Raw genomic sequence first — 57,671 nt, 5'->3', positions numbered from 1 at the left:
GGCCAGTGGAACCTCGCCGACGAGGGGGTCGGCCACGAAGCCCACGACGAGAGCGGCGAGTACTCGGCGACCGCCGGCAGCGCCGTCACGTTCGGCGTGGAGGGTCCCGGCGGGAAGGCCGACAAGGCGGCCCGCTTCGACGGCACCGCCGAGTCCTACCTGGACACCAACGAGAGCGTGCTGGACTCCGCCAAGAGCTTCAGCGTCAGCGCTTGGGTCCGGCCCACCGCGCTCGACAAGAACATGACGGTGATCAGCCAGGACGGCACCGGCGAGCCCGGCTTCACCCTCGGCTACGACGCGACCGCGCAGACCTGGAAGTTCTCCGTCCCGGTCAACGACGTCACCTCGCTCGGCGAGTGGAAGGCCGTCTCCACCGGAGTCTCCGTGGTCATGGACCAGTGGGTGCTGCTGACCGGCGTGTACGACGCGCAGAAGACCGGGGGCCCGCAGCTCCAGCTGTACATCAACAAGGACCTGAAGGCCTCCGCCACGCGCCTCTCCGCCTGGAAGCCGTACGGTCCGTTGCAGATCGGCCGGTCCACGGCCAAGGGCGGCTACCGCGACAACTTCACCGGTGACCTCGCCGAGGTCCGCGTCTTCGACCGGTTCCTGCCGGCGACGGAGGTCTCCGAGCTGATGACCGTCAAGCCGGCGCGCAAGGGCTACTGGCAGCTCGACGACGCCAGCAGCGGCGCCTCCGTCGAGACCGGCGGCGGCCAGGCGCTGACGCTGGCGGGTGACGCCACGATCTACAGACCTGCCGACGCGTTCGAGACGGCCGCCCTGGTCGGCGACGGCAACCTGGTCCTGGACGGTGACGGGGACTACGCGTCCACCGCGACCGCCCCGGTCGTCGGCAACAGCAGCTTCACCGTGACCGCCCGTGCCCAGCTCACCTCGCTGGACCCGGAGAAGTCGCAGACGGTGCTGTCCCTGCCGGGCGCCAACGCCAACCGCGTCCAGGTCCGCTACCAAGCCGCCACCGGGCAGTGGGAGCTCGCGGTCGCCAAGTCGGACGTGGCCGCCCCTGAGGTCGTCACGTTCACCAACGATCGGGAGATGCCCGAACTCGATGGCTCCGGTCAGCACCTGGCGGTGGTCTACGACGCCTTCGCCAACTCGATCCGCCTGTATGTGGAGGGTCAGCTGGTCGCCGCCGCCTACGGCACGGACGACACCCTGTGGTCTGCCACAGGCGGGCTTCAGGTGGGCCGTTCGCTGCGCGGGGCGAGCGAGTACTTCGCCGGCGCGATCGACGAGGTCCGCGTCTACAGCGGCGCCGCCGACCAGATCGCGGTGCAGCTCATGACCAGCCTGATAGCGGCGCCTGACATGTGACGGACCGCCAGTCTCCCGGTGTGCCGGGGCTGCTGAGCCCCGGCACGCCCTCCTTTCCACGACGTTCTCCTTCGACCAGGGAGTTGTCCGAATGTTCTTCCGTGGCCGCTCACTGAGCCGCCGCATGCCCAGACCGGTGTTCGCCGCGACAGTGCTCGGGCTCACGCTCGCGTTGTCCGCGTCGTCGGTTCAGGCGTTGGCGCTCGACGACGGTGACCGGGGCCGCACCAGCAGTCCCGGCGTCCAGGACGACGGGGATCCCGCCAAGGGATCCGACGCGAAAGCGAAGGCCCGTCCCTCCGACCCGGCGCGCAGGGCCGCGGTCAAGGGCCTCGACAAGGCGGTGTGGCCCGAGCAGGGCGGCGCCGAGGTGAAGCTGGGGGCCACCGCGGAGGCGGGCGGCCTGCCGATCACGGTCGGCAAGCCGAAGGCCAAGACCACGGCCAAGGCCGACGCGAAGGTCGAGGCGACGACTGCGGCGGACAAGGTCCGTGTCGATGTCCTCGATCCGAAGCGCGCCCAGCAGCTCGGCGCCGGTGTCCTTCTCGACGTAGCGCGTGCCGACGGCGTCGACGAGGCGGCCAAGGTCCGGCTGACGGTCGACTACTCGGAGTTCGCCGAGGGCTTCGGCGGCTCCTACGCTTCGCGTCTCCAGCTGGTCCAGCTGCCGGCGTGTGCCACGGTCGCCACGCCGGGCAGCAAGGCCTGCCCCGCGCAGCCCGTCGTGCTGCCGACGGTGAACGACGTGAAGACGGGCACCGTCTCCGCCGACGTGACGGCCGCCCCGGCCCCCGCCGACGGTGTGTCCACGATGGCGACCGACGCGGCGTCCCTGGTAGCGGTGGCGGCGGGTCCGTCCAGTGCGCAGGGCACGTACAAGGCCACGGCGCTGTCGCCGTCGTCCAGTTGGAGCGTGGCTCCTTCCTCAGGCGGCTTCAGCTGGAGCTATCCGCTGAATTCAGTCCCGACCCCTGGCGGCCTGACCCCGACCGTGGGCCTCGGCTATTCCTCTCAGTCGGCGGACGGCCGCACCTCGGCGACGAACAACCAGGGCTCTTGGATCGGTGAGGGCTTCTCCTACGACCCCGGATACATCGAGCGCCGCTACAAGCCCTGTTCGGACGACGGTCACGACGGTTCCGGTGAGCAGTGCTGGGCGTTCGAGAACGCCACGATCATGCTCAACGGTTCGTCCGGTGAGCTGGTCAAGGACGACGCCACCGGCAAGTGGCACATGTCGTCCGACGACGGTACGAAGGTCGAGCGGCTGACGGGCGCTGTCAACGGTGACGACGGCAGTACCGACGACAAGGGCGAGCACTGGAAGATCACCACTCCGGAGGGCACGGAGTATGTCTTCGGCCTGAACCGGCTGCCGGGCTGGGCGACGGGCAACGAGGAGACCAACTCGGTCTGGACCGCCCCGGTCTTCGGCGACGACTCCGGTGAGCCCTGCTACAACGCGACGTTCACCAGTGCGTACTGCCAGCAGGCGTGGCGCTGGAGCCTGGACTACGTCAAGGACACGCACGGCAACGTGATGTCCTACTTCTACGACCGGGAGACCAACTACTACGCGCTCAACGGCAAGACGGACGTCAACGGCACCGCGTACCACCGCGGCGGCTGGCTCAAGCGCATCGACTACGGCCAGCGGGACGGCAGCGTCTACGCGGCGAAGGCTCCCGCCCGGGTCGTCTTCAACACCGCCGAACGCTGCCTGCCCACCGCCGACTTCGACTGCGCGGAGAGCAAGCGCACGAAGGCGAACGCCGCTTACTGGCCGGACGTTCCGGTCGACCAGGAGTGCAACTCCGCCACCAAGTGCACGTCACCCGTGCAGACCTTCTGGACCACCAAGCGGCTGACGTCGGTCGTCACGCAGATGCGCAAGGACGCCACGACCTACCAGGACGTGGACGCCTGGAGCTTCACCCACCTGTTCACGGACAACGGCGACGACTCCAAGACGCTGTGGCTGTCGAAGATCGAGCACGAGGGCCGCGTCGGCACGGCGGTGAAGCTGCCGTCCGTGGACCTCTTCGGCGAGCAGCTCGCCAACCGTGTCGACGCGATCGGCGACAATATCGCCCCGTTCTACCGTTTCCGTCTTTCGATGGTCCTCAGCGACACCGGAGCCCAGCTCGACGTCACCTACGCGGCGACCGACTGCGCGAAGGCCTCGCTGCCCACGCCTGGCGAGTCGGTCAAGCGCTGCTATCCGGTGAAGTGGGCCCCGCCGGGCTACGTCGACCCGATCACGGACTGGTTCCACAAGTACGTCGTGTCGGCGGTCATCGAGACGGACCGCACCGGCGGCAGCGACTCGATGGTCACCCGCTACGACTACCAGGGTGACGCGGCCTGGCGTAAGGCGAAGCCGGACGGCATCACCGACGCCAAGTACCTGACCTGGGGCGGCTGGCAGGGCTACGGCAAGGTCAAGGTCACCAGCGGCAGCTCCGACTTGCAGACCACCCGGGTCGACTACACGTACCTCCAGGGCATGGACGGCGACAAGGACTCGGCCGGTAACACGCGCTCGGTGTCGGTCAAGGACTCCACGGGAGCCTCCTACACGGACTCCGAGGAGTTCACGGGCCACCAGTTGGAGGCGGCCACTTACGACGGCGCCAAGTTGGTCTCCAAGACGATCGACGTCCCGTGGAAGCACTACACGGCGACCCAGACCAGAAGCTGGGACACCACCCACGCGGCGATCGTGCGTACCCAGACCGGCCGCGGCTTCAGCCTGAAGTCCGACGGGACCTGGCGCGAGACGAAGTCCACCACGACGTACGACACGTCCAACGGCACAGGACGCGTTGTGCAGGTCGATGACCTCGGTGACGTCTCCACCGCCAAGGACGACAGCTGCACCCGCACCACCTACGCCGACAACGAGGCGAAGAACATCCTCGGGCTTCCGGCGCGCAGCGAGAGCGTGTCGGTCAAGTGCGCGACGACGCCCGACCGTAAGACGCAGGTCCTGGCGGACGAGCGCACCTCGTACGACAACCTCGCGTTCGGCGCGGCGCCCACCAAGGGCGACGCGACCAAGACCGAGCGGCTGACGTCGCACGACGGCACCACGGCCACGTACCAGATCACAGGTGCCACGACCTACGACGACTTCGGGCGTCCGAAGTCACAGCAGGACGCCAAGCAGTACGGGACGTCCGACGCGACGAAGACCGTCTACACCGAGACCAACGGCCTGCTGTCGAGGACAGTCGTCATCAACGCCCTCGGCCACAACACCACGACCGACTACGCCCAGGCCTGGGGCATGTCGTCGGGCCAGACCGACCCCAATGGCAAGCGCACCGACCTTGCCTATGACGGCCTGGGCCGACTGACGTCGGTGTGGCTCGCGGACCGCGCGTCGACGAAGACGCCGAGCATCAAGTACTCGTACAACGTCCGCAAGGACAAAGTCACCGCGATCAAAACCGAGAAGCTCGAGAACGACGGCTCCTACGGAGCGGAATACCAGCTCTACGACAGCATGCTCAGGGCTCGCCAGATCCAGACCGAGGGTCCGGACGGCACCCGCATGGTCGCCGACACCTGGTACAACGCCACTGGGAACGTCAGGAAGACCAACTCGACGTACAACGCGGAAGGCGCGGCCTCCGACGAGTTGCTGCTGGTGAGCAACGGTCAGGTCCGCGCGCAGAATCTGCTGGAGTACGACGGCCTGGGGCGGATGACCGCCGAGATCTTCGCCGTCTCCGGCGCAGAGCAGTGGCGGACGAAAACGACCTACGACGGTGAACTGACGCACGTCGATCCGCCGGTGGGCGGAGTACCCACGACGACTGTCACGGACGGCCAGGGCAATGTCTCCGAGATCCGCCACTACCAGGGCGCCTCGCCGGGCGTGGGTGTGCCGTACGACTCGACGAAGTACACGTACAACGTGGCCGGTCTGCTGGAGACGGTCACTGATGCCAAGAGCAACGTGTGGCGTTACGAGTACGACCAGCTGGGCCGCAAGACCAAGTCGATCGATCCGGACGCGGGCACCTCGCGCACTGAGTACGACGAGCTGGACCGCCCGGTCGTGGCGTACGACGGCCGCAACAAGAAGACCTCCACGGTCTACGACAAGCTCGGTCGTGTCCTCACGACCTGGCAGGGCGACGCCGGTACCGGCACGCAGCTGAGCGAGACGAAGTACGACAAGGCGGGATGGCTGGGCCTTGCCTATGGCCACCTGGCCTACATCTCGCCGACGGAGTACTTCACCACTGCCATCCAGTCGATGGACACGTTCTACCGTCCGCTGAAGACGGCGTATCAGGTCCCCGCGTCACAGGGCTCCCTCGCCGGCACGTACACCTTCACCACGACGTACAACTCGGACGGAACGGTCCAGACCACAGGCATGTCCGCCATCGGCGACCTGCCGGCGGAGAGCCTGACCTACAAGTACGACGCCTTGCAGCGGCCGACGTCGATGACTGGCACGGCCAACTCGTACGTCACCAACACCGTCTACTCCGATAAGAGCCAGCTCCAGCAGTTGGAACTGTCGTCGGGCAGCGGCAAGAAGGTCCAGCAGACGTTCTTCTACGAGAAGGGCACCGACCGGCTGACCCGCTCGGTGGTCGACGTCAACGGCGCGACCGCCCTGGCGAAGGACTCCTCCTACTCCTACGACCAGGCGGGCAACGTCCTGTCGATCGCGGACACCGCGAACTCCGGCTCGCCGGACATGCAGTGCTTCGCCTACGACAGTCGCCAGCGACTGCAGGACGCGTGGACGCCGGCGGCCACCGCGACGACCGCGGCCGGTTCCGGAACCCGTGGCTCTACCACGCCGGTGGACGGCACCGGACCCACGGCCTGTGACTCCGCCGCGGGTTCGAGCGCGCTGGGCGGCCCGGCTTCGTACTGGAAGTCGTACGAGACCGACGCCATCGGCAACCGGGTCTCCGAGACCAACCACGACACCGCGCTCAACGCGGCGAACAACATCACGCGCAGCTACGAGTACGGCGGCGCGGGCACCCTCGGCGACGGCCCCCACCAGGTCACCAAGGTCACCGAGCAGACCCCGACCGGCGCCCGGCAGTCGACGTACGAGTACGACGACGCCGGCAACACCACCAAGCGCACCATCGGCGGCAACGCCCAGTCCCTGACCTGGACCGACACGGGCAAGGTCAACGAGGTCACCGAGGCGAACGGCTCGAAGACCAGTTACCTGTACGACGCGTCCGGTAACCGCCTCGTGCGCAAGGACCCTTCTGGCACGACCGTCTACCTGCCGGGCACCGAGCTGAAGCTGTCGGCCGACGGCACCAAGAAGGAGGCCACGCGCTACTACGAGTACGCGGGCCAAACCGTTGCGGTCCGTACAGCCGCGAAGCTCTCCTTCGTCGCTGCGGACCACCACGGCACGGGCGAGCTGGCGATCGACGCCGCGACCGGCGTGATCTCCCAGCGCCGCTTCGACCCCTACGGCGTCGAGCGCGGCGAGAAACTCGGCCCCTGGCCGGGCGAGCGGGGCTACGTCGGCGGCACGATCGACGCCTCGACCGGCCTGACCCACCTGGGGGCACGGGAGTACGACTCGGCGATCGGCAAGTTCATCTCGGTCGACCCGATCATCGACTACACCCAGCCGCAACAGATCAACGGCTACGCCTACGCCAACAACTCACCGGTGACGGAGGCGGACCCGAGCGGACTGATGGTCGTCGGCTGCCGGGAAAGTCAGATGCACTGCCCCGGTGCGCCCTCCAACTCGTCCGTCTCGGAGGTCGATCAGGCACAGTCCGACGTCAGCAGGGCGTCTGGGGACGTGGCGGCAGCGCAATCTCAACAGTCCTCCGCCAAGAGGCGCATCCAGTCCGCCGGCAAGGCGCTGATCAAGATTGCCATGGACGAACTCGGCGTGGACGCGGGTCTGGACTGCATATCCAGCGGTGACGTCGGGGCCTGCGGCGAGACCCTGCTCAATATCGCCGGCAGCTTCGCGGGCGGCCTGGCTGGCAAGCTCCTGGCCAAGTATGGGGCCCCGTGGGACTGGGCCAAGGGCTTCAAACTCGCCAAAAAGGTCACCGGCCTGGTCAAGGACCTGATCGGCGGCGCGAAGGGCCTCTACAAGGCGAACAAGGCCCTGGGCAAGGCGAGGGCCGGGCTGACCAAGGCTACGGAGAAACTGGCGCAGGCCAGGGCGAAGGCTGCGGCGGCCCTCAAGAGAGGTAAGGGCTCCTGTAAGGACCCTCACAGTTTCCTGCCCGGTACCAAAGTCCTGCTTGCCAATGGCAAGACAAAGCCGATCGAAAAGGTCAAGCTCGGCGACAAGGTCAAGGTGACCGACCCCAAGCTGGGCGGAACGGAGATCCGCGAGGTCGTCGGCACGATCGTCACGGAGGACGACAAGCACTTCGTCGACCTGACGATCGAGACTGAGTCGGGCAAGCCCGAGACCTTGGTCTCCACCACGACCCATCCCTTCTGGGTGGACTCTGAGAAGGCGTGGATCGAGGCTGGTGATCTCAGTCCGGGGATGCGCCTGCACACCGCCAACGGGGAGTCGGTCGAGCTCACCGCGGTCAGCGTTTTCGACAAGAGGCAGAGGACACACGACCTCACTGTCAGCGACGTGCACACGTACTATGTGCTGGCGGGGGCCGCCCCGGTCCTCGTCCATAACTGCGATATCAGCGATGGATATCTATACCGCGGTCTCGCCAAGGGGCACCAAAAATATGATGCTGCTACTGAAGGCCGTGCTGTTCCCTTCGGAGGCCGCTCAAACATAGAACACCATGTCGGTGCAGATAATACGGATTCCGTCTTCACATCTTGGTCGGATGACCCTGAGCAGGCCATTTATTTCGCCCAGAATCTGGGGAATGACTGGGTTGGGGAAGGTGTCATGTTGCGCATCAAGGTGGCGGACATAGATCCTCTCGTGGGGCCATCGAGGAATATTCAAATCCACGACGGCCCATGGGACCAGCTTGAAGATGAACATCTTATTGTCGGAGAAATCCATGCCCCTGAAATTAGTTTTGACTTCGGGGAGACATGGAGAAATGTGACGAGGGGATGAGATGAACGAAGTGTCCGCGAGTGAACTGCTGGCCGCATTCGAGATCGACTCCGAGGTTACCATTCTGGTCAAGAATGCACTAACTTCTGGAGCATATTTCCAGGTCTGGCTCGAACCGATTCCGGCGTCAAGGCTTCGGGGTATCTGTCAGGGGAGAGTGAGGGCTGCGCAAAGGCGTGGCAAGCCGACCGTCGGGGCCGCGGAATGCCTTGCAAGTCTTGCCGAAATGGGCGAGCGGGGCCTTCTTGTGGGCTATGTGAACGATCGCGAACGAGCGGGATACTACTTTAAGCTTTACCTCGACCCGCACCCGCTTAAAGTAATCGGATGCTTCGGAGTCAACATCTCCCCCGAGGATGACCCCATCACTGGTCCGGCATAACACCTACATCTGCGTGTCCTGCATAACTGAAGGGGCAGCCAGGTGAAATTTACGGTGCGCTCTGTATTTCTGCTCGGCGCGGAATGAACCGCTGTCGACCGTCGCATCCTCGCAGTGCCCCAGTGGCCCCACCGGATCTGTTTCCGATGGGGCCGTAGGGGTGTTTGACGGCAACGTCAGCGGACGATGGCTGAGGCGCTTAGGTCGTAGGGGTTGTCGTTCTGACCGAGGACGTGGCCCAGAGTGTCGATGGCTTAGCGTTCGAGCTGGAGTCGGACGTGGGCATAGACGCCGACCGTCACGCCAATATGGGCGTGGCCCAGAAGCTTCTTGATCACGACAAGATCGACGCCTTTATGCTCGGATCTTTGGCGTTCGGCATAATTGGCTGCATGCATGATGCGTTTGATATGCCATTGGGGGAGACGAAGTGAATCTCGCGGTGGCATGCAATCGGAGGGGATCTCTCGGACGTGGAGATCGAACATCGGATTGGCGCCCTCATGCCTAGCGAACTAGACTTATGACACCTGATTCTCCTTCCCGGCGGAAGATTGAGGGACCTGCGAAATTTCCGCAAGAGCCCTCAATTTTTGTCGATGGCCTCAGGCCTGGCGGTATTGCAGGGAAAGGGGCTGCCCGCAGGCTCGGCTAGCAGAGCGGTGCCCTTTGCATGGTAGGCGGTTCGGTGCGAAGTGGAGCGTTCTGCTCGTGATGCCAAGAGGATGCCCCTTGGTCAAACAATGCATGCACCAGCAACGCTTCCTTATGTACGTGCTTGGAATGCGTTATCAGGGCGGCGAATGTGCCTGTTCCGATGCTGACGATCGCTTCCGGTTCGTCGCTTTCGCGGAGGAGGATCGTTCCGGTGGGGGTGGTGGCGAGGTAGACGCAGGCGGAAGCCTCCTGGCTGTACGTGGACTTCTGCCAGTGCAGTTCGGGCATGGGGGGCTCCTTCAGAGGTCTTGGGCGAGTTGGGAGATGAAGTCTCGGGACTCTGCTGGTGGCAGAGCTGCTTGGCTGGTGCGGTCCAGGATCAGGCGGTAGCGCTCCAACTGGGCGGGGGAGTCGATGAGTTCCGCGCCGTGGTCGGTGTCGAGCTGGACGGTGTCCAGTTGTAGTACCGAGCCGTGGAAGTAGTCGATGCCCTGGCCCGAGGTGTGGAAGGGGCCGCCGTCGAACGGGATGACGACGATGGTGATGTGGTCCAGTTCGCTGATCTCGTTGAGGTGGTGCAGCTGGGCCCGGATCGTGTCGCGGTCGCCGAACCGCATGCGCAGTGCGGCCTCGTGGATGATCGCCGCGTAAGGCGGGGGCTGTTCGCGGTGCAGGATCTCCTGGCGCTTCATCCGGTGCGAGATGCGGTGCTCGATCTCGTGCGGCTTGAGCGTCGGCACGGTGTGACCGAACAGGGCGCGGGCGTGCTCGACGGTCTGGAGCAGGCCGGGGATGTTGATGACGTGAGCCACGCGTAGTGCGGTGGCATGGTGCTCGACCTCGGTGAGGTCCAGTACGCGGGGGGAGAGGATGTCCCGGTACTCCTCCCACCAGCCGCGCCTGCGTTCGCCGGTCAGCGCAGTGAGGGCGTCGATGAGGGGTTCGTCGGTGCAGTCGTAGTGCCGGGCGATGGCGCGGACGCGGTCGGCGCTCACTCCGTAGCGTCCGGCCTCGATGTTGCTCACGCGCGACTGGGTAGCGCCGACCAGCGCAGCGGCCTGGGTGGCGGACAGGTCGGCCCGTTCGCGCAGCCTGCGCAGCTCGACCCCGAGGCGGCGACGCCGGGCGGTAGGGAGAGGGCTCGATTGCGGCATCGGTTGCGACTTCCCATTCGTACATGCGTCGTGCGAGTCACCCACACGAAGGCAATAGTGACTACATTCCTTCCAGTTCATGGAATGTAGTCCATGAACTGTCCTACGGTGAGTCCCGAGACGCTCAACCGGCCCCGCCGATAACCCGGAAGCGCACCGCGCCGCAGTTGCAAGCGCGCGGCACTGCCACCGCCCGGTCGGGCCGTCGAGCGAGCCAACTTCCCCCACCGCAGGAGGCGTTCATGGTCACCGTATCCCCGTCGGAGTGCGAAGCGGCCCCAACTTGGGCGTACACCCTCCAACTGCCCCACGATCCGCGAGCCGCGCGCATCGCCCGCGTCACCCTCCGGGCCGTCCTCGCCGGACACGGCATGTCACAACTCCGGGACTCCGCCGAACTGTTGGCCACCGAGCTCGTCACCAACGCATACCGGCACTCCACCGGCCCGGCTACCCTCCGCCTCCGCGGGCTCGGTCGTGGTCGGCTCCGGGTGAGCGTCTGGGACGCCAACCCCCACATTCCGCCTCCCTTCGGGAAGCGGTCGGGGCCCCGCCGTCTCCCCGTCCCGGCGGACGTGGATGCGGAGGCTGGGCGCGGGCTCTTCCTCGTATGTCATTACGCCGAGACGTGGGGCGGCTATCCGCTCGGCGGCGGCCTCTCCGGGGGTGGCGGGAAGCTTCTGTGGTGCGAGATCGGCGAGTGAGCGTTGGCCCCGGCACTATCGTGATGCAGACGACACGCTCTGTGATCAGTGGAGGATCGTGGTGACTGTCATGACCGAGCGCCTCACGGCCATAGACACCCCTCCGAGCGCACCCTTCAAGGAAATGCTCCGCATCGTCGAGGAGCTGGACACGCCCGCCGGCTACAAGGCCGAGCTCGTCCGGGGGAAGATCTTCGTGTCGCCGGGGCCGAAACTGCGCTACATGAAGGTCATGAAGTCGCTGCGGCTTCAGCTGGCGCCGCATGCCCCGGAGGGGCACGAGGCGGACGTGGCTCCGATTCTCTTCGCCTTCCCCGGCTCCGAGCGCGCGTATGGGCCTGCCCTACACGTCGCCGACGAATCCGCCTTCGACGCCGACGGCCGTCACGCCGACGCCTCCGCCCTCTCCCTCGCCGCAGAGCTGACGTCCGACTCCACCAAGGACGTCGACTGGCTCGACAAGATGGCGACGTACGGGCGGGTCGTGCCCGTGTACCTGCTGCTTGATATGCGGGGCGGGGAGATCAACGTGATGTGGGATCCGTCTCCCAAGGGGTACCGGTCCCGGACCAACGTTCCCTTCGGGCGGCCCGTGCACATCCCCGCCCCGTTCGACTTCGAGCTCGACACGTCCGGGTTCGCCGTCGAGGAGACCGTGGCCCCGGAAGACGAGCAGAGGTGAGCGGCGGGCACGGCTCGGTTTGACCCCCTGCGTGCCCGCCCCGTAGCCTTGACCCTCGGCGTGTCGGTTGGCATGCCACATCCTCGTAAACCCTCTTCCTCCCGGGTACCGGTACCTCGGTGGTCGGGAGAGGCCGCCCGTGTTCGTTCCCGGGTGGCTGGACTGCGGGGATGCCGTCCCAGAGCGAGAGAGTGAGATCCGCGTGTACGCCATCGTGCGCAGCGGTGGTCGCCAGCACAAGGTTGCTGTCGGCGACATCGTTGAGGTTGACAAGATTTCCACTGCCAAGGTTGGCGACACGGTCGAGCTCTCGACCCTGCTCGTTGTCGACGGCGACGCTGTGACCAGCGACCCGTGGGTGCTGGCCGGCATCAAGGTCCAGGCCGAGGTCGTGGACCACCACAAGGGCGTCAAGATCGACATCCTTCGCTACAAGAACAAGACCGGCTACCGCCGTCGTCAGGGCCACCGCCAGCAGTACACGGCGATCAAGGTCACTGAGATCCCCGCGGCTGCGAAGTAAGGGACTGAGGAGACATGGCACACAAGAAGGGCGCATCGTCCACCCGGAACGGTCGCGACTCCAATGCCCAGCGGCTCGGCGTGAAGCGCTTCGGCGGTCAGGTCGTCAACGCGGGTGAGATCCTGGTCCGCCAGCGTGGCACCCACTTCCACCCGGGTGCCGGTGTCGGCCGCGGTGGCGACGACACGCTGTTCGCCCTCGAGGCCGGTTCGGTGCAGTTCGGCACCCACCGTGGCCGCAAGGTCGTGAACATCGTTCCGGTCGCCTGAGCCAAGGCTTAGACGCAGACCGAACTTTTCGCGAGGCGGACCTCACTTCCCTTTCGGGAAGGCGGGTCCGCCTTTCGCGTGTTAGAGCAGTAGACAGAGCAAGCAGTAGACAGAGCAATAGCTGGACCCTGACGTTTTTCGTCTGGACCCTGACGTTTTCGTAGTGCTGGAGGCACCCACCATGACCACCTTCGTGGACCGCGTCGAACTGCATGTCGCCGCGGGTAACGGAGGCCACGGCTGTGCCTCCGTCCACCGTGAGAAGTTCAAGCCGCTCGGTGGCCCCGACGGGGGCAACGGCGGCCGTGGCGGCGATGTGATCCTGGTCGTCGACCAGTCGATCACCACGCTCCTCGACTACCACCACAAGCCCCACCGCAGCGCCACCAACGGCAAGCCCGGCGAGGGCGGCAACCGCTCCGGCAAGGACGGCCAGGACCTGATCCTGCCGGTCCCGGACGGCACGGTGATCCAGGACAAGGCCGGCAACGTGCTGGCCGACCTGGTCGGGCACGGCACGTCGTACGTCGCCGCCCAGGGCGGTCGCGGCGGCCTCGGCAACGCGGCGCTGGCCTCGGCCCGCCGCAAGGCGCCCGGCTTCGCGCTGCTCGGTGTGCCCGGCGACCTCCAGGACATCGTCCTGGAGCTGAAGACGGTCGCGGACGTGGCCCTCGTCGGCTACCCGAGCGCGGGCAAGTCGTCGCTGATCTCCGTCCTGTCCGCCGCCAAGCCGAAGATCGCGGACTACCCGTTCACGACCCTCGTCCCGAACCTGGGCGTCGTCACGGCGGGCTCCACGGTCTACACGATCGCGGACGTGCCGGGCCTGATCCCCGGCGCCAGTCAGGGCAAGGGCCTCGGCCTGGAGTTCCTGCGCCATGTCGAGCGGTGCAGTGTGCTCGTGCATGTGCTGGACACCGCGACCCTGGAGTCCGAGCGCGACCCGCTCTCCGACCTCGACATCATCGAGGAGGAGCTCAAGCAGTACGGCGGTCTCGGCAACCGCCCGCGGCTCGTGGTGCTGAACAAGATCGACGTACCGGACGGCAAGGACCTCGCCGAGATGGTCCGTCCGGAGCTGGAGGAGCGCGGTTACCGCGTCTTCGAGGTGTCCGCGGTCGCCCATATGGGCCTGAAGGAGCTGTCCTTCGCTCTCGCCGAGATGGTGGGCGCGGCGCGTGCGGCCAAGCCGAAGGAGGAGGCGACCCGGGTCGTCATCCGTCCGAAGGCGGTCGACGACACCGGCTTCACCGTCAACCTGGAGGAGGACGGCCTGTTCCGCGTCCGGGGCGAGAAGCCCGAACGCTGGGTGCGCCAGACCGACTTCAACAACGACGAGGCCGTCGGCTACCTCGCCGACCGGCTGAACCGCCTCGGTGTGGAGGACGCGCTGATGAAGGCGGGCGCCCGCGGCGGCGACGGCGTGGCCATCGGCCCCGAGGACAACGCGGTCGTCTTCGACTGGGAGCCGTCCCTGACGGCCGGCGCCGAGATGCTCGGCCGCCGCGGCGAGGACCACCGTTTCGAGGAGCCGCGTCCCGCGACCCAGCGCCGCCGGGACCGGCAGGCCGAGCGCGACGAGGCGACTCAGGAGTTCGAGGGCTTCGAGCCCTTCTGAGACCGGTGTGGGCGAGGCCGTCTCCTGTTCGGGAGACGGCCTCGTCGGCTGTTCGGCGGGCGAAGGCGGGCCGGTGTGAAAACCCCGGCGTTGAGAAAAACCGCTGACCGGAGCGTGGGACTCATCTGTGGCCCAGGCTTCTCTCAGCGTCCGCTAAGGAAGCCCTCTTACCGTCCATTAACCATGGAGACGGACTGTACGAGCAATGACGCCGTGGCCCCCGCGAAGCTCTCCGCGCTGCCGCCCGGCACTCGCCTGCTGCACATCGGCCCGCACAAAACCGGGACGACCTCGATCCAGGGCGCCCTCTTCGGGGCGAAGGAGAAGCTGCCGGCATACGGCGTCGAGTTCCCGGCGCAGAGCAGACACCCCATGCAGGCCGTGCTGGCCGCCTGTGCCCGGACCGGGATGATCGGTGACGCCCGGCCCACCGAGCGGCACTGGACGCGGCTCGTGGAGCAGGTGCACGCCTCCGGCCGCCGTACCTCCGTGATCAGCAGTGAGTTCTTCGCCGACGCCCCGGACGACGCGACGATCGAACGGATCGTCGAGCAGCTCGGCGGGGAGCGTGTGCATGTCCTGGTCACCGTGCGCCCGCTGGCGAAGATCATGCCCTCGCAGTGGCAGCAGTACGTGCAGAACGGTCTGCGCATGGGCTACGAGGAGTGGCTGGAGCACATGCTCCGCAAGGCCCCCTACGACAAGCCCAACCCCAGTTTCTGGCGTCGGCACCGGCACGACCGGCTGGTCGAGCGGTGGGTGCGGGCGGTCGGCGCCGAGCGGGTCACCGTCGTGGTGGTCGACGACCGGGACCGGGGCGGGCTGATGCGCACTTTCGAGGCGCTGTTAGGACTGCCCCGCAATCTCCTGCAGCCTGTTCCCGACACCGCGAATCGTTCTCTCACGCTTGCCGAGACCGAAATGCTGAGGAGCCTCAACAAGGAATTCCGCAGTAATGGACTTCCCGACGAGCTCTATTCCAAGCTGGTGCGCAACGGTGCGGTCGTCCATATGAAGAACATATGTAGTCCCACGCCCCGGGATGTGAAGATCTCCACACCCGGTTGGGCGGTCGAAGCGGCCGCCGAGATCGGTGCCGAGATGGCCGATCGGATTGCGCTGACGGGCGTTCAGGTGATCGGCGATCCGGGTCTGTTGTCCGCCGTTCCCGAGCCCGCGGCGAAGCCGGCCGGGGAGTGGGAAGGGGGGCGGGAAGGAGAGCGGGAAGGGGAGCGGGCGGGGGAGGCCCGGATCGCTCCCGAGGTGGCCGCACATGCCCTGTACGGAGCGCTCGCGGCGGTGGCCGCGGGGCCGGGCGGGACCTCGGCCCGCCCGGTGCACCAGACCCCGTCGAAGGAGCTCGTGCGGGTGCTCGGGCACCGTTGCCTGAAACGGCTGCGGCGGCGCTGACACCTCTGCGCAGCCGTTAGAGTCAGCCACGTCACACATGTTGCCGCACATGCCGCTACACATGTCACGGCGCATGTCACTCTCGGCAATGCGTTACCCCTGTGGAGTTACTCACAGGATTTCCAGGAGCTTCCCTGGGAAGCCGCAACGGTGTCTCGGCATCGTCAGCGACGCAAGGTGAATGCCAGGTTGCGTACACATTTGCAGCGAACGGCACTCACCTTGCATCGCGGTAACCGCAAGTGGGACCATTTCCGCGTCCCTGTCGTCTCAAGGTAGGTCTTCTGTGTCCCAGCTGATAGCCAAGCCCCGTACCACCGCAGTGATCCTGGCCGGTGGCACCGGCCAGCGTGTGGGTCTGTCGATTCCCAAGCAGCTGCTGAAGATCGCCGGCAAGGCAGTCATCGAGCACACGTTGACCACCTTCGAGAACGCCGACTCGGTCGACGACATCATCGTGCTCATGGCTCCGGGCTATGTGCCGGACGTCGAGAAGATCGTGGCCAAGGCCGGGTTCCAGAAGGTCCGGGCGATCATCGAGGGCGGCTCCACGCGGAACGAGACCACCGAGCGCGCCATCGCCGCCCTGGGCGAGGGGCTGGCCGACGGCGAGGACCTCAACGTCCTCTTCCACGACGCCGTGCGCCCCCTGCTCTCGCAGCGCGTCATCGACGACTGCGTCACGGCGCTGGAGCGCTACCAGGCGGTCGACGTGGCGATCCCGTCCGCGGACACCATCATCGTCACGCGCACGCACGGCGAGGACGGCGAGTTCATCACGGAGATCCCGGACCGCTCCCGGCTGCGCCGCGGCCAGACCCCGCAGGCGTTCAAGCTGTCCACCATCCGCCGGGCCTACCAGGTGGCGGCCGGCGACCCCAACTTCCAGGCCACGGACGACTGCACCGTCGTACTGCGCTACCTGCCGGACGTGCCGATCCACGTCGTGGCGGGCGACGAGTACAACATGAAGGTGACCCAGCCCGTCGACGTCTTCATCGCCGACAAGCTCTTCCAGCTGGCCTCCTCCGCCACCCCCGAGCAGAACGGCGAGGAGGTCTACCGCGAGTTGCTCACCGGCAGGACCGTGGTCGTCTTCGGCGGTTCCTACGGCATCGGCAAGGACATCGCCGAACTCGCCGAGGCGCACGGCGCCAAGGTCTACGCCCTGGGCCGGTCCACCACCGGCACGCACGTGGAGAACCCGGAGGAGGTCGACGACGCCCTGTCGAAGGCCTACAGCGAGACCGGGCGCATCGACTACGTCGTCAACACCGCGGGCGTGCTGCGCATCGGCAAGTTGGCGGAGACCGACAACGCGACCATCGAGGAAGCGCTGAAAGTCAACTACCTGGCGCCTGTGCAGATCGCACGTTCGGCTTACAAGTATCTCGCCGAGACGAAGGGCCAGTTGCTGCTGTACACCTCCAGCAGCTACACCCGCGGCCGTGCCGAGTACAGCCTCTACTCCTCGACCAAGGCCGCCATGGTGAACCTCACTCAGGCCCTGTCCGACGAGTGGGCCGGTGACGGCATCCGGGTGAACTGCGTCAACCCGGAACGCACGGCGACGCCGATGCGCACCAAGGCCTTCGGACAGGAGCCCGCGGGCAGTCTGCTCTCCTCCGAGGCGGTCGCCCGCACCTCGCTCGACGTGCTGCTCTCCGAGCTCACGGGCCATGTCATCGACGTCCGCCAGCAGGACCCGACGGCGGCCGCCGGCAAGGCGTCCGGCTTCGAGCAGGCACTGGCCGACGTACTGGACCGACAGAACGGCGTGGCATAATCGTGACTAAATAGCCATCGATTTTTCAGGCCTCTGTGGCTCCCCGTTTACGGAGAATTCACGGAGGCCTGAATCCGTAAAACTCCCGAAACCTTCAAAAAGGATTTTCCGGACTTTTAAGTACCTATGACCGGCCCCCTCCCAGAGCAGGTTTCTCCGTGATATCCACCGCTATTCGCGTAGCCCGGGTGGGCAGCGCGGCCGAACTGGCCGCAGCGGTCCTCATGATGCTGGGCTACCCCGGCCTCATGGTGGCCGCGCTCGTGCCGAGCGCCCCCGCCTTCGCCGCCGCGGCCGCCGTGACGTACCTGGCGGACCTCTACCTCCACCGCAAGGGCAGTCGCCTCATCGGGCTCCTGTCCAAGGTGCGGGCCGGTCTGTCCACCCGGTTCCTGGTCCGCGAACTGCTGCTGATCCTGCTGCTGGCGAGACTCGACCTCTCCCAGGAGCCGGTCTTCTACGCGGCGATCGCGTGCTTCACGGTGTTCTTCGGCCTGCAGGCTCCGCACGGCGCGCTGATCACCCTGATCGACAAACGCCGCCAGATGCCGGTCGTGACCAGGAACGTCGACCTGGCCTCCCGGCTGCCCATACCGGACGCCCCGCCGCGCCTGCTGCTGAGCCGGGCCACCGTGAAGATGCTCCACCTCGACCTCGCGGCCGTCGTGGGCCTGCTCGTGTGCGCGTTCAGCGACTCCGGCTCCGGCTCGGTCACGGTGCTCCCGGGGTACGTCGGCATCGCCGTCACCCTGGGCCTGGGCGCGCTGTACGTCCTCGCGCTGGTGCCGCACCTGCGGGCCAAGCGGCTGCCGCCCAAGGCCGGCAAGGTCCTGGGAACGGTCAGCGCCTGGCTGCGCGAGTACCGGCCGCAGACGGTGCTGTACTTCTCGGGCTCCGACGACTCCGCCTACCAGGTCAACATGTGGCTGGAGACGCTGGAGCAGATGGAGGCCCGGCCGCTGGTCATCCTGCGTGAGCGCGTCATCCTGGAGCGGATGGCGCCCACCTCGGTCCCTGTCATCTGCGTGCCCGGGGGGGTGCACCTGATGAACATGGACCTGTCCATGGTGCGGGTCGCGTTGTACTGCGCGAACGTCGGCAAGAACATCCACCTGCTGCGCGTGCCGACCATGAAGCACGTCTTCATCGGTCACGGCGACAGCGACAAGGTCGCCAGCGTCAACCCGTTCAGCAAGGTCTACGACGAGGTGTGGACCGCCGGCCGCGCGGGCCGCGACCGCTACGCCATCGCCGACGTCGGCATCCGCGACGAGGACATCGTGGAGGTCGGCCGCCCGCAGCTCGCGCCGATTCTGGCGTCGGACGGCATCCCGACGGATCGCGTCCCGACGATCCTCTACGCGCCCACCTGGGAGGGCTGGGACGACAGCCCGGGCAACACCTCGCTCCTGCTGGCCGGCGAGAACATCGTGCGCAAACTGGTCGAGGCCGAGCCGCCGGTTCGTGTCGTGTACAAACCGCACCCGTTCACCGGCACACGCAACGCCAAGGCCGGCGCCGCCCACCGGCGGATCATCGCCCTGATCAAGAAGGCCGCCGCACAGCGCGCGGCGGACTCCCGGTTCACCGCGGACCCGGCGGCCCAGGCCCAGGCCAAGGCCGAGCTGACCCGGCTCAAGGCCCGTCTGGACGGCCTCTCGCTGGCCTTCGACGAGCGGGCCGACGAGGCCGTGACGAGCCGCGACGGCATCGTCGACCTCCGCAAGCACCAGGAGGCCGCCCGGCTGCGCGCCGCGTGGAACGAGGCCTACTGGCGCTCCTTCCCCTCCTTCGAGCACCGGGTGGTCGCCGGCGCCGAACCCCGTCTGTACGACTGCTTCAACGCCTCCGAGGCGATGGTCTCCGACATCTCCAGCGTGGTCTCCGACTTCATCGCGAGCGGCAAGCCGTATGCGGTCACCGACTCCGCGGAGCTCGGCACGGAGGAGTTCAAGCGGCAGAACACCGCGGTACGCGCCGCCGTGATCCTCGGCAACGGCGCCGCCGAGCTGGACCAGCTGCTGGACGCGGTGCGCGACCCGGCCGGCGATCCGCTGGCCAAGGACCGCAAGGAACTCAAGGAGTACCTGCTCGGGCCCGACGAGCCCACGTCGCTGGAACGGTTCGACACCGCGGTCACCGACCTCGCGCTGAAGGCCGAGGCGCGCAATGTGGGCCTCGGCTCCCTGGCAGGCGCGGCGGTCGGCGGGGCGGACGGCCCACCGGACGACGAGGCGGAACTGGCCAAGGGTGTGACGACCGCCTGACGCCCGTGTTTCCTCAGGCCGGGCCCCCGGAGATCGCTCTCCGGGGGCCCGGTTTTTCGTGCATCCTGTGATGTGGAACACGTGTTGCAATCCAGGCAACCTGCTCCGTTCATCCTCCGTCTACCTGGTATCCAGAGCGTTTTTGTCGGAAACCGGTGCGTGGTGAGAGGGAAAATGTCCGTTGCGCAGCCTGACGTCACGGTGATCATCGGGGCGTACGAAGCGATGCCGTACCTGGTCGAGTGCCTGGCATCGGTGGAGGCGCAGACCCTGGACCCGGCGCGCCTGGAGGTCATAGCCGTCGACGACGGCTCCCGCGACGGCACCGGGGAGTGCCTGGAGGAGTTCGCCGCCCGCGTGCCGCTGTCCGTGACCGTGATCCGGCAGGAGAACTCCGGCGGCCCCAGCGGCCCGCGCAACGTCGGCCTCGCCAAGGCCACCGGGCGGTACGTCTTCTTCCTCGACGCCGACGACCGGCTCGGCGCCGAGGCCCTGGAGCGCATGGTCGCCATGGCCGACCGCAACGGCACGGACGTGGTCCTCGGGCGGGTCGAGGGCATAAACCGCAAGCCGCCGAAGTCGATGTGGGGCGAGACGCTCGAGCGGACGGACGTCTACTCCTCCAACATAAAGTTCACCCTCAGCGCGCAGAAGCTCTTCCGCCGGGAGTTCCTGGAACGCCATGGCATGCGCTTCGACGAGTCCCTGTGGACCGGCGAGGACGCGCTGTTCACGATGGAGGCGTATCTGCGGGCCGACGGCGTCTCCGTGGTCGCCGACTACACCTGCTACTACCTGGTGGGCCGCACCGACGGCAAGCATGTGACGAAGAGCGGGAGCTACACCCTGCGCTTCGACTCCGCGCGCGCCCTGATGGGCCTGCTGGAGCGGCTGGTCCCGCCCGGCGCCAAGCGGGACGTGCTCATGGTCCGCCCCTTCCTCGTCACCGTGCTGCCGCAGTTCGGGCCCGTCTTCCTGCGCAACGACGAGGAGATCCGCCGCACCAAGATGGAGCTGGCCAAGCCCCTGATGGACGCGTACTGGAACGAGGGCGTCGCCCAACGCCTCATGGTCCACGAGCGGCTGCGCCTGGAGCTGGTGGCCCGGCAGCGCCCCGACCTCCTGGTGGACGTCCTCGAGTTCATCGTGGCCAAGAGCAAGCCGGCCCCGGTCCTGAAGAAGCGCAACACCCAGCTCTATCTGGCCTACCCGCACTACGGCTCCGCCGCGACCGGCCTCCCCGACCGGCTCTACCTGGCCGAACCCCGCGAGGCCAAGGCCTACCCGGGCTGGCGCAAGGACCCCGCCGAGGCCCTGCTGCGGGGCTTCACCCGCAAGGTCCGCCGCAGGCTCAGCAGACTCCGCCGACGCACGGTGAGACCGGGCGGCACCGCGGCGGTGTGAGGGGGCTGTTCACAGGACTGGTTCTGGCTCAGGACTTGTTCGGCTTCAGGGCGCGGCGGAGCGGGCCGCCCACCGCGCGCTTGGCGCGGCGGTAGATCGAGGGCGAGGGGATGACCGAGGCGGCCTTGGCCGCCGCCCGCGCGCCGGTCCGGCTCTTCGCCAGGTCCCGCTTCAGCTGGGCGTTCTGGGAGTCGAGCTCGCGTATGCGGTGGTGCAGCCAGCCGAACCGGCTGGTCAGCGAGGCGACGTCGGTCTCGTTCCACGGGCGCACGCCCGCCGGGAAGGACAGCGAGCGGAGCTTCTTCTCGAAGGCCGCGCCGCCGTCACCGTGGGTGAAGGTGTTCTGCAGCCCGTTCTTGTCCAGGAACGCGGCGAACCGGTCGAAGCGCTCCTTGTGGTTGCCCGTGAGGGCGGTGAAGTCGGCCTCCTCGTAGAGGTCGGCCGGGTCGAGGTCCTCGGGCACCTCGCTGAGCAGCCGGTGCGGTATCTCGAAGTAGCGGCACAGCTCCAGCGTGCGCGAGTCGAAGGCCAGCACGGTCGCGGGCGTACCGGCCAGCAGGGCCGCGATGTTGCCGTGGATGCGCGAACCGAACGAATAGTCGAACTCCCGCAGGTCGTCCATCCAGGTGACCGGGTCGATGTAGACCCGCGCCTTGCCCTCCCGGTACATCGGGTGGTCGGGGTGGGTCGGCATCTCGACCACCCGGCCGCCCACGGAGTCCACGTCCCGCCAGTACAGCTGCTTGGCGTCGCTGAGGTTCTGGCCTATGTAGAGCAGGTTCGGATAGCGCTGGTGGGCGCGGGCGATCACCTTGTGCAGACCGCCGCCGCGCACCGCCGTGTGCGAGCCGTTGACGCTGATCCGCGACTTGGCGGTCAGCGCCGCCGCCTTCTTCTCCACGGGCAGCCGGTCGCCGTGCAGGAACATCGACGGGCAGCCGATGACCTCGACGTCCCGGAAGCCCAGGTCGTTGAGGTAGCGCTCGGTGAACTCGCCCCGCACGCCTATGGAGGCGCTGTGCTCCAGCACCGCCGCGCAGAACGCGCGCACGCTGCCTTCCATGGGCTTCAGCCGCTCCGGGCTGTAGGTCACGCCGAACTGCGCGCCGACGCCCAGCACCACGACCGGGATCTTCAGCTTCCCGATGAGCCGGGTCAGCCGCTGCAGCCCCGGCTCGAAGGTCGGCCGGAAGGCGTTGGCCAGAGGCACGACGAAGGCGTCGTACTCCTCGTTGATCTGGGACGCGGCCTTCACATCGGTCCGCATGCCGTTCGAGAAGACCTCGGTGCCCGGCGCGGTGAGGATCTTGTGCGCGGCGTCGCTGAAGATCAGGTTGCCGGCGTTGGTGGCGATCACGTCGCGGTGGAGGGCTTCCTCGACGGGGACCACGTCGAAGGGGCTCTTCCCCGATCTGAGGAGTATGCGCTTCACAGGGCGAACTGTAGGTGACACAAACTTCAAAATAAATTTGTGTTCTCTTCAAATCCTATGGGGAACCGATACGACCGCTTTGCCGTACGCAAAGCGTGAGCGAACGGCTACGCGGTCCGGTCTGTCCGCGACGTGAAACCCCGGCGCGGCCTCCGCCCCGTTCGCGTAGATTGCCAAACCGGCAGCCGGACCTACGCAAGGGGCGAACAACAAGGTGGCAGGGGCAAGGCAGGCCGTGGGCGAGGCCCGCAGGATCGTCGTCAAGGTCGGCTCCTCGTCGCTGACCACCGCCTCCGGCGGGCTCGACGCGGACCGGGTCGACGCGCTCGTCGACGTCCTCGCCAAGAGCCGCAGCGGGGGAGAGAAGGAGATCGTCCTGGTCTCCTCCGGAGCCATCGCCGCAGGACTCGCCCCGCTGGGCCTGCGCCGCCGCCCCAAGGACCTCGCCCGTCAGCAGGCCGCCGCCAGCGTCGGCCAGGGCCTGCTGGTGGCCCGCTACACCGCCTCCTTCGCCCGCTACGGCGTCCGTGTCGGCCAGGTGCTGCTGACCAGCGACGACATGAGCCGGCGCGCCCACCACCGCAACGCCTCCCGCACGCTCGACAAGCTGCTCGCGATGGGCGCGTTCCCGATCGTCAACGAGAACGACACCGTCGCCACCGACGAGATCCGGTTCGGCGACAACGACCGGCTCGCCGCGCTCGTCGCCCATCTCGTCCACGCCGACCTGCTCGTCCTGCTGTCGGACATCGACGGCGTCTACGACGGCGACCCCAGCAAGGCGGGCACCTCGCGGATCGCCGAGGTGCATGGGCCGCAGGATCTCGCACACGTCGAGATCGGCAGCGCCGGCAAGGCGGGCGTCGGCACCGGCGGCATGGTCACCAAGGTCGAGGCCGCCCGGATCGCCGCCGCCGCCGGCATCCCCGTGGTCCTCACCAGCGCCGTCCACGCGGCCGACGCCTTCGCCGGCGGGGACACCGGCACGTACTTCCACTCCACCGGCAAGCGCTCCGCCGACCGGCTGCTGTGGCTGCAGCACGCGTCCACCCCGCAGGGGTCGCTGACCCTGGACGACGGCGCGGTGCGCGCGGTCGTCGAGCGGCGCAAGTCGCTGCTGCCGGCCGGGATCGCGGCCGTCGAGGGCGACTTCAGCGCGGGCGACCCCGTCGAGCTGCGGGACGCCTCGGGGCACGCGGTGGCCCGCGGTCTCGTCAACTTCGACGCCAAGGAGATTCCCCAGCTGATCGGCCGGTCGACCAGGGAACTGGCGCGGGAACTGGGCGCGGAGTACGAGCGCGAGGTCGTCCACCGGGACGACCTGGTGATCCTGCACCCGTAAACACGCTCGAACGGTCCGTACCGGTGGGGGACGTTCCGTGAAACCGCCCCACGGAGCCGTGCGGCCTGCTCAACTTTGTCTCAGGGACACCGGCTGCGGGAGTCCGGCGGGCCACCGCGGGACGCGTTCCGCACGAGCGCTGCGTAAAGGAGGCCGTCGTGAGACGAGTGCGCCCTGGGGTGGCAGCGGCCCGTGGGAGTACCGACGAGGGTACCGATGGCAGCGGCTCGACGTCGTCGCGTGCGGCCGGTTCGACGTCGTCCTCACGTGCGGCCGCCGGTTCGGCTTCGTCACGCGTCGCGGGCTCGGCGTCGCGTGCGCCGGGCGAGGAGCGCGCCCTGACCAGTGTGGCGGCCGGTGAGCGGTACCGGGCCCAGGAGGTCGCCGAGTCGAAGGGCGGCCGGCCGGTGGACGTCGCCCGGCTGTGGCACGTCACCCTCAGCGTCTCCGGCGAGGAGGCCCCGCTGAACGAGGTCCGGCGCGCTCTCGAACAGCTCGCCCACGACCACCCCTTCCTCCTGACCAGCAGATACGCGGGCGACCATGCCGAGATCCGGTACTGGGAGGAGGCCCGCGACCTGCATGACGCGGCCGCCGTCGCCCTGCGGCTGTGGGGCGAGCACCGCCAGACGGCCGGGCTGCCGCCCTGGGAGATCGTCGGCCTGGAGGTCATCGACCGCCAGACCTACCACCAGCGCATCGCCGAGGGCTACGGCCCGGCCCCGGCGACCCCCGTCGGGGTTCACCCCTACTGACGGTCTCGGGGCGACGGTCGCCGGGTGCCGGTCTCAGCCGCCGGTCTCAGTCGCCCGTCTCGGGCCGCCGGTCTCAGGTGCCGGTCTCGGGGTGTGGAACGAGCGGTGAAGGGGCCGGTGCGGCGCACTACCCTTCCCTTATGACCACGCTCTCCCCGTACGACTCCATGTCCCCGGTCACCCGTGCCGCCTACCGCGCCAAGGCGGCCGCCGCCGACCTCGCGCCGCTGCCCCGGGCCGCCAAGGACGACGCGCTGCTCGCCATCGCGGACGCGCTGGAGGTCCGTACGAGCGAAATCGTCGAGGCCAACGCCAAGGACATCGCCAAGGCCCGCGAGGCCGGCACCGCCGAATCGGTGATCGACCGGCTGACCCTCACCCCGGAGCGGGTCCGGGCCATCGCCTCGGACGTGCGGGACGTCGTCGCGCTGCCCGACCCGGTCGGCGAGGTCGTCCGCGGCTCCACCCTGCCCAACGGCATCGACCTGCGCCAGGTCCGCGTCCCGCTGGGCGTCGTCGGCATCATCTACGAGGCCCGCCCGAACGTCACCGTGGACGCCGCCGCCCTCTGCCTGAAGTCCGGCAACGCGGTCCTGCTGCGCGGCTCGTCCTCCGCCTACGAGTCGAACACCGCCCTCGTCCGGGTGATCCGCGACGCGGTCGGCGGGGCCGGGCTGCCCGCCGACGCCGTACAGCTGGTGCCCGGCGAGGGCCGCGACAGCGTGCGCGAGCTGATGCGCTCCCGAGGGCTGGTCGACGTCCTCATCCCGCGCGGCGGCGCCTCCCTCATCCAGACCGTCGTCACCGAGTCCACCGTGCCGGTCATCGAGACCGGCACCGGCAACTGCCACGTCTACGTCGACGCCCACGCCGATCTCGACATGGCGATCGACATCCTGATCAACTCCAAGGCACACCGGGTCAGCGTCTGCAACGCCGCCGAGACCCTCCTCGTCCACCAGGACATCGCCCCCGAGTTCCTGCCCCGCGCCCTGGACGCCCTCGCCGAGGCGGGGGTGACGGTGCACGCCGACGAGCGCGTGCTGGCGTACGCCAAGGACTCCAGGGCGACCGTCGTGGAGGCGACCCCGGAGGACTGGGAGACCGAGTACCTCTCCTACGACATCGCCGCCGCCGTGGTCGACTCGCTGGACAAGGCCGTCGAGCACATCCGGCTGTGGACCTCCGGCCACACCGAGGCCATCGTCACCACCTCCCAGCAGGCCGCCCGCCGCTTCACCCAGTTGGTCGACTCCACCACGGTGGCCGTGAACGCCTCCACCCGCTTCACCGACGGCGGTCAGTTCGGCTTCGGCGCGGAGATCGGCATCTCCACCCAGAAGCTGCACGCCAGGGGCCCGATGGGCCTCCCGGAGCTGACCAGCACCAAGTACATCGTCACGGGCGACGGCCACGTACGGCGCTGAGCCCCCCTCGGCGACGCCGTGAGAGGCGTCTCATCCAGCGGATGAATTTCCCTACCGTCTGCCCAAATTGACCCCCCAGGTCTACTCTGGATTCGTGCCGGAGGACGTGGGGGGTATGCCGTTCCCTGACGGCTGGGAGCCCGACGACGATCACGACCGCGGGGTGTCGGACGAAGAGTTCGCCTCCGTGGTCTTCGACGAGGCCTTCGTACAGGCGGCCGTGGTGCACGAGCCGACCGCCGTCGAACGCCTCCTTGCCGCCGCGGAAGCGAGAGCCGAGGCCTCCGAGGCCGAAGCCCGCCGATCCCGCGCCAGAGGCGACCGCTACGACGACGCCTACGGCCCCGACGGACCCGGCGATTTCGGCCATGATCCGGACTTCGACGACCTGGACGACGGCGACCTCCCCGAAGCCTGGGAACGCCGCTACGGCGCCCCCGGGACCTACGGCAAGCAGGTCCGCTGGCATCGCCCGGTGGCCTGGATCCTCGCCCTCATCATGGGGGTCGGCATGGTGGCGCTGGCCTTCGCCGCGGTCTACCGGGGCGCGTCCTCGAGCAGCCGGGACCAGGTGCCGCCGCCCGCCACGACCGGCCTCGAACAGGGGACCGTGCCGCCGCCGTCGGCCTCCGCCGACTATTCCCAGCCACCCGTCTCGGCGGTCCCGCGCACGCCCTGAACGCCTGTGCGGCGCAGGGGCGTGCGAGGGCTCCGCGAGCGGGGTCGGAGCTGGTGAGAACCTGTCAGAACTTGTCGTACAGCAGGGCGTTTACCTGGGCTCCGTGCGACCTACTCTGAAAGTATGGCCGGGCCTGGAGACCCACCGGAGGGGACACCCGAGGGCACTCCCGGAGGTGGAGAGGACGAGTACCGATCCGTCGTCTTCGACGAATCGTTCGTCCGCGCTGCCCGCATCCAGGAGTACTCCGCGCAGGAGCGCATGGCCGACCACGCACCCGCCGTCCGTACCCGTCCGCCCCTGCGCCGAGGCCGGGGCCTGTCCCGGCAGGCGCTGCTCCTGGTCGTGCTGATCGCCGTCGCCTTCGGCACGGCCGTCTACATGGGCCTGCGCAACCCCTACCAGAGCCCGGCCGCGCGCCGGCCCGCCGAGCCCCTGCGGATGACCGTCATCCCGCTCTCCCCGCAGGGCGTGGTGCCCGGGGCCGCAGACCCCGAGTCGCTGTTCGCCCGCAGCCCCGCCGCGCAGTTCCGCATCGGCGCCGACGGCATTCCGCTGCCCGCCTCCCGGCGCACCGCGCACTTCTCCGACAGCCAGGTCGTCGCCGCCCTGACCACGGCCAAGGACTACATCGTGCACTCCTCCCTCTACCCGGAGGTGCTCACCGGACAGCAGGTGCGGCCCGTGCGCGCTCTGATCGACGCCGACCAGCTCGACCAGTTCGACGAGAGCTTCAGCCACCCGACCGCCGACGGGCGGCACGCGCCGACCGGCTGGCTGGTCCGCTTCGACCCCGCCCAGGCTCAGCTGGCCGACAGCAAGATCCGCGTCCAGGGCACACTGGAGGCCGCCGAGACCGACTCCTCGACCCTCGAGGTCACCGCGGACCACACCTTCGTGTACGCCCTACGGCCCACCGGCGCCGCCGCCGACGCCCCGGCCTCCCTCTTCACCGTCCGCCGCGAGCTGCACTTCCGCTTCGACCGCGAGGACCTGCGCACCCACCAGGTCCAGCTGATCGTGTCCTACGTCCAGGCGGGCCCGCTCTCCTGCGCCGAGGACTCCACGAACCATCTGCGCCCCCTGCTCGCCGGCGAGACCGCGAAAGCGGGCGGCCCGGCCGGCACGGACCCCTACGCGACCGACGGCGCGGCGTCCTTGTGCGGAGCCCTGGCCACGAGCGCCCAACCGAAGGTGTGAGCCCCGGCGGCCTGAGGGGAAGCGGTCAGCTCTTGTCGGGCGAGGGCGTGTCCGTCGGGCCGTCCGGGTCGGAGCCGTTGCGCGGCGACTCGTCCTGAGGCGGAGCCGAAGCCGTGAAGCCGCCGAAGCCGCGTCGCACCCGGCCGCCCAGGTCGCCCGCACCGCCCGCGATGTCGCTGACCAGCTTCATCAGCGGGTCCTTGGAGCTCTTGACGCTCGTCGCGTAGTGGGTGGCCGACTCGCGGAAGGAGTCCGTGACCGAGGTGTCCTTGTCCTCGGCGCGCCGCGGGTAGTGCCCGTCCATGATCCGCTGGTGGTCGCGGGACTCGGCCCACTTCTTCAGCTCGGCCGCGCGCACGGTGGTGAAGGGATGGGTACGGGGCAGCACGTTGAGGATCTTCAGCACCGAGTCGCGCAGATCGCCTCCGGCCTCGTACTCCTCCGCCTGCTGCAGGAACGCGTCCACGTTCATCTCGTGCAGGTGGTTGCCGCCGGCGATCTTCATCAGGCCGCGCATCGAGGCCTTCAGGTCCTGGCCGACGAGGAGACCCGCACGGTCGGCGGACAGCTCCGACTTGCGGAACCACTCGCGCAGCGCCGTCACGATCGCCATGATCGCGAGATTGCCCAAGGGGATCCAGGCGACCCGGATCGCCAGGTTCGTCAGGAACAGCAGGATCGTGCGGTACACGGCGTGCCCGGACAGCGCATGGCCCACCTCGTGGCCGACGACCGCGCGCATCTCCTCCTCGTCGAGCAGCTCGACGAGCCCGGTGGTGACCACGATGATCGGCTCGTCCAGGCCGATGCACATCGCGTTGGGCTGCGGGTCCTGGTTGACGTACATCGGCGGGACCTTCTTCAGGTCCAGGATGTGACAGGCGTCCCGCAGCATGTCGTTGAGGTGCGTGAACTGCTGGTCGGAGACCCGCACCGAGTCGGACAGGAACAACAGCCGGAGGCTGCGCTCGGGCAACAGCGCGCTGAGCGCCTTGAACACCGTGTCGAAGCCGCTCAGCTTGCGCAGCGCCACCAGGGCGGAGCGGTCGGCAGGGTGCTCGTACGCACGGGAGGAGATTCCCGGGAAGCGCCTGCGCTGCCTGCTCGGCACGTTCTCGTGAGCGGTGTCGTCCTGCTCGTGGCCGTCGTCGGACATGTCTTCCCCCATGTGCGTCTCTGTGGCCTTTACATGACCCTTTACGGACCTTGTGCGGTCCTTTGCGCCCCCGAAGCAGAGCCCAGCCTAGGCGGAGTTACCTTGGACGGGCACTACACCGAAGGAGTCCCGCGCCATGGAGCACCACCCCGCAGTCGCCTGGATCACCGAGGCCGCCGGCGCCGCCCAGCAGCAGGGGGCGGGGAATCTGCTCCGCGTCGTACTGATCGTGATGGTCCTGGGCTGTGTCCTCACCGCGTGGTTCCTGTTGCGGGGCTACAAGCGGAAAGACGACTGAGCCGACGGGAAGGTTCCCAATGGCGGAGTCGGCGTGATCGCCGCCGAGGCTCCCGCTTACGATGGGCCGACGTCTTTATCCCGCCCTCACCGAATAGGTACTGCCGAAGATGAGCCTTCACAGCGCCGCCGCCCAGTTGGTCACTCTTGCCGCCGAGGGCGAAGAGCACGGTGGCAACCACGAGAGCCTCGACCCGTTGGTCACCGGCGGCAGCGCCTTCCTCATCCTGCTGCTCCTGCTGTGGATCACCACCCGCTTCAATCGCGACCGCTGAGTCATCACGACCGCTGAGACATCACGTGTTCACCGACGGCCAGTCCGGCATAGCGGGACGCTCCGGACAACCGCCGGCCGGGGCCCCTGGACCCGGCCGGTAGGGTCTGCACGCATGGGAGAGCAGGACATGCCTACCGGCCCACGGAACCCGGGCAAGCGCCGCCTCGGCGTCATGGGCGGGACGTTCGATCCGATCCACCACGGACACCTCGTGGCGGCCAGTGAGGTCGCCGCGCAGTTCCACCTGGACGAGGTCGTGTTCGTCCCGACCGGTCAGCCGTGGCAGAAGACGCACCGCAGTGTCTCCCCGGCCGAGGACCGCTACCTGATGACGGTCATCGCGACCGCCGAGAACCCCCAGTTCTCGGTCAGCCGTATCGACATCGACCGCGGGGGTCCCACGTACACCGTGGACACCCTGCGCGATCTGCGGGCCCTCAACCCCGACACCGACCTCTTCTTCATCACGGGCGCCGACGCCCTGGGTCAGATCCTGACCTGGCGGGACAGCGAGGAGTTGTTCTCCCTCTCGCACTTCGTCGGCGTCACCCGGCCCGGGCACAACCTCACGGATCCCGGTCTGCCCGAGGGCGGCGTCTCGCTCGTCGAGGTCCCCGCTCTCGCCATCTCCTCGACGGACTGTCGTGCGAGAGTCGCCAAGGGAGACCCCGTCTGGTACCTGGTGCCCGACGGAGTCGTGCGCTACATCGACAAGCGCGAGCTGTACCGCGGCGAGTGAGCCGAGAGGGGCACCGGTGAACGACCGATACGACGCGGGGTACGGGGCCGACCAGTACGAACTCGTCGGCTATGACGAGTACGGGCAGCCCGTCTACCGGCAGGTCCAGGTCCCGCCCCAGCAGGTGCCGCAGCAGCCCTACGACCCGTACGGGCAGCAGGGCGGGCAGCAGCACCGGGACCAGCCGTACCAGGGGCAGGCTCAGGGCCGGCAGGGTCAGGGTCAGCAGGGGTACGGCTACGACCCGTACGACACGGGCGGGCAGCAGTCGCCCGGCTATGACCCGTACGACACGGGTCAGCAGCCGTCCACCCCCGCGTACGACACCGGCCCGCAGGCTTCCGTCGGCTACGACCCCTACGGCACCGCGACACAGGCCCCGTACGACCCCTACGGGCAGACCGCCGTCGGCGGACAGCAGCCCCGGGGCGAGCAGCCCCGCGTCGCCGAGCAGACCGCCTACATCCCGCAGCAGGCCGGTCCGGTCGAGCCCGACTCCGGGGCCGAGTCCGGGGGCGACTCCGGGGCGGGCCTCGACGGCGGTGACGCGGCGGCTGACGGGCGCAGCACGTCCGGCGCCTCCGGGCAGCCCCAACGGGAGTACCAGACCGAGCAGTTCGCGTTCGTGGAGGAGCCCGACGGCGACTCCGAGGACGTCATCGACTGGCTGAACTTCACCGAGAACCGCACCGAGCGCCGCGAGGAGGCCAAGCGCCGGGCCCGCAGCCGCATCGTCGCCCTCGGCGTGGTCCTGGCGCTGGTCGCGGTCGGCGGAGTGGGCTACCTCTGGTACGCCGGGAAGCTGCCCGGCCTGTCGTCCTCGTCCTCCGACTCCGACACGGGCGCCACGACCGCCACCGCCGCCCAGAAGCGTGACGTGGTCGTCGTCCACCTGCACGACACCGCCGCCGGAGGCACCTCCACGGTGCTGCTCGTGGACAACACCACGACCAAGCAGGCCACCACGGTCCTGCTGCCCAACTCCCTCGTCCTCACGGACGACGACGGCACCACGACGACCCTCGCCAAGTCCGTCGACGACGACGGCTCCGCCGGGACGCGCGACTCGCTGGACACGGTTCTCGGCACCGACATCGAGGGCACCTGGCGGCTCGACACGCCGTACCTGCAGAACCTCGTCGACCTCGTCGGCAACATCGAGGTCGACACCGACACCGCCGTGCCCGACCCGGACGCCAAGAAGGGCGCGGCCGCACTCGTCAACAAGGGGCAGGACCAGACGCTCAGCGGCAAGATGGCCGTCGCCTACGCCACCCACCGTGCCGCGGGCGAGGCCCAGAACGCCCAGCTGGAGCGGTTCGGCCAGGTCATGCAGGGCGTACTGCGCAAGGTGTCCTCCGATGCGCAGGGCGCCACCGTCACCGTGCAGACCCTGGCGCAGATCCTGGACCCGTCGCTGACCGACAAGGATCTCGGCACCTTCCTCGCCAAGCTCGCCGACCTCGCCAAGGGCGGCGACTACAAGACCGCCCTGCTGCCCGTCCAGAGCGACGGCACGCTCAGCGCCGAGGCCGGCGCGAGCGTCGTCAAGGACGTCCTCGGCGGCGCCGCGAAGAGCCCCGACAAGGACGCGGCCGTCAGCGTCTCCGTCCAGAACGCCAGCGGCACCAAGGCCAACACCGAGGACGCGCGCGTGGTGCTCCTCAACGGCGGCTTCACCTTCCTGGAGGCCGGCACGCCGACGAGTACGAAGGCCACCTCGCAGGTGCTCTACGCCGACGCCGCCGAGAAGGAGAACGCCACCGAGGTCGCCAAGACCCTGGGCCTGGACGACAGCGTCGTGAAGAAGGGCACCGTCTCCGCGAACGCCGACGTGGCGGTCGTCCTGGGCGAGGACTACGAGCCCACCTCGGCCGAGTGACCCGAGTGACCCGAGTGACCAGGGTGGGGAGGACTCGCGGGGGCCGGTCGGAAGCGGCCCCCGCGGGTGATCCCTCAATCACGTGGGGTGCCGTCGGCGGTCCGTGAGACCCTTGAGGACAAGTGTCCGCCTAGGGAAAGCCACGTAGTGACCGCCACCGACCGCTCCATCGAGCTCATCACCGCCGCCGCACAGGCGGCCGCCGACAAGCTCGCGCACGACATCATCGCCTACGACGTCAGCGACGTGCTGTCGATCACGGACGCCTTCCTGCTGGCCTCCGCGCCCAACGACCGCCAGGTCAAGTCGATCGTCGACGAGATCGAGGAGCGCCTCCAGAAGGAGCTCGGCACCAAGCCCGTCCGTCGAGAGGGCGACCGCGACGCCCGCTGGATCCTGCTCGACTACGTCGACATCGTCGTCCACGTCCAGCACAGCGAGGAGCGTGTCTTCTACGCCCTGGAACGCCTGTGGAAGGACTGCCCCGAGCTGGAGCTGCCCGCCGACGCCAAGGCCACCCGTGGCAAGGCCCAGGAGCACGCCAAGCTGCAGGCCGAGGAGGAAGACGCCGCCGGGTACGAGGAGCTGCGATGACCACCCCCGCGGAGACCGCCGCCGCCCGCGAGCCGGGCCGTGGCCGTCGCGTCATCCTCTGGAGGCACGGCCAGACCGCCTGGAACGTGGAGCGCCGCTTCCAAGGCACGACGGACGTCGAGCTGACCGAGACCGGCGTGGCCCAGGCCCGCCGCGCCGCCCGGCTGCTCGCTTCCCTCCAGCCCGACGCGATCGTCGCCTCGGACCTGTCGCGGGCCGCGAACACGGCCGCCGAGCTCGCCGTGCTCACCGGCCTGGAGGTGACCCACGACGAGGCCCTGCGCGAGACGTACGCGGGCGTCTGGCAGGGGCTGACGCACGACGAGATCATCGCCCGCCACGGCGACGAGTACACCGCGTGGAAGCGCGGTGAGCCGGTCCGCCGCGGCGGCGGCGAACTGGAGTCGGAGGTGGCCGACCGGGCCGCCCCCGTCGTGGTGCGGCACGTCGAGAAGCTGCCCGAGGACGGCACGCTGGTCGTCGTCAGCCACGGCGGCACCATCCGGACCACCATCGGCCGTCTCCTCGGCCTGGAGGCCCACAACTGGGAGAGCCTGGGCGGTCTCTCCAACTGCTGCTGGTCCGTCCTCGGCGAGGGCGCTCGAGGCTGGCGGCTGCTCGAGCACAACGCCGGCACCCTGCCCGAGCCGGTGCTCGGCGACGACGACTGAGCGCCGGGGGGCCGCCGGGACCCGGATTTCACTTTCCGGCAGGTCGCAGGCTAAAGTTCTTCTTGTTCGCCCCGCCGAGCGGGGCGAAACACCATACGGCTTCGGCCGCATGGCACAAGGGGCTATAGCTCAGTTGGTAGAGCGCCTGCATGGCATGCAGGAGGTCAGGAGTTCAATTCTCCTTAGCTCCACTTCAAGAAGATCCCGTCCCTCAGGGGGCGGGATTTTTTGTTGCCTCCTTTCGCAGCCGGGCCGCGCGCCGCTCCGTCTCCTCGTCGTTCGGCGTGTAGACGACGATCCGGCACTCCGGCATCCCGTTGATCGACAGCGACGTGGACGTCATCCTCAGTTCGCCCACCGCCGCGTGCCGGAAGACCTTCACGCGGCTGCCGGGCTCCGCCACGTCACCGGACGCCCACAGCCGCGCGAACAGCGGGCTCGCCTCCGACAGCCTGCGTATGAAGTCCTCCCAGACGGGCTCGCCGGCACGCAGTCCGTACGACGCCCGCAGGTTCGCCACCATCACAGGCAGCTCCTTGTCCCGGAACACCAGCGGGCTGTCCTCCTCACGCACCGTGAACAGCCGCCACAGGGCGTTGGACGGCACCCGGGCGGCGAGCTCGGCCGTCGGAGCGATGAACAGGTCGTGGTAGACGGGGTTGGCGGCGAGGATGTCGTAGCGCGAGTTGTAGACCACCGCCGGCCGGGGCGCCAGGGCGTCGATGATGTCCTGGATCTCCGGGCCCACGCTCTGCGCCAGGGCTTCCGGCGCGGATGTGCAGGGCACCTCCGCCAGGTGGTACAGATGCTCCCGTTCCGGTGGGTCGAGGCGCAGCGTGCGCGCCACGGCGTCCAGGACCTGCGCGGAGGCGTTGATCGGCCGGCCCTGCTCCAGCCACGTGTACCAGGTGACGCCCACGCCCGAGAGCTGGGCGACCTCCTCACGCCGCAGCCCCGGAGTGCGCCGCCGCAGCCCGGGCGCCATTCCGACGTCGCCCGGTGTCACCCGGGCCCGCCTGCTGCGCAGGAAGGCCGCCAGTTCGGGCCGGCGCCGATGCGTCGCCCCCGGCCCGGGCTCCTTCCTCGCCGACGCCTCGGCCCCTGCCCTTTTCTGCCCGCCGGCTCGTGTGTCCATCGTCACGTCCCCCATGGTCGATCCCCCACCCGTCCCCTGCCAGGTGCTGTCAGTACCAGCATCAGCGGGCTCTCGGCACCCGTACCGGATCCCCTGCACGCTCGTCGGCATGACGACGACACCCCGAACGAGCCCGGTCCCCGCGCCCGTTCCACCCGCTTCAACTCCTGCTGCCAGTAAAGACCCTGGCACTGACAATCGGCCTCGGCAGCTGCTCGCGGTGCTGCTCGCGGCCCAGTTCATGGCACTGCTCGACGTCTTCATCGTGAACGTCGCGGCCCCCACGATCGGTTCCGACCTGAACGCCTCCGGCGCGGATCTCCAACTGGTCGTCGCCGGTTACGCCATCACGTACTCCGTGCTGCTGATCACCGGCGCGCGTCTCGGCGACCGGTTCGGGCACGGGCGGGCCTACCTCGTCGGGCTCGCCCTGTTCACGGTCGCCTCGCTGGCCTGCGGTCTGGCTCAGGGCAGCGCCGAGTTGATCGTGTTCCGGCTGGTGCAGGGCGCCGGGTCGGCGGTGATGATCCCGCAGGTGCTCAGCCTGATCCAGCGCACGTTCACCGGCGACGCCCGGATGCGCGCGCTGGGCGCCTATGCGGCGGTCCTCGCCGTCGGCGCGGCGGCCGGGCAGGTGGTGGGCGGCGTTCTGGTCAGCGCCGACCTGCTGGGCACCGGCTGGCGTCCGGTGTTCCTCGTCAATGTGCCGGTGGGCCTCGTCCTGCTGGCCGTCGGCGGGCGCGTCCTGCCGCGTGGCGGGGGCGTGGAACGGCAGGACGCGGTGGCAGGGGCGCGTGCAGGGGCGCGCGGGTTGGACTGGCCGGGGCTTGTGCTTCTTGGCGCGGCTGTCTCGCTGGTCACGGTGCCGCTCGTGCTCGGGCAGGAGGAGGGCTGGCCGTGGTGGTCCTGGCTGTCGCTGGCGGTCGGCGCGCTGGTGTTCGTCCTGTTCTGCGTCTACGAGGCCCGGCTGGCCCGTCGCGGCGGCTCCCCGCTGATCGCGCCCCGTGTGTTGCGTCACCCCGGGATGGGGCTCGCGGTCGTGCGCGTCATGGCCGTGATGGCGGTCAACGGCGGCTTCCTGTTCGTGCTGACCCTGCACGTCCAGGGCGGCCTCGGCTACAGCGCACTGCGCGCCGGCCTCACCTTCGCGCCGACCGCGGTCGTCTTCGGGACGGTCGGACTGACCTGGCGCAAGTGGCCCGCGACCTGGCAACGGTCCCTGATCCCGGCCGGGTTCGCGTTCACCGCGCTGTCCGTGGCCGGTGTCGGGCTGGCCTTCGACGGCGGCGGCCACGGGGGCGCGTGGCTGTACGTGGCGTACGCCGGCGTGGGCGTCGGGCTCGCTCTCGCGTTCAGCCCGACGCTCACCGGGGCGCTGGCGACGGTGCGGCCCGAGGACGCGGCGGACGCCAGCGGATTGCTCGCCACGGTCACCCAGCTCGGGCAGCTGATCGGGGTGGCGGTCTTCGGCACACTGTTCTTCAACCGGCTTGAGTCACTTGGGGCCCCGGAGGCGTATACCTCTTCGGAAGCGCTTCTCACATGCATGTTCGCGCTCGCTACGACAGCCGCCTTGGGTGCCGTGTCCGGACTGGTACTAAGGCGTCGCTGACCGTATTGGCCCGGCCGTGGCAGAATCAAACGGCCGGAAGGGGGCGCGGCCCGACGGGAGGGAGTAGCGATGCCTGCGAGCATCCTCGGAGAGGTCGGCCACCTCTCCGAAGCGGCGTTGACACGGGACAAGGCCACGCGGCTCAGCTGCCCCTCCTGCGGTTCCGGCCATGTGGCCCAGGTTCTCGGTGACAACGGCGGGATTTCCTACGTGTGCACGGCCTGCGGCCACAGCTGGAGCTGATCGATGGGTGCACACAGGCGAAAGTGCGACTGGTGCGGCAGCGGCACCCCGATCGTCCGTGACATGGAGCCGGTCAACGCCGACTACCAGTACTGGTGCGAGGAATGCGCGCGGGCGCTGATCATAAAAGGCGACCCGATCGAGACCTACCGTGAGCTGGAGGGCGAGCCGATCTACGGCCGGCTCCTCGAGGAGCACTGCACGCTCAAGCGGTTCTATTCGTTCGTCACCGCTTGACCCGTCATACCGGCTTGAACCGGACAGGGCGGAAACGATTTGGTGGTCCACCCCCCGGGCCGGTAATGTTGGCGTCGCCGCCGGGGAGACCCGCGGAACACCGCAAGGGGCTATAGCTCAGTTGGTAGAGCGCCTGCATGGCATGCAGGAGGTCAGGAGTTCAATTCTCCTTAGCTCCACAGCAGATCCCGCTGGATCGGATTCGATCCAGCGGGATCTTTTTGTCGTCCCCGGACTTGTGGTGTTCGGAGGCGGAAACGTGAAGGGCCGCCCGAGAACGGGCGGCCCTGTCGTCGTCGTGTCGCTCAGCGGCCGAGGGCGCGGCGGCCGCGACCCTGGGAGAGGACCGGGAGATTGCGGGCGGGCGCCTGCGGGCGCGTGTCCTCCTCGACGCGCAGGGCGAGGGCCGGGCAGCGGCGAACCGCGCGCAGCGCCTTGGCCTCCGCGTTCTGCGGCACCTTCGCCTGTGCGACTGTCGGGAAGCCGTCGGCGCCCAGTTGGAAGACCTCCGGGAGGATGTCGGCGCAGAGGCCGTGGCCGCGGCACAGCGTCCAGTCGACGAAGATCTTCTGGCGGCTCGAGCCGCTGTCCTCCGGCGGGATGCCGCTCGTGATGGCCGCCGGGGCCATGCCGGCCTCGAAGAGCGGCAGAACGCCCTCCACGGGCCGTCCGCAGCCATTGCCGAGGACATGGGCGGCCAGGTCGTCGGTGAACGCCTTGATGGTCGACTCGAGGAACATCGCGGAGCCGTCCGGATGCGAGCACGCACCGCGCCGCTTGACGTTCTTGGCGACCTGTTTGAGCGCCTCCAGGGCGGCCGGGCCGCCGCCGTTGATGATGTCCTCCATGCCGCGTGCGGCGGCCGGCAGGCCGAGGTAGCAGGGACCGCACTGTCCCGCGCTCTCGTCGGCCAGCCACTGCGCCACGCGCAGCGACTCGCCCAGCGGGCAGGTCTCCTGGCTGATCGGCAGGATCGCGCCGGCGCCGAGCGCCCCGCCCACCGCGTCGAGGGAGTTGCGGGAGACGATCGCCTCGTTGACCGTCGCCGCGTCGATCCACTTGCCGTGGTAGCCGCCGGTCAGCACGCCCTGGGGCACCGGCGGGGCGCCGGCGAGCTGAAGGACGTAACGCAGCGGCACGCCCGTGGGGACCTCGATCACCATCGGGCGGGCGACCGCGCCGGAGACCGTCAGCATGACGGTGCCCGGCTCGTCGTACAGGCCGGTGTTGCCGTAGCGCTCCGGGCCGATGCGGGCGGCGATGGCCAGCTGGGCGAACGTCTCGGCGTTGGACAGCAGGGTGGGTGCGCCGCCGACGCCGTTCTGCGAGGCGCTGACCTTGCGGCCGGGCGGGATCGGCGGGCCGCCGTCGATGGAGCGGATCAGCGATGCGGCGGCGCCGGTGACCATGCGGATCGGGTTGCGCTGGACGAACGCCTTCAGGGCCGATCTACGGCCGTTGCTGAGGCCGCGTTCGGAGAGCGCGGCCTCCATGGAGCGCTGCGTCGATTCACGGGTGACCCCCACCACGAGCGTGCGGGCACCCAGCGCCTCCGCGACCAGCAGCGCGCCGTCCAGGATGAGGTGCGGGGCACGGTTGATGAGCACCGTGTCCTTGCGGCAGGCCGGTTCGTCCTCACTGCCGTTGACGACGACGACCGGCCGTACACCGCGCTTGATCGCGGCCTCGGCGACCGAGCGCAGCTTCTTGTGGAAGGGGAAGCCCGCGCCGCCGCGGCCCTTCAGGTTGATGTTCTCGGAGAGCTTGGCGAGGGCTTCTCCGCCCAGGGGTTCGAGCGGCCCATGCACCTTCAGGTGCATGGGCAGATCCAGTCTTTCGACAAGGTCGAAGCCCGACGTGAGCTGCGGAAGGCCGACCACGCGGACTTCTGGGACGTCGGGCAGGGCCTCGTTCACCTATAGCCTCCGGAAGGCGTGTTCCAAGGTTCGCCCGAACCCGGTGCGTCGAAGGACGCGCCGGGCGTTGGTTCATTGGCGGGACCGCTGTTGTACGTGTCGTTCTGGTTGTACGTGCCGTACGCGGGGTTCGTCTCACCGGTGTTGTACACATCACGTCCGCCGGGCCCCGGAGTGCCCGAATTGCCATAGACCGGGATGTTGAATCCCGTGTCCTGGAGCGGGTCGTAGGCCGACGGAGGCGCCTCGCCGACCGGCGGCGGGGACGGGATCGGCCAACTGCCCGAGGTGCTGCCGCCGTTGTCGACCCGCGGCATCGCCTGCGTGGGCTGCACGTCGAACGGCATGTTCATGCGGGCCGTCTGGTCGGCCGCATAGGGCTGCTGCTGGCCGCGCTGCGGTGTGTTGACGGCGCGGTAGGCGGCCGCGAAGCCGTTCGCCGGCTCCGGGGTGGCGGGCGTGTCGTACAGCGGCGACGACGACGGCGGGGCCATCCGCGTGGAGCTCATCGTGTCGGACGAGCGGCCCGAGCGGCCCTCGTAGCCGGGCAGCGCGGAGGAGCCCGTCTCGCCCACGCGCGCGCGTGAAGCCTCGAGGCCGTCCATCGCGGAGCGGTCCTCGGCGCCGCCGAAGACCGAGCCGAGCCGGTCGGCGACCTGGCGCTTGACAGGGCGCGGGGCAGCGCGCAGCGCCAGGGCGGCCATGACGCCCAGCAGGCACAGGCTGTACAGGATCGTGAAGATCGGCTTGGCCTGGCGACCCGCGTAGAGGCCGTGGACCAGCGCGGCGCACCAGGCCGGGTAGGCCAGCATGTGCATGGCGCGCCAGCGGGCGGCGACCTCGGCGGGCGCGGCGAAGTTGCTGCGCAGTGCGCCCGTGATGCCGACGAAGATCATCAGTAGGCCGGCCAGGGAGCCGAGGCCGATGAGGCCGGCGCTCCCGGTGATGCCGAGCGAGAACGGGATGATCGCGGCGATGAGCTGGGTGTGGTCGAGTGCGATCTTCGTGGTGATGTGCAGCAGCAGGAACGCGATCGAGCCGACCGCTGTCGTCCGGTGCACCGCCTGGCCGATGATCCGCTGGCGAGTGTTGAGGAAGATCCGGTCCTGGGCGACCAGGCCCCAGATCACCGAGCAGCTGAGCGAGACGAGGGACAACACGCCCGCGCCGAAGTTCAGGAAGGCTTGGAACTGGTCACCTCCGACCAGCACGACTACGGGTATGAGGAGCAGGACGACAGCAGTCGCCGCCCCATAGGCCGACCGACCCGGCTTGGGGAGCGAGCTGTTACGACGAGGGTTCATGGGGGCAACTCCGAGCAGTTTCGGGAAAGCGGTCCCGCTGCCGAACTCTAAGTGGCTCCATACCGATGGGTACGAGGTTTGAGTTATTGCGTTGTTATGAAACGACGATCTGGCTGTTGTGATGTCCCTTAGCTACTGTTACGCGAAGTAACCCTTGACCTTGATTCAGTTCCGGCCTGCCGATTCTGGTTGCAGCAACGTTGTCGCGACCATGCATACGTAAGCGCGTCGCGGCGTGCTCAAGGCCTGCGGTACCCTAGCGCCATGCGTGCTGTACGCCTTCTGCTTAGCGAGCCGCGCTGATCAGTCCCGACCGCCGGTGAACGGACGGTTCGGAATCGGCGCGGCGTCCCCTCCTGTGCGAGGGGATTTTTCGTTTCCTGGACGACATGCCGCTGGCAGAGACGATCGATGGAGCTTTGAGGACCATGAGCGAGACGAACCCCGCTGCCGCCGCTGTCCCGGCAGAGGCCGCGCCGCACCGCTACACGGCCGCCATGGCCGGCGAGATCGAGGCACGCTGGCAGGACTTCTGGGACGCCGAGGGCACGTACGCCGCCCCGAACCCGAAGGGCGACCTGGCCGGTGACCCCGAGCTGGTCGCCCGGCCCAAGAAGTTCATCATGGACATGTTCCCGTACCCCTCCGGTGCGGGCCTGCACGTCGGCCACCCCCTGGGCTACATCGCGACCGACGTCTTCGCGCGCTTCCAGCGGATGACCGGCCACAACGTCCTGCACACCCTGGGCTTCGACGCCTTCGGCCTGCCCGCCGAGCAGTACGCCGTGCAGACCGGCACGCACCCGCGTGTGTCCACCGAGGCCAACATCGAGAACATGAAGGTCCAGCTCCGCCGGCTGGGCCTGGGCCACGACCGGCGTCGATCGTTCGCCACGATCGACCCGGACTACTACAAGTGGACCCAGTGGATCTTCCTGCAGATCTTCAACTCCTGGTACGACGACGAGGCGGACAAGGCCCGCCCGATCGCCGAGCTGATCGCCCAGTTCGAGTCCGGTGAGCGGGCCGTACCAGGGCACACGCGCGCGTGGCACGAACTGACCGCCACCGAACGCGCCGACGTCCTGAGCGAGTTCCGCCTGGCCTACGCCTCCGACGCGCCGGTCAACTGGTGCCCGGGCCTGGGCACCGTGCTGGCCAACGAGGAGGTCACCGCCGACGGCCGCTCCGAGCGTGGCAACTTCCCCGTCTTCAAGGCCAAGCTGCGCCAGTGGAACATGCGCATCACCGCCTACGCGGACCGCCTGCTGAACGACCTGGACGCGCTGGACTGGCCCGAGGCCATCAAGCTGCAGCAGCGCAACTGGATCGGCCGCTCCGAGGGCGCCCGAGTCGACTTCCCCGTGGACGGCGAGCGGATCACCGTCTTCACCACGCGCCCGGACACCCTGTTCGGCGCGACCTACATGGTGCTGGCGCCCGAGCACCCGCTGGTCGACAAGTTCACCCCGGACGCGTGGCCCGAGGGCACGCACGACGTCTGGGCCGGCGGCCACGCGACCCCGGCCGAGGCCGTCGCCGCGTACCGCGCGCAGGCCGCCTCGAAGTCCGACGTCGAGCGCCAGGCCGAGGCCAAGGACAAGACCGGCGTCTTCACCGGCGTGTACGCGACCAACCCGGTCAACGGCGACCGGATCCCCGTCTTCATCGCCGACTACGTCCTGATGGGCTACGGCACCGGCGCGATCATGGCCGTCCCGGCGGGCGACCAGCGCGACTTCGAGTTCGCGCGCGCCTTCGAGCTGCCGATCCGCTGCATCGTCGAGCCGACCGACGACCGCGGCACCGACCCGTCGACCTGGGAGAACGCCTTCGGGTCGTACGACGCGAAGATCATCAACTCCTCCAACGACGAGATCGCCCTGGACGGCCTGGGCGTCGCCGACGCCAAGGCGCGCATCACCGAGTGGCTGGCGCGCAAGGGGATCGGCGAGGGCACCGTCAACTTCCGGCTGCGCGACTGGCTGTTCAGCCGCCAGCGCTACTGGGGCGAGCCCTTCCCGATCGTCTACGACGAGGACGGCATCGCCCACTCGCTGCCCGAGTCGATGCTGCCCCTGGAGCTGCCGGAGGTCGAGGACTACTCGCCGCGCACCTTCGACCCGGACGACGCGAACACGTCCCCGGAGACGCCCCTGTCCCGCAACGAGGACTGGGTCGACGTCACCCTGGACCTGGGCGACGGCCGCGGTCCGCAGAAGTACCGCCGCGAGACCAACACCATGCCCAACTGGGCCGGCTCCTGCTGGTACGAGCTGCGCTACCTGGACCCGCACAACAGCCAGAAGCTGGTCGACCCCGAGATCGAGCAGTACTGGATGGGCCCGCGCGAAGGCCAGCCGCACGGCGGCGTCGACCTGTACGTCGGTGGCGCCGAGCACGCCGTGCTGCACCTGCTGTACGCGCGTTTCTGGTCCAAGGTCCTGTTCGACCTGGGGCACGTCTCGTCCGTGGAGCCGTTCCACAAGCTGTTCAATCAGGGCATGATCCAGGCCTTCGTCTACCGCGACAGCCGCGGCATCGCGGTGCCGGCCGCCGAGGTGGAGGAGCGCGACGGCGCGTTCTACTACCAGGGCGAGAAGGTCTCCAAGCTGCTGGGCAAGATGGGCAAGTCCCTGAAGAACGCGGTCACCCCGGACGAGATCTGCGCCGAGTACGGCGCCGACACGCTGCGCCTGTACGAGATGGCGATGGGCCCGCTGGACGTCTCGCGCCCGTGGGACACACGCGCCGTGGTGGGCCAGTACCGCCTGCTGCAGCGGCTGTGGCGCAACGTCGTCGACGAGACCACCGGCGAGGTGACCGTCGTCGACGCCGAGCCCGACGTGGACACCCTGCGGGCCCTGCACAAGGCGATCGACGGCGTGCGCCAGGACCTGGAGGGCCTGCGCTTCAACACCGCCATCGCCAAGATCACCGAGCTGAACAACCACCTGACCAAGGCGGGCGGCGTGCTGCCGCGCCCGGTCGCCGAGGCCCTGGTGCTGCTGGTCGCCCCGCTGGCCCCGCACATCGCCGAGGAGCTGTGGCGCCGGCTGGGCCACACCGACTCGGTCGTCCACCAGGATCTGCCGGTCGCCGACCCGGCGTACGTCGTGGACGAGAGCGTGACCTGCGTCGTGCAGATCAAGGGCAAGGTCAAGGCGCGCCTGGAGGTCTCCCCGGCCATCTCCGACGAGGAGCTGGAGAAGGTGGCGCTGGCCGACGAGGCCGTGGTGAGCGCGCTGGGCGGTGCCGGGATCCGCAAGGTGATCGTGCGGGCGCCGAAGCTGGTGAACATCGTTCCGGCGTAAGGGGCCGAGACCGGCCGCGGCCGTCCCCTAGGGGCTTCGTGCGGGCAGGTTCGGGGTTCTTCTGGAACTCCGAACCTGCCCGCGTCGTTTACCGTTTTGAGTGCGGCGCGCCATGTGTGGCGCCGGATGTGTCGTGGCCGGCCGCAGGAGGAGCTCGTGGAAGCAGTGATCACAGTGGTAGCCCTGCTCTTCGTGCTGTTCCTGGCGCTCGGCGCCTACGCCACGGTGAAGGCGATCGGCGCCGCCAAGCGGGGCGTCGACCGCACCATCACCCAGGCCCGCCGCACGGTCGAGGACCACACCCTGCGGGCCAAGTCCTTCGCCCAGCTCGGACCGGCCGGCGAGATCGCCCAGCTGCGGCTCAAGCTGCGCACATCGATGCGGGCCACCCAGGACGCGCTGCACGCGGGCGTCGCCGAGGACGAGTCCCTGAAGGAGTCCCTCGGCCTCTTCCAGAGACTCAGCGCACACGGCCGCGAACTGGACGACGAGCTCAAGCGCCTGGAGTCCGAGCCGGACCGGGCGACGCTGACCGAGCGGCTGCCCTCGCTGCGGGAGCGCACCGAGCGCATCACGGGATCGGCGGACTCGCTGCGCTGGGCGGCCCGGGACCGCGCCCACCGCTTCGCGGACGACGACCTCGACTCCCTGAGCGCCCAGATCGACGTCGAGACCGGTGCCCTGCGGCACTGGACCACACCGGAATCCGCCCAGACGCCACACTCGTGGCCCGAGGCGCCTGCCGCCGACAGCCCGGCAGCGGGGCAGACGTGGCCGGAGACACCCGGCGCACGCACCGCGGAGGAGCCGACCCAGGCCGCCATCACCCCTCCGGGAGCGCGTCCCACCTACCCGTGGCAGAAGAAGCCGCGCCCTGAGAGCACCACCTGAGGTGACCCCGGGGCGGGTGCTGTTCGACTGGTACTTGATTCGGTCAAGGGCGGCCCAGCTGCGAGGGGCCGGGCTGCCGTACGGGGGCTACGCCAGGTAACCTCCAGGTCATGTCCCGCCATGTCGCGATCGTCACGGATTCAACGGCCTACTTGCCGCAGCGGACGATGGAGCGCCACGGCATCACAGCGGTGCCCCTGACCGTCGTCCTCGGCGACCAGGCCCTTGAAGAGGGCAGCGAGATCTCGACCCGTTCCCTCGCACAGGCGTTGCAGAAGCGACGACCCGTCACCACCTCGCGCCCCAGCCCGCAGCTCTTCGCCGAGACGTATCGCAAGGTCGCCGAGTCCGGCGCCACCGGCATCGTCTCCCTCCATCTCTCCGCCGAGCTGTCCGGCACGTACGACGCGGCGGTCGTCGCGGCGCGTGAGGCGCCGGTGCCGGTACGGGTGGTGGACACCGGCATGGTCGCCATGGCGCTCGGCTTCTGCGCGCTCGCTGCGGCCGAGGTCGCCGAGGCGGGCGGCACGGTCGACGAGGCGGTCACCGCGGCGGAGAAGCGGGCGGCCGGGACGTCCGCCTACTTCTATGTCGACACCCTGGACTACCTGCGCCGTGGCGGTCGGATCGGCGCCGCGCAGGCCCTGTTGGGCTCCGCGCTCGCGGTGAAGCCGATCCTCCAGCTGGAGGGCGGGCGCATCGACCTTCTGGAGAAGGTGCGGACGGCGTCGCGGGCGATCGCCCGCCTGGAGGAACTCGGGGCCGACCGGGCGGGCAGCGCGCCCGTCGACATCGCCGTGCACCATCTCGCCGCTCCCGACCGGGCGTCCGCTCTCGCGGACCGCCTGCGGTCACGCGTGCCCGGGCTCGCCGACCTGCACGTGAGCGAGGTCGGAGCGGTGATCGGGGCGCATACCGGGCCGGGACTGCTCGGGGTCGTGGTCTCGCCGCGCTGAGGACTTCCCTCACTCGGGCGAGTGGTGGAGTTATCCACAACTGTGCGGTGATCCACGGAAATTGAGCAAGATCATCGCGGTGCGGCGAAGTGTCCGATCCTCGTCGCATGGCACTTCGATCACGCTCACACAGCACGCATGCGACCAGCGGCCCTGGACGGGGCCCCGGCTCCGACGGCCGTTCCCGCCGACTCCGCTCACCTGGCGGCGGCCGGGCCGGACACCGTGACGCCTCGGCGGAGGAGAACCGTCGCCGGGCGGAGGTGTTGTTCGCCGAACGGGCCCGCATGCGACGGGAGTTGGGGTTGGGTCCGCCGCCGGATGGGGGTGGCGCCGTGCCTGTCGGAGCGGCGGGTGTGCGGGGGGCGGTGGAAACGCCGGTGGCGTCGGTGGCGTCGGGAGCGGCGGGGGCGGCGGGAACAGCGGTCGTGTCGGAGACGGCCGTGGTGTCGGAGACGGGGGTGGCTTCGGAGACGGTGGCGGGTTCGGTAGCTGCGGTAGTTGCGGGCGCAGTGGGAACAGCGGGGGCGGCGGGAACGGCGGGGGCTTCGGATGCCTTGCGGGGGGCCGATGTGTCGGACGGTGGTGGGTCCGGCGGTGTGGGTGTGCGGCCTGACGACGTCGACGAGGGGGGTGAGGGGACAGCTCCTGGTGGCGCAGGGTTCTGGCAGACGCGGGCGGGGTTTGCTCTGCGGGAGCGGATGCCTGTGTGGCTGCAGGCGCGCTGCGGACTGGAGCGCAGGAGCGTGGTCGCGCTCACGGTACTGCTGGTCGCCGCCGCTGCCTTCGCCGTACAGCACTTCTGGGCAGGACGGGCCGAGCCGGTAAGGGCACCGGAGGTGGTGCGAGCCGCGGCTCCCTACCCGGCAGATGAACAGGGCTCGGCGGCAGAACCGGCCACTTCTGCCGGCGTGCCGTCGGGCATGGGGAGTACGGCCGGGGCCGAGATCGTCGTGGACGTCAGCGGCAAGGTGCGAAAGCCCGGTATCCACCGGCTCCCGGCCGGTTCACGCGTTGTCGACGCGTTGGGCGCGGCCGGTGGAGTCCGGCCCGGCACCAACACCGACGGTCTCAATCGCGCGCGCTTCCTCGTGGACGGGGAGCAGGTCGTCGTCGGCGGACCCGCGCCGGCCGGGGCCGTCGGGGCGGGAGCAGGAGGTTCCGCCGGTGCGGGGGCAGGAGCCGGGCCCCCGGCCCCCGTCTCCCTCAACACGGCCACCGTGGATCAGCTCGACACCCTGCCCGGCGTCGGCCCCGTGTTGGCACAGCACATCGTCGACTACCGGGCACAGCACGGCGGTTTCCGATCGGTGGACGAACTGCGCGAGGTCAACGGCATCGGCGAGCGACGCTTCGCCGACCTGCGGAATCTCGTGCGGCCATGAGGCGTGAAGACGCTGAACACGCCGTTCCTGGAGGCGGGGCCCCCGGAACCAGGGCCAGGGGTGCTGCCGACGGCATCGGCGTCCGGGGCGTGCCCGGCTCCCGCGCTCGCCGAGCCGTGCACGCGGAATCCGGAAAGCGCTTGGGCGACGCCAACCCGCGCCAGGAAGGGCCGGTGGATCTACGGCTCGTGCCGCCCGCGCTCGCGGCCTGGGCGACGGCCGTGCTGACACTGGACGCGTCGCCAGGGCTGGTGGGCGGCATCGTGGCCGTCTGCCTGGTGACCGCCGGCGCCCTGCTGATCGTGAGGCGGCGGCCGGCGCGGCGCGGAGTGAGCGGCTACCGGACTCCGGGCACGTGGGGCGTCCGCCCTGCCGGCCGGGAGAGCGGTCGGGAGAGCGACCGGGGTGCGGGCGGGCGGAGTGACCGGGGCGTGGGCGGGCGGAGTGACCGGGGCGTGGGCGGGCGGATCGCCTGGCCTCGGGTCACCGTCGCCGCATCGTTGCTCTGCGTGGCCGCGGCTGCCGCGTCGGCCGGGCTGCACGGGGCCGATCTGCGCCGGGGGCCGGTGCCGGCGCTGGCACGGGAGTACGCGACCGTCACCGCCGAGGTCGAGATCACCTCCGATCCACGGCTCACCCGGCCCAGAGTCAGCGGGGACCACCTGACTCCGGACTCCGTCCTGATCGAGGGCGAGGTGCGCAGCGTCGAGGGTGCGGCCCGGACGGCGGTGGCGACGCGGGCCCCGGTGCTGGTGATCGTGGACGTCGGGTCGGGCTCGGGCACAGGCAGAGGCGCAGGTAGAGGTGCAGGCACCGGCACCGGCACCGGTATGGACATGGGCGCGGATGGTCCGCGTGCGGGGCTCGACGGGAGGGAGGCGTCCGGGGGTGTGCAGCCTGCGGAGTCTGTCGGCCGGGCGGTGCCCGGGGGTGTGCCGGGACGCGGGGTGACGTCCAGGGCGTCGTGGCTCGGGTTGTTGCCGTCCACCCGGGTGCGGGTGACCGGGCGGTTGGCGCCCGCGCTGGCTCGAGGGGACCGGATTGCGGCTGTCCTGCGGGTCCGGGATCGCGCGGCGTCGTCGGTGGTGGAGGAACCGTCGGCCGCGCAGCGGTTGGCGGGGCGGCTGCGGGCGGGACTGCGGGCGGCCACCGAGGGACTGCCGACGGATGCGAGGGCGCTGCTGCCCGGGCTGGTCGTCGGGGACACCTCGCGGATCACTCCCGAACTGGACGAGGCCTTCAAGGAGACGGATCTGGCACACACCCTCGCCGTCTCCGGGAGCAACCTCACGATCATCCTCGCCCTCCTTCTCGGACCGCCCGGGCTGGCCCAGCAGGTGGAGCGCCGCGGCCTGGCGCCCCGTCTCGGCGTCCCGCTCCGGACGACCGCGCTGCTCGGCGGAGCGCTCACCCTCGGATTCGTGGTCGTGTGCCGGCCCGACCCCAGTGTGCTGCGCGCCGCGGCCTGCGGGGCGATCGTGCTGCTCGCCCTGGCGACCGGCCGCCGCAGATCGCTCATCCCGGCGCTGGCGACAGCGGTACTGCTGCTGGTGCTGTACGACCCGTGGCTGGCCCGGAGTTACGGGTTCCTGCTGTCCGTCCTGGCCACCGGGGCCCTGTTGACGCTGGCGCCGAGGTGGAGCGCGGCGCTGCGACGGCGGCGGGTACCGCCGCGGCTCGCGGAGGCGTTGGCGGCCGCGGGAGCCGCGCAGGCGCTGTGTGCGCCGGTCGTCGCCGTGCTGTCGGCGCGGGTCAGTCTGGTGGCGGTGCCCTGCAACCTCCTCGTGGAGTTCGCGGTCGCGCCGGCGACGGTGCTGGGTTTCGCGGTGCTGGCGACGGCGCCCGTGGCGATGCCGGTGGCCAAGGCGCTGGCCTGGTGCGCGAGTTGGCCGGCCGGGTGGATCGCGGGTGTGGCGCGGGCCGGGGCGGCGCTGCCCGGCGGGGGAGTGGACTGGCCGGGGAGTTGGGGCGGAGCCCTGTTGCTCGCGCTCGTCACGGGAGGGGTGGTGCTGCTCGGGCGGCGACTGTCGAGGCACCCCTGGCTGTGCGGGCTCTGCGGGGTGCTGCTCCTGCTCGTGGTGGTGCAACCGCCGCCGCTGACCAGAGTGCTCACGGGCTGGCCGCCGCCCGGGTGGCGGCTGGCCATGTGCGACGTGGGACAGGGCGACGCGACCGTCCTCGCGGCGGGCGACGGCGCCGGGGTCGTGGTGGACGCCGGGCCGGATCCGAGGCTGGTCGATCGTTGCCTGCGCTCGCTCGGCATCACCCGGGTGCCGCTCGTCGTGCTCACCCACTTCCACGCCGACCACGTCGCCGGGCTGCCGGGGGTGCTGCGCGGCCGGGCGGTGGGCGAGATCCAGACGACGGGGTTCGAGGAGCCCGTGGACCAGGTGGACTTCGTACGGAAGGAGGCGGCGGCGCGGGGCGTTCCGATGGTGCGGGTCGTGGCCGGGGAGCGGCGGCGGATCGGGGCGCTCGACTGGGAGGTGCTGTGGCCGCCGGCGGACCCGGTGCCGGAACCGGACGGCCCGAACGACGCGAGCGTGACGCTGCTCGTGCGGTCGGCCGGGCTGCGGATGCTGCTGCTCGGAGACCTCGAACCCCCGGCGCAACAGGCACTGGCGCGATCACCGGCGGCCGCGCTGGTGCGGGGAGTGGACGTCCTCAAGGTGGCGCATCACGGCTCGGCCTACCAGGATCCGGACCTCATACGCGCTGTGGCACCACGGCTGGCGCTGATCTCGTGCGGTGCGGACAACCCGTACGGGCATCCCGCGCCCAGCACGGTCGCGGCGCTGCGTGCGGGAGGCGCGGCGGTGTTGCGGACGGACCGGGACGGCGCGGTGGCGGTGGTCGCGGGCGTGGGCGGGGAACTGGGGGTGGCGCGAGACTGAGGGCATGAATCCCGCACAGGCCGAGGAAGAACCGCCCCAGCCCTCAGTCGCTCGGCTCGACGCCCGACTGGTCGATGCCTATCTGCGCCGCATCGGCGTCGAGCCCCCGGCACGGCCCACCACTCCCGTCACCACCGCCACCGCCACCGCCCCCGTCGCCCACGCCACCACCCCCGGCGACACTGCCACGGCCAACGTCGCCACCGCTGCCGCCACCGTCGATCTGCTGCGTGAGTTGCATCTGCGGCATTTGCGGACGGTGCCCTTCGAGAACCTGTCGGTTCATCTCGGGGAGGGGATCGTGCTGGAGGAGAGACGGCTTGTCGAGAAGGTCGTCGGGGCGCGGCGGGGAGGGTTCTGTTACGAGCTGAACGGGGCGTTCGGTGCGCTGCTCGCGGCGCTGGGGTTCGAGGTCACGCTGCTGGCGGCGCGGGTGTACGGGGAGGAGGGGAGGCTCGGGATTCCGTACGACCATCTCGCGCTGCTGGTGGGGACGGCGGACGCGGGCGAGTGGTTGGCCGACGTCGGGTTCGGGGCGCACAGCCACTACCCGCTCCGTTGGGGGCGTCGTGACGAACAGAGGGATCCCGGCGGGGTGTTCCGGATCGTCGAGGCGAATCGGGACGGCCCGGATCCGGCCAGGGTCGGTGCGGGTGCGGGTGCGGGTGCGGGTGCGGGTGCGGGTGCGGGTGCGGGTGCGGCTCGGACGCGGGACCTGGACGTGGTGTGCGACGGGGTGCGGGTGTACCGACTGGAGGTGCGGCCCCGGGTGTTGGGGGACTTCGTGGCGGGAGCCTGGTGGCACAGCACCTCGCCGGAGTCGCACTTCACGAAGTCGCTGATCTGCTCACGGGTCACGGAGGACGGAGGGAGGATCACGCTCAGCGGACGCCGGTTCAAGGCGACGTCCGCCGACGGAGTGAGTGAGGAGAGTGAACTGACGGGCGACGAGGCGGTGTTGGCGGTGTATCGGGAGCGGTTCGGGATCGAGTTGGAGCGGGTGCCGAGGGTACGGGCGGCGGAGAGGCCGACAGAGGCCGGCGGAGAGACGGGCTGAGAAGCCGACTGAGCGAAGCCTGCGATCGGAGGGGTAGATTCCGGTCACACGGGGCTACTCGTGCGTAGTGCCAGCACATGCGCTGGTTTCCCGCGATGTGGGCTTGTCTTGCCTCGAAAGCCGCATCGGTGATCGAATGCTTCTTCGGCAACAAGTGATGTCAAGTCGCGCAGGGGTGTCGTAGATGTTCGGCCGTTGGCTGGGAAACCGTACGAACCGCGTGCAGCGGACGAGTCCCCTCGCGGCGGTCCACACTCCGCCGAACGCCGGAGTGCTGAGCTGCCGGATCCTCGACCCGGTCAACGAGCCGGTGTCGCATGCGGAGTTCGCGGTGAGCGATGCGATGGGACGCAACGTCGTCAGCGGCGGCACGGATCCCTTCGGGGCGTTCATGACGACCGTGCCGGCGGGGGAGTACCGGCTCGCGGTGTCCGCCGAGGGGTACACGCCCTACCGGGCGACGGCGACCGTCGGGGAGAACGCGCTGGCCTCGCTCGGTGATGTGACGCTCCAGGTCGCGCGGCCTCCGGAGCTGCCGGCACCGGGGGACTGGGAGATCGAGCCGACGCATTCGTCGATCGGGTTCACCGCGCGGCACATCGGGCTCGCCCGGATCCACGGGCGGTTCAACTCCTTCGCGGGGGCGGTGCGGATCGCCGAGCGGATGGAGCAGTCGGCGATGCATGTGGTGATCGACGCGGCGTCCATCGACACGAACGTCAGGATGCGGGACGACCATCTGCGGTCCGCGGACTTCCTGGACGTCATGCGGTTCCCGACGCTCGAGTTCTACAGCGAGCGGTTCGTGCACAAGGGCGGCAGCCGGTGGGCGGTCACCGGGGCGCTGTCGCTGCACGGTGTGACGCGGACGGTCACGCTCGACACGGAGTACCTCGGGGTCGGCAACGGCATGGGCGGCGAGGTGCGGGCGGCCTGCCGGGCGCGGACCGAACTGCACCGGGACGACTTCACCGTCAGTTGGCAGACGATGCTGACGCGGGGCATCGCGGTGGTCGGCCCCAGCATCAGCATCGAGCTGGACGTGCAGATCGTGCAGACCGCGCCAAAGGCTTGACCGCGCCAAAGGCCTGACCGCATCGAAGGCTTCACCGCACCGAACGCCCGACCGCGCCGACGAGCCGACGAGCTGACCTGCGGTACGGCTGCCGCCCCGCGTGCCGGAAAATGGGGCCGTGAGTGATGTGAGACATGTGCTGGTGCTGCCCGATCGTGAGGCCGCTGAGGAAGTGGCCCAAGCGCTCGGGGAGCGGTTCGGGGTGGGCGAGGAACCGAGGATCGTCCGGGACGCCCTGGCCGGGGAGGACGACGCGGAGGACGCGCAGTGGCTCGTCCTGGTCGGGGACGAGGACGAGCGGCTCGATGCAGCGGCGCTCGACGAGTTCGCGGGGGAGTGGGACGGCTGGCGCGAGGAGCCGTAGCCGGCCTCGCCCGCAGTCGTACACGTCGGCCGCAGTGGGACACGTCGGCCGCAGTCGTACACGTCGGACCTCGACCGCGTTGTCAGTGGCTCGTGGGATGCTTTCGGAGATGGCCAGGAAGACTGCAAACGACGACCCTCTCGCCCCGGTGACCCTTGCCGTGGGCCAGGAGGACCTCCTGCTCGACCGTGCCGTGCAGGAGGTGGTGGCCGCCGCCAAGGCCGCCGACGCCGACACGGACGTACGTGACCTGACCTCGGACCAGCTGCAGCCCGGCACGCTCGCCGAGCTGACCAGTCCGTCGCTCTTCGCGGAGCGCAAGGTCGTGGTCGTACGCAACGCGCATGACCTGTCCGCCGACACGATCAAGGACGTCAAGGCGTACCTCGGGGCTCCCGCCGAGGAGATCACGCTCGTGCTGCTGCACGCCGGCGGGGTCAAGGGCAAGGGGCTGCTGGACGCCGCGCGCAAGGCCGGGGCGCGGGAGGTGGCCTGCCCGAAGATGACGAAGCCGGCGGACCGGCTGGCCTTCGTCAGACAGGAGTTCCGGGTGACCGGCCGGTCGGCCACACCCGAGGCCTGCCAGGCGCTCGTCGACGCCCTCGGCAGCGATCTCCGGGAGCTGGCGTCCGCGGTGTCCCAGCTGGTCGCCGACATCGAGGGGACCATCGACGAGGTCGTCGTCGCGCGGTACTACACCGGGCGGGCCGAGGCCTCCAGCTTCACCGTCGCCGACCGGGCGGTGGAAGGGCGGGCGGCGGAGGCGCTGGAGGCGTTGCGCTGGTCGCTGGCCACCGGCGTCGCGCCCGTGCTGATCACCAGCGCGCTCGCCCAGGGCGTGCGGGCGATCGGCAAGCTGTCCTCCGCGCGCGGCGGCCGGCCGGCCGATCTCGCCCGGGAGCTCGGCATGCCGCCCTGGAAGATCGACCGGGTCAGACAGCAGATGCGGGGGTGGACACCGGACGGGGTGGCCCTCGCGCTGCGGGCGGTGGCCGAGGCCGACGCGGGTGTGAAGGGCGGCGGTGACGATCCCGAGTACGCCTTGGAGAAGGCCGTCGTGACGATCGCGCGGGCGGCCCGCTCCGGCGGCCGCGGCTAGCCACCCCTCCGGGATCCCCGAAAGCCGCCTCCCCCCTCCAGCCCCCGGATCTTCCCCCCGGATCCCCGGAGCGAGCTACGTGATCCAGTAGCCCTTCCCTCGCCGGGGAGGAGAATCGGACGTGTCAGGAAAGGTGGCGATCGACATGGCCGAACACCCGCACGCGATGCTCGTCCGCAAGGGGTACGAAGCTTTCACGCGGGGCGACATGGACGCCCTCAGAGGCATGATGACCGGGGACTGTACCCACCACGTGCCCGGTTCCCACCCCCTCTCGGGGGACTTCAAGGGCACCGACGCGATCATCGACATGTACGGTCGGCTCTTCTCGGAGACGGGCGGCTCGATGCAGGTCGAGATGAAGAGCGTCATGGTCGACGGCCGTGGACACGCCGTCTCCATGCACCGCTTCTCCGCCGACCGCAACGGCAAGCACATCGACGAGAACGGCTGCATCGTCTTCCGGATCGTCGGCGACAAGATCACCGACCTCGACGAGTGCCTTGAGAGCATCGACAAGAGCAACGACTTCTGGTCGTGAGCCTTCTGGTCGTGAGCATGCCGAAGGCCCCGGCCGCCGTCCTGGGGAAGGACGGAGGGCCGGGGCCTTCGGTTCAAGCCGATCAAGCTGTTGGATCCGCGCCCGCGTGGCGAACGCAGGCCGTGCGCGGACCCGTGGGTGCCGGTCGGGGGCGGATGAGAGAGGGCCCGCCCGAGTCCTTCCGGCGATCAGATCAGATAAGGGTTCAGCCCTTGAGGGTCTCGACCTTGGAAGCAAGCGCCGACTTCTTGTTGGCGGCCTGGTTCTTGTGGATGACGCCCTTCGAGACGGCCTTGTCGAGCTGACGCGCGGCAGCGCGCTGGTACTCGGTGGCCTTCTCGACGTCACCCGCGGCAGCGGCCTCGCGGGCCTTGCGGATCGCGGTCTTCAGGGAGGACTTGACGGCCTTGTTGCGCAGCCGAGCCTTCTCGTTGGTCTTGATCCGCTTGATCTGGGACTTGATGTTCGCCACGAAGTAAGCCTCTTCTATTTCCTGGTTTCGAATGTGCCCCGTGCTGAGAGGGCATGAGACACAGCTGCCCACGTTACCAGTGGACGCGAGAGTGGCCCAAACCGGTCCCCGGTCGCCACCCATGGGACCATGGAGCCTACGTATCGATCCGACCCGAGCCGCTGACCCTGCGGATACCTCAAGAATCAGGACCCTGCGTGCCCGCGACCCCTAAGAATGTGCCCGAGCCGAGCCGTACCCCCTCGGCTCAGATCCGCAATTTCTGCATCATCGCGCACATCGACCACGGCAAGTCCACGCTCGCCGACCGCATGCTCCAGCTGACCGGCGTGGTCGACCAGCGGCAGATGCGTGCTCAGTACCTCGACCGGATGGACATCGAGCGCGAGCGCGGCATCACGATCAAGTCCCAGGCCGTGCGGCTGCCCTGGGCTCCGACCCATGAGCCCGGCAACACGCACATCCTCAACATGATCGACACCCCGGGGCACGTCGACTTCACGTATGAGGTCTCGCGGTCGCTCGCGGCCTGCGAGGGGACCGTCCTCCTCGTCGACGCGGCTCAGGGCATCGAGGCGCAGACCCTCGCCAACCTCTACCTGGCGATGGAGAACGACCTCAAGATCATCCCCGTACTGAACAAGATCGACCTGCCGGCCGCGCAGCCGGAGAAGTTCTCCGAGGAGCTCGCCAACCTCATCGGCTGCGACCCGGCGGACGTCCTCAAGGTCTCCGCGAAGACGGGTCTGGGTGTCGAGGCGCTGCTCGACAAGGTCGTCGCCGAGGTCCCCGCCCCGGTCGGCGTCCACGACGCTCCCGCGCGGGCCATGATCTTCGACTCGGTGTACGACTCGTATCGCGGTGTCGTGACGTACGTCCGTGTCATCGACGGGCAGCTCAACAAGCGCGAGCGGATCCGGATGATGTCCACCGGCGCGACGCACGAACTGCTGGAGATCGGCGTCTCGTCCCCCGAGATGAAGTCGGCCGACGGGCTCGGGGTCGGTGAGGTCGGCTATCTGATCACCGGTGTGAAGGACGTCCGTCAGTCCAAGGTCGGTGACACCATCACCACCCTGCACAAGGGGGCGACCGAGGCGCTCGGCGGCTACAAGGACCCCAAGCCGATGGTCTTCTCGGGCCTGTATCCGCTGGACGGCTCCGACTACCCCGAGCTGCGCGACGCCCTCGACAAGCTGCAGCTCAACGACGCGGCGCTGGTGTACGAGCCGGAGACGTCCGCGGCGCTCGGCTTCGGTTTCCGCGTCGGCTTCCTCGGCCTGCTGCACCTCGACGTGATCCGGGAGCGGCTGGAGCGCGAGTTCGGGCTCGATCTGATCGCCACCGCGCCCAACGTGGTCTACCGCGTCGTCATGGAGGACCGCACCGAGCACACGGTCACCAACCCGAGCGAGTTCCCCGAGGGCAAGATCGACGACGTGTACGAGCCGGTCGTACGCGCCACGATCCTCGCGCCCTCCGAGTTCATCGGCTCGATCATGGAGCTGTGCCAGACCCGGCGCGGCACCCTGCTCGGCATGGACTACCTCTCCGAGGACCGGGTCGAGATCCGCTACACGCTCCCGCTCGCGGAGATCGTCTTCGACTTCTTCGACCAGCTGAAGTCCAAGACGCGCGGCTACGCCTCGCTCGACTACGAGCCCACCGGCGAGCAGGCCTCCAGCCTGGTCAAGGTCGACATCCTGCTGCACGGCGACAAGGTCGACGCGTTCTCCGCCGTCACCCACAAGGACGCGGCCTACGCCTATGGCGTGCGGCTCGTCGCCAAGCTGCGCGAGCTGATCCCGCGGCAGGCCTTCGAGGTGCCCATCCAGGCGGCCATCGGCTCCCGGGTCATCGCCCGCGAGACCATCCGCGCCATCCGCAAGGACGTCCTCGCCAAGTGCTACGGCGGTGACATCTCCCGGAAGCGCAAGCTGCTGGAGAAGCAGAAGGAAGGCAAGAAGCGGATGAAGATGGTGGGTTCCGTGGAGGTTCCGCAGGAGGCCTTCATCGCCGTTCTGAGCAGCGACGACAACGCGGGATCCGGCAAGGGCAAGAAGTAGCCGCCCGCAACGCCGATCTTCCGGGGCCCGTCACGCGAGAGCGCGGCGGGCCCCGGGTGCGTCCGGTGGTGCTCGTGTGGGCCGTCCTGGTGGAAATCGATCACCCGGAGCCCCTTACGCGCCGGGCGGTCGCCGCTTACTCTGATGCCTGCTCAATAGTTACTCGTGAGTTAAACAACAGCAGTCAGCCACCAGCCGCATTGAGCCAGCAACGCCGCGGGCGCCGGAGGATGTCGTGAGCGACACACAGACACTGATCGAGAACCGTCCGCCGTCGGTCGCGGGCCTCTTCCTGGAGCGCGTGGCGGCCACGCCCGACGTGGAGGCGTACCGGTACCCGGTGCCGGCCGCGTCCGGCGCGGGTCCCGACGAATGGAAGTCGCTGAGCTGGGCGCAGGCCGCCGAGCGGGTCTACGCGATCGCGGCCGGCCTCATCGAGCTCGGTGTGCAGGCGGAGCAGCGCGTCGCGCTCGCCTCCTCCACCCGGTACGAGTGGATCCTGGCCGACCTCGGCATCATGTGCGCCGGGGCCGCCACGACCACCGTCTACCCGCAGACCAACGCCGACGAGTCGGCGTTCATCCTCTCGGACTCCGAGAGCAGGGTGCTGATCGCCGAGGACGCGGCCCAGCTCGCCAAGGCGGTCGAGAAGCGCGCCGAGCTGCCCGCTCTCACCCATGTCGTCGTCATCGACCCGGCCGGCGTCGAGACCGGCGAGGACTGGATCCTCACCCTCGACGAGCTGGAGAAGCGCGGCGCGGCCCGGCTGGCGCAGGAGCCCGGGCTGATCAAGGACCGGGTCGCCGCGATCACCTCCGACCAGCTCGCCACCCTCATCTACACCTCCGGCACCACCGGTCGCCCCAAGGGCGTACGCCTCCCGCACGACAACTGGTCGTACATGGCCAAGGCGATCGCCGCGACCGGGCTGATCAGCGCCGAGGACGTGCAGTACCTGTGGCTGCCGCTCGCGCATGTCTTCGGCAAGGTGCTCACGTCCGGCCAGATCGAGGTCGGGCACGTCACCGCCGTCGACGGCCGCGTCGACAAGATCATCGAGAATCTGCCGGTCGTCCGGCCGACGTACATGGCGGCCGTGCCGCGCATCTTCGAGAAGGTCTACAACGGGGTCGCCGCCAAGGCCCGCGCGGGCGGCGGGGCCAAGTACAAGATCTTCCAGTGGGCCGTCGGGGTCTCCCGCGAGTACGCCAAGGCCGCACAGGACAACTTCCGCCGCACCGGCAGCGCCGCCGTCCCGTTCGGGCTCGGCGCCAAGCACAAGGTCGCCGACGCGCTCGTCTACGCCAAGATCCGCGAGGCCTTCGGCGGGAACCTGCGCGCGTGCGTGTCCGGCTCGGCGGCCCTCGCGCCCGAGATCGGCTACTTCTTC

The 57,671-nt window shown here is 69.3% G+C and carries 47 protein-coding genes, 2 tRNA genes and 1 pseudogene (2 of these 50 running past the window's edge); 41 read left to right on the top strand and 9 right to left on the bottom strand.

What is annotated here, in order from left to right; genetic code table 11:
* From ABZ725_RS31655 to ABZ725_RS31645, 3 genes are all read left to right on the top strand, one after another.
* Positions 1–1,341: the 3' end of a LamG domain-containing protein gene (locus ABZ725_RS31655; protein WP_358805898.1), read on the top strand. The gene continues 2,307 nt to the left of window position 1, outside the view; only the last 1,341 of its 3,648 coding nucleotides appear in the window; its start codon lies beyond the left edge, outside the window; its stop codon occupies positions 1,339–1,341.
* A 124-nt stretch (positions 1,342–1,465) separates the two neighbouring features.
* Positions 1,466–8,413: a polymorphic toxin-type HINT domain-containing protein gene (locus ABZ725_RS31650; protein ID WP_358805897.1), complete on the top strand. Its 6,948-nt coding sequence runs from the start codon at positions 1,466–1,468 to the stop codon at positions 8,411–8,413.
* A 1-nt stretch (position 8,414) separates the two neighbouring features.
* Positions 8,415–8,795 (top strand): hypothetical protein, encoded by a 381-nt coding sequence (locus tag ABZ725_RS31645; RefSeq protein WP_358805896.1) that lies wholly within the window; start codon positions 8,415–8,417, stop codon positions 8,793–8,795.
* Between the two features lie 176 nt (positions 8,796–8,971).
* Here ABZ725_RS31645 and ABZ725_RS31640 read toward each other — a convergent pair.
* Positions 8,972–9,151: pseudogene (locus ABZ725_RS31640) on the bottom strand (site-specific integrase); the annotation flags it as partial.
* Between ABZ725_RS31640 and ABZ725_RS31635 the strand changes: the two are divergent.
* Positions 9,074–9,229 carry a hypothetical protein gene (locus tag ABZ725_RS31635; RefSeq protein WP_358805921.1) on the top strand — a complete coding sequence of 52 codons (156 nt, stop codon included), beginning with the start codon at positions 9,074–9,076 and terminating at the stop codon, positions 9,227–9,229. The pseudogene ABZ725_RS31640 and the gene ABZ725_RS31635 sit on opposite strands and share 78 nt — an antisense overlap.
* Positions 9,230–9,446: 217 nt before the next feature.
* Here ABZ725_RS31635 and ABZ725_RS31630 read toward each other — a convergent pair whose 3' ends face one another.
* Entirely contained in the window at positions 9,447–9,740 is a 294-nt protein-coding gene (locus ABZ725_RS31630) for a DUF397 domain-containing protein (protein ID WP_358805895.1), read from the bottom strand.
* Between the two features lie 11 nt (positions 9,741–9,751).
* Positions 9,752–10,606, bottom strand: coding sequence for a helix-turn-helix transcriptional regulator (locus ABZ725_RS31625; RefSeq protein WP_358805894.1), 855 nt, complete (start codon positions 10,604–10,606; stop codon positions 9,752–9,754).
* Positions 10,607–10,848: 242 nt separating this feature from the next.
* On the opposite strand from ABZ725_RS31625, the gene ABZ725_RS31620 reads away from it, so the two are divergent.
* The 9 genes from ABZ725_RS31620 to ABZ725_RS31580 all read left to right on the top strand — a co-directional run bounded on the left by ABZ725_RS31620 (position 10,849) and on the right by ABZ725_RS31580 (position 21,269).
* Entirely contained in the window at positions 10,849–11,310 is a 462-nt protein-coding gene (locus ABZ725_RS31620) for an ATP-binding protein (RefSeq protein ID WP_358805893.1), read from the top strand.
* Between the two features lie 70 nt (positions 11,311–11,380).
* Complete coding sequence (locus ABZ725_RS31615; RefSeq protein WP_358805892.1) at positions 11,381–11,992, top strand: Uma2 family endonuclease; 612 nt, start codon at positions 11,381–11,383, stop codon at positions 11,990–11,992.
* Positions 11,993–12,194: 202 nt separating this feature from the next.
* Positions 12,195–12,515 carry a 50S ribosomal protein L21 gene (rplU, locus tag ABZ725_RS31610; RefSeq protein ID WP_007381993.1) on the top strand — a complete coding sequence of 107 codons (321 nt, stop codon included), beginning with the start codon at positions 12,195–12,197 and terminating at the stop codon, positions 12,513–12,515.
* A 14-nt stretch (positions 12,516–12,529) separates the two neighbouring features.
* Positions 12,530–12,784 carry a 50S ribosomal protein L27 gene (rpmA, locus tag ABZ725_RS31605; RefSeq protein ID WP_003990207.1) on the top strand — a complete coding sequence of 85 codons (255 nt, stop codon included), beginning with the start codon at positions 12,530–12,532 and terminating at the stop codon, positions 12,782–12,784.
* Positions 12,785–12,965: 181 nt separating this feature from the next.
* A complete protein-coding gene (gene obgE, locus ABZ725_RS31600) occupies positions 12,966–14,402 on the top strand; it encodes a GTPase ObgE (protein ID WP_358805891.1) in 1,437 nt (478 codons plus the stop codon).
* Positions 14,403–14,585: 183 nt separating this feature from the next.
* The gene (locus ABZ725_RS31595) at positions 14,586–15,812 is read left to right on the top strand and encodes a hypothetical protein (RefSeq protein WP_358805890.1); all 1,227 of its coding nucleotides are present in this window, start codon (positions 14,586–14,588) and stop codon (positions 15,810–15,812) included.
* 286 nt (positions 15,813–16,098) lie between these two features.
* Positions 16,099–17,598: a bifunctional cytidylyltransferase/SDR family oxidoreductase gene (locus ABZ725_RS31590; RefSeq protein ID WP_358805889.1), complete on the top strand. Its 1,500-nt coding sequence runs from the start codon at positions 16,099–16,101 to the stop codon at positions 17,596–17,598.
* 188 nt (positions 17,599–17,786) lie between these two features.
* Entirely contained in the window at positions 17,787–19,865 is a 2,079-nt protein-coding gene (locus ABZ725_RS31585; protein ID WP_358805888.1) for a hypothetical protein, read from the top strand.
* Positions 19,866–20,039: 174 nt separating this feature from the next.
* Positions 20,040–21,269 carry a glycosyltransferase gene (locus ABZ725_RS31580; protein ID WP_358805887.1) on the top strand — a complete coding sequence of 410 codons (1,230 nt, stop codon included), beginning with the start codon at positions 20,040–20,042 and terminating at the stop codon, positions 21,267–21,269.
* A gap of 28 nt (positions 21,270–21,297) precedes the next feature.
* Here ABZ725_RS31580 and ABZ725_RS31575 read toward each other — a convergent pair whose 3' ends face one another.
* On the bottom strand, positions 21,298–22,701 hold the full coding sequence (locus tag ABZ725_RS31575; RefSeq protein WP_358805886.1) for a polysaccharide pyruvyl transferase family protein: 1,404 nt from the start codon (positions 22,699–22,701) through the stop codon (positions 21,298–21,300).
* Positions 22,702–22,936: 235 nt separating this feature from the next.
* Between ABZ725_RS31575 and proB the strand changes: the two genes are divergently transcribed.
* The 5 genes from proB (at position 22,937) to ABZ725_RS31550 (ending at position 28,104) form a co-directional block, all read left to right on the top strand.
* The gene (proB, locus tag ABZ725_RS31570) at positions 22,937–24,043 is read left to right on the top strand and encodes a glutamate 5-kinase (RefSeq protein ID WP_351915648.1); all 1,107 of its coding nucleotides are present in this window, start codon (positions 22,937–22,939) and stop codon (positions 24,041–24,043) included.
* A 158-nt stretch (positions 24,044–24,201) separates the two neighbouring features.
* Positions 24,202–24,798: a hypothetical protein gene (locus tag ABZ725_RS31565; protein WP_358805885.1), complete on the top strand. Its 597-nt coding sequence runs from the start codon at positions 24,202–24,204 to the stop codon at positions 24,796–24,798.
* Positions 24,799–24,938: 140 nt separating this feature from the next.
* A complete protein-coding gene (locus ABZ725_RS31560) occupies positions 24,939–26,225 on the top strand; it encodes a glutamate-5-semialdehyde dehydrogenase (RefSeq protein WP_351915594.1) in 1,287 nt (428 codons plus the stop codon).
* A gap of 94 nt (positions 26,226–26,319) precedes the next feature.
* A complete protein-coding gene (locus ABZ725_RS31555) occupies positions 26,320–26,904 on the top strand; it encodes a hypothetical protein (protein WP_351915596.1) in 585 nt (194 codons plus the stop codon).
* Positions 26,905–27,027: 123 nt separating this feature from the next.
* Complete coding sequence (locus tag ABZ725_RS31550; protein ID WP_351915598.1) at positions 27,028–28,104, top strand: hypothetical protein; 1,077 nt, start codon at positions 27,028–27,030, stop codon at positions 28,102–28,104.
* 25 nt (positions 28,105–28,129) lie between these two features.
* Here the strand turns inward: ABZ725_RS31550 and ABZ725_RS31545 are convergent, their stop codons facing one another.
* Complete coding sequence (locus ABZ725_RS31545) at positions 28,130–29,260, bottom strand: M48 family metallopeptidase (RefSeq protein ID WP_358805920.1); 1,131 nt, start codon at positions 29,258–29,260, stop codon at positions 28,130–28,132.
* A 136-nt stretch (positions 29,261–29,396) separates the two neighbouring features.
* Between ABZ725_RS31545 and ABZ725_RS31540 the strand changes: the two genes are divergently transcribed.
* The 7 genes from ABZ725_RS31540 to ABZ725_RS31510 all read left to right on the top strand — a co-directional run bounded on the left by ABZ725_RS31540 (position 29,397) and on the right by ABZ725_RS31510 (position 33,911).
* A complete protein-coding gene (locus tag ABZ725_RS31540; RefSeq protein ID WP_358805884.1) occupies positions 29,397–29,558 on the top strand; it encodes a hypothetical protein in 162 nt (53 codons plus the stop codon).
* Between the two features lie 109 nt (positions 29,559–29,667).
* Positions 29,668–29,832 (top strand): hypothetical protein, encoded by a 165-nt coding sequence (locus ABZ725_RS31535; protein ID WP_351915602.1) that lies wholly within the window; start codon positions 29,668–29,670, stop codon positions 29,830–29,832.
* 114 nt (positions 29,833–29,946) lie between these two features.
* Positions 29,947–30,573, top strand: a complete 627-nt coding sequence (nadD, locus tag ABZ725_RS31530; protein ID WP_351915603.1) for a nicotinate-nucleotide adenylyltransferase — start codon at positions 29,947–29,949, stop codon at positions 30,571–30,573.
* Positions 30,574–30,589: 16 nt separating this feature from the next.
* Positions 30,590–32,455 carry an LCP family protein gene (locus ABZ725_RS31525; RefSeq protein WP_358805883.1) on the top strand — a complete coding sequence of 622 codons (1,866 nt, stop codon included), beginning with the start codon at positions 30,590–30,592 and terminating at the stop codon, positions 32,453–32,455.
* A gap of 147 nt (positions 32,456–32,602) precedes the next feature.
* Complete coding sequence (gene rsfS, locus ABZ725_RS31520; protein ID WP_358805882.1) at positions 32,603–33,049, top strand: ribosome silencing factor; 447 nt, start codon at positions 32,603–32,605, stop codon at positions 33,047–33,049.
* Positions 33,046–33,720: a histidine phosphatase family protein gene (locus ABZ725_RS31515; RefSeq protein WP_358805881.1), complete on the top strand. Its 675-nt coding sequence runs from the start codon at positions 33,046–33,048 to the stop codon at positions 33,718–33,720. The genes rsfS and ABZ725_RS31515 overlap by 4 nt, the downstream gene beginning before the upstream one ends.
* Positions 33,721–33,838: 118 nt before the next feature.
* A tRNA-Ala gene (locus ABZ725_RS31510) sits at positions 33,839–33,911 on the top strand.
* A gap of 20 nt (positions 33,912–33,931) precedes the next feature.
* Here the strand turns inward: ABZ725_RS31510 and ABZ725_RS31505 are convergent.
* The gene (locus ABZ725_RS31505; RefSeq protein WP_358805919.1) at positions 33,932–34,705 is read right to left on the bottom strand and encodes a helix-turn-helix transcriptional regulator; all 774 of its coding nucleotides are present in this window, start codon (positions 34,703–34,705) and stop codon (positions 33,932–33,934) included.
* 373 nt (positions 34,706–35,078) lie between these two features.
* Between ABZ725_RS31505 and ABZ725_RS31500 the strand changes: the two genes are divergently transcribed.
* The 4 genes from ABZ725_RS31500 (at position 35,079) to ABZ725_RS31485 (ending at position 37,126) form a co-directional block, all read left to right on the top strand.
* Positions 35,079–36,467 (top strand): MFS transporter, encoded by a 1,389-nt coding sequence (locus ABZ725_RS31500; protein ID WP_358805918.1) that lies wholly within the window; start codon positions 35,079–35,081, stop codon positions 36,465–36,467.
* Positions 36,468–36,536: 69 nt separating this feature from the next.
* The gene (locus ABZ725_RS31495) at positions 36,537–36,710 is read left to right on the top strand and encodes a hypothetical protein (RefSeq protein ID WP_329217253.1); all 174 of its coding nucleotides are present in this window, start codon (positions 36,537–36,539) and stop codon (positions 36,708–36,710) included.
* Positions 36,711–36,713: 3 nt separating this feature from the next.
* On the top strand, positions 36,714–36,947 hold the full coding sequence (locus ABZ725_RS31490; protein WP_005479297.1) for a hypothetical protein: 234 nt from the start codon (positions 36,714–36,716) through the stop codon (positions 36,945–36,947).
* Between the two features lie 106 nt (positions 36,948–37,053).
* Positions 37,054–37,126: transfer RNA gene (locus ABZ725_RS31485), tRNA-Ala, on the top strand.
* Positions 37,127–37,252: 126 nt separating this feature from the next.
* Here the strand turns inward: ABZ725_RS31485 and ABZ725_RS31480 are convergent.
* Both ABZ725_RS31480 and ABZ725_RS31475 read right to left on the bottom strand, forming a co-directional pair.
* Positions 37,253–38,863 carry an NADH-ubiquinone oxidoreductase-F iron-sulfur binding region domain-containing protein gene (locus tag ABZ725_RS31480; protein WP_358805880.1) on the bottom strand — a complete coding sequence of 537 codons (1,611 nt, stop codon included), beginning with the start codon at positions 38,861–38,863 and terminating at the stop codon, positions 37,253–37,255.
* Positions 38,860–40,167, bottom strand: coding sequence for a cytochrome b/b6 domain-containing protein (locus ABZ725_RS31475; protein ID WP_358805879.1), 1,308 nt, complete (start codon positions 40,165–40,167; stop codon positions 38,860–38,862). The genes ABZ725_RS31480 and ABZ725_RS31475 overlap by 4 nt, the downstream gene beginning before the upstream one ends.
* A 428-nt stretch (positions 40,168–40,595) precedes the next feature.
* Between ABZ725_RS31475 and leuS the strand changes: the two genes are divergently transcribed.
* The 10 genes from leuS (at position 40,596) to ABZ725_RS31425 (ending at position 53,743) form a co-directional block, all read left to right on the top strand.
* On the top strand, positions 40,596–43,481 hold the full coding sequence (leuS, locus tag ABZ725_RS31470; RefSeq protein WP_358805878.1) for a leucine--tRNA ligase: 2,886 nt from the start codon (positions 40,596–40,598) through the stop codon (positions 43,479–43,481).
* A 156-nt stretch (positions 43,482–43,637) separates the two neighbouring features.
* On the top strand, positions 43,638–44,372 hold the full coding sequence (locus ABZ725_RS31465) for a hypothetical protein (RefSeq protein WP_358805877.1): 735 nt from the start codon (positions 43,638–43,640) through the stop codon (positions 44,370–44,372).
* 110 nt (positions 44,373–44,482) lie between these two features.
* On the top strand, positions 44,483–45,328 hold the full coding sequence (locus ABZ725_RS31460) for a DegV family protein (RefSeq protein WP_358805876.1): 846 nt from the start codon (positions 44,483–44,485) through the stop codon (positions 45,326–45,328).
* Positions 45,329–45,435: 107 nt separating this feature from the next.
* Positions 45,436–46,713: a ComEA family DNA-binding protein gene (locus ABZ725_RS31455; RefSeq protein ID WP_358805875.1), complete on the top strand. Its 1,278-nt coding sequence runs from the start codon at positions 45,436–45,438 to the stop codon at positions 46,711–46,713.
* A 140-nt stretch (positions 46,714–46,853) separates the two neighbouring features.
* A complete protein-coding gene (locus ABZ725_RS31450; RefSeq protein WP_358805874.1) occupies positions 46,854–49,607 on the top strand; it encodes a ComEC/Rec2 family competence protein in 2,754 nt (917 codons plus the stop codon).
* Between the two features lie 4 nt (positions 49,608–49,611).
* Positions 49,612–50,664: an arylamine N-acetyltransferase gene (locus ABZ725_RS31445; protein ID WP_358805873.1), complete on the top strand. Its 1,053-nt coding sequence runs from the start codon at positions 49,612–49,614 to the stop codon at positions 50,662–50,664.
* A gap of 184 nt (positions 50,665–50,848) precedes the next feature.
* The gene (locus ABZ725_RS31440; RefSeq protein WP_358805872.1) at positions 50,849–51,739 is read left to right on the top strand and encodes a YceI family protein; all 891 of its coding nucleotides are present in this window, start codon (positions 50,849–50,851) and stop codon (positions 51,737–51,739) included.
* Positions 51,740–51,857: 118 nt separating this feature from the next.
* Complete coding sequence (locus ABZ725_RS31435) at positions 51,858–52,103, top strand: hypothetical protein (protein WP_358805871.1); 246 nt, start codon at positions 51,858–51,860, stop codon at positions 52,101–52,103.
* Positions 52,104–52,212: 109 nt separating this feature from the next.
* Positions 52,213–53,202, top strand: a complete 990-nt coding sequence (gene holA / locus ABZ725_RS31430) for a DNA polymerase III subunit delta (RefSeq protein WP_358805870.1) — start codon at positions 52,213–52,215, stop codon at positions 53,200–53,202.
* Positions 53,203–53,347: 145 nt separating this feature from the next.
* Positions 53,348–53,743, top strand: a complete 396-nt coding sequence (locus ABZ725_RS31425) for a nuclear transport factor 2 family protein (protein WP_358805917.1) — start codon at positions 53,348–53,350, stop codon at positions 53,741–53,743.
* A 205-nt stretch (positions 53,744–53,948) separates the two neighbouring features.
* Here ABZ725_RS31425 and rpsT read toward each other — a convergent pair whose 3' ends face one another.
* Positions 53,949–54,215, bottom strand: a complete 267-nt coding sequence (rpsT, locus tag ABZ725_RS31420; RefSeq protein WP_020127768.1) for a 30S ribosomal protein S20 — start codon at positions 54,213–54,215, stop codon at positions 53,949–53,951.
* 197 nt (positions 54,216–54,412) lie between these two features.
* Between rpsT and lepA the strand changes: the two genes are divergently transcribed.
* Positions 54,413–56,281 (top strand): translation elongation factor 4, encoded by a 1,869-nt coding sequence (gene lepA / locus ABZ725_RS31415; protein ID WP_351915629.1) that lies wholly within the window; start codon positions 54,413–54,415, stop codon positions 56,279–56,281.
* Positions 56,282–56,516: 235 nt separating this feature from the next.
* Positions 56,517–57,671 carry the 5' portion of an AMP-dependent synthetase/ligase gene (locus ABZ725_RS31410; RefSeq protein WP_358805869.1) on the top strand. It continues 723 nt past the right edge of the window, so 1,155 of the gene's 1,878 nt are visible here — the first part of the coding sequence; the start codon lies at positions 56,517–56,519; the stop codon falls past the right edge of the window.

The organism is Streptomyces sp. NPDC006872, from assembly GCF_040635845.1.
GTDB lineage: Bacteria > Actinomycetota > Actinomycetes > Streptomycetales > Streptomycetaceae > Streptomyces.
Note: the sequence above shows the minus strand (reverse complement) of the source record. Positions and strands in the feature narration are given on the sequence as shown.

Coding starts and splice junctions, on each gene's coding strand:
- ABZ725_RS31650 (WP_358805897.1), top strand. CDS start 1,466: ATGCCCAGACCGGTGTTCGCCGCGACAGTGCTCGGGCTCACGCTCGCG.
- ABZ725_RS31645 (WP_358805896.1), top strand. CDS start 8,415: ATGAACGAAGTGTCCGCGAGTGAACTGCTGGCCGCATTCGAGATCGAC.
- ABZ725_RS31630 (WP_358805895.1), bottom strand. CDS start 9,740: ATGCCCGAACTGCACTGGCAGAAGTCCACGTACAGCCAGGAGGCTTCC.
- ABZ725_RS31625 (WP_358805894.1), bottom strand. CDS start 10,606: ATGCCGCAATCGAGCCCTCTCCCTACCGCCCGGCGTCGCCGCCTCGGG.
- ABZ725_RS31620 (WP_358805893.1), top strand. CDS start 10,849: ATGGTCACCGTATCCCCGTCGGAGTGCGAAGCGGCCCCAACTTGGGCG.
- ABZ725_RS31615 (WP_358805892.1), top strand. CDS start 11,381: ATGACCGAGCGCCTCACGGCCATAGACACCCCTCCGAGCGCACCCTTC.
- rpmA (WP_003990207.1), top strand. CDS start 12,530: ATGGCACACAAGAAGGGCGCATCGTCCACCCGGAACGGTCGCGACTCC.
- obgE (WP_358805891.1), top strand. CDS start 12,966: ATGACCACCTTCGTGGACCGCGTCGAACTGCATGTCGCCGCGGGTAAC.
- ABZ725_RS31595 (WP_358805890.1), top strand. CDS start 14,586: ATGGAGACGGACTGTACGAGCAATGACGCCGTGGCCCCCGCGAAGCTC.
- ABZ725_RS31580 (WP_358805887.1), top strand. CDS start 20,040: ATGTCCGTTGCGCAGCCTGACGTCACGGTGATCATCGGGGCGTACGAA.
- ABZ725_RS31560 (WP_351915594.1), top strand. CDS start 24,939: ATGACCACGCTCTCCCCGTACGACTCCATGTCCCCGGTCACCCGTGCC.
- ABZ725_RS31550 (WP_351915598.1), top strand. CDS start 27,028: ATGGCCGGGCCTGGAGACCCACCGGAGGGGACACCCGAGGGCACTCCC.
- ABZ725_RS31545 (WP_358805920.1), bottom strand. CDS start 29,260: ATGTCCGACGACGGCCACGAGCAGGACGACACCGCTCACGAGAACGTG.
- ABZ725_RS31540 (WP_358805884.1), top strand. CDS start 29,397: ATGGAGCACCACCCCGCAGTCGCCTGGATCACCGAGGCCGCCGGCGCC.
- ABZ725_RS31535 (WP_351915602.1), top strand. CDS start 29,668: ATGAGCCTTCACAGCGCCGCCGCCCAGTTGGTCACTCTTGCCGCCGAG.
- nadD (WP_351915603.1), top strand. CDS start 29,947: ATGGGAGAGCAGGACATGCCTACCGGCCCACGGAACCCGGGCAAGCGC.
- ABZ725_RS31515 (WP_358805881.1), top strand. CDS start 33,046: ATGACCACCCCCGCGGAGACCGCCGCCGCCCGCGAGCCGGGCCGTGGC.
- ABZ725_RS31505 (WP_358805919.1), bottom strand. CDS start 34,705: ATGGCGCCCGGGCTGCGGCGGCGCACTCCGGGGCTGCGGCGTGAGGAG.
- ABZ725_RS31495 (WP_329217253.1), top strand. CDS start 36,537: ATGCCTGCGAGCATCCTCGGAGAGGTCGGCCACCTCTCCGAAGCGGCG.
- ABZ725_RS31490 (WP_005479297.1), top strand. CDS start 36,714: ATGGGTGCACACAGGCGAAAGTGCGACTGGTGCGGCAGCGGCACCCCG.
- ABZ725_RS31475 (WP_358805879.1), bottom strand. CDS start 40,167: ATGAACCCTCGTCGTAACAGCTCGCTCCCCAAGCCGGGTCGGTCGGCC.
- leuS (WP_358805878.1), top strand. CDS start 40,596: ATGAGCGAGACGAACCCCGCTGCCGCCGCTGTCCCGGCAGAGGCCGCG.
- ABZ725_RS31460 (WP_358805876.1), top strand. CDS start 44,483: ATGTCCCGCCATGTCGCGATCGTCACGGATTCAACGGCCTACTTGCCG.
- ABZ725_RS31455 (WP_358805875.1), top strand. CDS start 45,436: ATGGCACTTCGATCACGCTCACACAGCACGCATGCGACCAGCGGCCCT.
- ABZ725_RS31445 (WP_358805873.1), top strand. CDS start 49,612: ATGAATCCCGCACAGGCCGAGGAAGAACCGCCCCAGCCCTCAGTCGCT.
- ABZ725_RS31440 (WP_358805872.1), top strand. CDS start 50,849: ATGTTCGGCCGTTGGCTGGGAAACCGTACGAACCGCGTGCAGCGGACG.
- holA (WP_358805870.1), top strand. CDS start 52,213: ATGGCCAGGAAGACTGCAAACGACGACCCTCTCGCCCCGGTGACCCTT.
- ABZ725_RS31425 (WP_358805917.1), top strand. CDS start 53,348: ATGGCCGAACACCCGCACGCGATGCTCGTCCGCAAGGGGTACGAAGCT.